44 protein-coding genes and 4 pseudogenes (1 of these 48 running past the window's edge) are annotated in these 57671 nt (G+C 67.7%); 25 read left to right on the top strand and 23 right to left on the bottom strand.

Annotated elements, in window-relative coordinates:
- On the top strand, positions 1-312 hold the 3' portion of the coding sequence (locus tag GQ56_RS0126160) for an MAPEG family protein (protein WP_031401459.1). It extends 60 nt beyond the left edge of the window; the window shows 312 of its 372 coding nt (coding positions 61-372); its start codon lies beyond the left edge, outside the window; it ends in the stop codon at positions 310-312.
- 42 nt (positions 313-354) lie between these two features.
- Here the strand turns inward: GQ56_RS0126160 and GQ56_RS0126155 are convergent, their stop codons facing one another.
- Complete coding sequence (locus GQ56_RS0126155) at positions 355-1302, bottom strand: LysR family transcriptional regulator (protein ID WP_031401458.1); 948 nt, start codon at positions 1300-1302, stop codon at positions 355-357.
- Positions 1303-1423: 121 nt separating this feature from the next.
- On the opposite strand from GQ56_RS0126155, the gene GQ56_RS0126150 reads away from it, so the two are divergent.
- From GQ56_RS0126150 to GQ56_RS39575, 5 genes and pseudogenes are all read left to right on the top strand, one after another.
- Positions 1424-4963 carry an ABC transporter ATP-binding protein/permease gene (locus GQ56_RS0126150; protein WP_031401457.1) on the top strand — a complete coding sequence of 1180 codons (3540 nt, stop codon included), beginning with the start codon at positions 1424-1426 and terminating at the stop codon, positions 4961-4963.
- Between the two features lie 306 nt (positions 4964-5269).
- Positions 5270-6319 carry a C45 family autoproteolytic acyltransferase/hydolase gene (locus GQ56_RS0126145; RefSeq protein ID WP_031401456.1) on the top strand — a complete coding sequence of 350 codons (1050 nt, stop codon included), beginning with the start codon at positions 5270-5272 and terminating at the stop codon, positions 6317-6319.
- Between the two features lie 15 nt (positions 6320-6334).
- Entirely contained in the window at positions 6335-7669 is a 1335-nt protein-coding gene (locus GQ56_RS0126140) for an aspartate aminotransferase family protein (RefSeq protein WP_031401455.1), read from the top strand.
- A 37-nt stretch (positions 7670-7706) separates the two neighbouring features.
- Positions 7707-8261, top strand: coding sequence for a carboxymuconolactone decarboxylase family protein (locus GQ56_RS0126135; protein WP_031401454.1), 555 nt, complete (start codon positions 7707-7709; stop codon positions 8259-8261).
- Positions 8262-8470: 209 nt separating this feature from the next.
- A pseudogene (locus tag GQ56_RS39575) lies at positions 8471-9035 on the top strand (aspartyl/asparaginyl beta-hydroxylase domain-containing protein); the annotation flags it as partial.
- 105 nt (positions 9036-9140) lie between these two features.
- On the opposite strand, the gene GQ56_RS0126125 reads toward GQ56_RS39575, so the two are convergent.
- From GQ56_RS0126125 to ahpC, 3 genes are all read right to left on the bottom strand, one after another.
- A complete protein-coding gene (locus GQ56_RS0126125; RefSeq protein ID WP_235212760.1) occupies positions 9141-10391 on the bottom strand; it encodes a lipase family protein in 1251 nt (416 codons plus the stop codon).
- Positions 10392-10758: 367 nt separating this feature from the next.
- A complete protein-coding gene (gene ahpF / locus GQ56_RS0126120; protein ID WP_031401452.1) occupies positions 10759-12357 on the bottom strand; it encodes an alkyl hydroperoxide reductase subunit F in 1599 nt (532 codons plus the stop codon).
- 117 nt (positions 12358-12474) lie between these two features.
- A complete protein-coding gene (gene ahpC, locus GQ56_RS0126115; protein WP_031401451.1) occupies positions 12475-13038 on the bottom strand; it encodes an alkyl hydroperoxide reductase subunit C in 564 nt (187 codons plus the stop codon).
- 284 nt (positions 13039-13322) lie between these two features.
- On the opposite strand from ahpC, the gene GQ56_RS0126110 reads away from it, so the two are divergent.
- Complete coding sequence (locus GQ56_RS0126110) at positions 13323-14522, top strand: MFS transporter (protein WP_161788577.1); 1200 nt, start codon at positions 13323-13325, stop codon at positions 14520-14522.
- A 43-nt stretch (positions 14523-14565) separates the two neighbouring features.
- Here the strand turns inward: GQ56_RS0126110 and GQ56_RS0126105 are convergent, their stop codons facing one another.
- Positions 14566-15513 carry a LysR family transcriptional regulator gene (locus tag GQ56_RS0126105; protein ID WP_052007332.1) on the bottom strand — a complete coding sequence of 316 codons (948 nt, stop codon included), beginning with the start codon at positions 15511-15513 and terminating at the stop codon, positions 14566-14568.
- A gap of 196 nt (positions 15514-15709) precedes the next feature.
- Positions 15710-16606, bottom strand: a complete 897-nt coding sequence (locus tag GQ56_RS0126100) for a LysR substrate-binding domain-containing protein (RefSeq protein ID WP_031401448.1) — start codon at positions 16604-16606, stop codon at positions 15710-15712.
- A 177-nt stretch (positions 16607-16783) separates the two neighbouring features.
- Between GQ56_RS0126100 and GQ56_RS0126095 the strand changes: the two genes are divergently transcribed.
- From GQ56_RS0126095 to GQ56_RS0126070, 5 genes and pseudogenes are all read left to right on the top strand, one after another.
- Positions 16784-17950: a branched-chain amino acid ABC transporter substrate-binding protein gene (locus GQ56_RS0126095; protein ID WP_031401447.1), complete on the top strand. Its 1167-nt coding sequence runs from the start codon at positions 16784-16786 to the stop codon at positions 17948-17950.
- Positions 17951-17978: 28 nt separating this feature from the next.
- Positions 17979-18503 carry an L-2-amino-thiazoline-4-carboxylic acid hydrolase gene (locus GQ56_RS0126090; protein WP_031401446.1) on the top strand — a complete coding sequence of 175 codons (525 nt, stop codon included), beginning with the start codon at positions 17979-17981 and terminating at the stop codon, positions 18501-18503.
- Positions 18496-19761 carry a Zn-dependent hydrolase gene (locus GQ56_RS0126085; protein ID WP_031401445.1) on the top strand — a complete coding sequence of 422 codons (1266 nt, stop codon included), beginning with the start codon at positions 18496-18498 and terminating at the stop codon, positions 19759-19761. The genes GQ56_RS0126090 and GQ56_RS0126085 overlap by 8 nt, the downstream gene beginning before the upstream one ends.
- A gap of 312 nt (positions 19762-20073) precedes the next feature.
- Positions 20074-20750 (top strand): annotated as a pseudogene (locus GQ56_RS47260) (transposase); the annotation flags it as partial.
- Positions 20751-21311: 561 nt separating this feature from the next.
- Positions 21312-21545 (top strand): annotated as a pseudogene (locus GQ56_RS0126070) (integrase core domain-containing protein); the annotation flags it as partial.
- Between the two features lie 38 nt (positions 21546-21583).
- On the opposite strand, the gene GQ56_RS47390 reads toward GQ56_RS0126070, so the two are convergent.
- Both GQ56_RS47390 and dgt read right to left on the bottom strand, forming a co-directional pair.
- Positions 21584-22156 (bottom strand): primase 1D-like protein, encoded by a 573-nt coding sequence (locus GQ56_RS47390; RefSeq protein WP_456059104.1) that lies wholly within the window; start codon positions 22154-22156, stop codon positions 21584-21586.
- Positions 22153-23673 carry a dGTPase gene (gene dgt / locus GQ56_RS0126065; RefSeq protein ID WP_075123019.1) on the bottom strand — a complete coding sequence of 507 codons (1521 nt, stop codon included), beginning with the start codon at positions 23671-23673 and terminating at the stop codon, positions 22153-22155. Before dgt ends, GQ56_RS47390 begins: the two co-directional genes overlap by 4 nt.
- A 269-nt stretch (positions 23674-23942) precedes the next feature.
- Here dgt and GQ56_RS41885 point away from each other — a divergent pair, with 269 nt between their 5' ends.
- Positions 23943-24704, top strand: coding sequence for an IS5 family transposase (locus GQ56_RS41885; RefSeq protein WP_075123018.1), 762 nt, complete (start codon positions 23943-23945; stop codon positions 24702-24704).
- A 70-nt stretch (positions 24705-24774) separates the two neighbouring features.
- Here the strand turns inward: GQ56_RS41885 and GQ56_RS0126055 are convergent, their stop codons facing one another.
- Complete coding sequence (locus GQ56_RS0126055) at positions 24775-25284, bottom strand: GNAT family N-acetyltransferase (RefSeq protein ID WP_052007330.1); 510 nt, start codon at positions 25282-25284, stop codon at positions 24775-24777.
- A gap of 23 nt (positions 25285-25307) precedes the next feature.
- Positions 25308-26144, bottom strand: a complete 837-nt coding sequence (locus GQ56_RS0126050) for a c-type cytochrome (RefSeq protein ID WP_031401439.1) — start codon at positions 26142-26144, stop codon at positions 25308-25310.
- Between the two features lie 181 nt (positions 26145-26325).
- Between GQ56_RS0126050 and GQ56_RS45660 the strand changes: the two genes are divergently transcribed.
- Positions 26326-26490, top strand: a complete 165-nt coding sequence (locus GQ56_RS45660) for a hypothetical protein (protein WP_161788576.1) — start codon at positions 26326-26328, stop codon at positions 26488-26490.
- 31 nt (positions 26491-26521) lie between these two features.
- On the opposite strand, the gene GQ56_RS0126040 is transcribed toward GQ56_RS45660, so the two are convergent.
- Complete coding sequence (locus GQ56_RS0126040) at positions 26522-27517, bottom strand: LysR substrate-binding domain-containing protein (protein WP_031401438.1); 996 nt, start codon at positions 27515-27517, stop codon at positions 26522-26524.
- Between the two features lie 388 nt (positions 27518-27905).
- Between GQ56_RS0126040 and GQ56_RS45655 the strand changes: the two genes are divergently transcribed.
- From GQ56_RS45655 to GQ56_RS0126000, 8 genes are all read left to right on the top strand, one after another.
- Positions 27906-28121 (top strand): hypothetical protein, encoded by a 216-nt coding sequence (locus GQ56_RS45655; protein ID WP_160257495.1) that lies wholly within the window; start codon positions 27906-27908, stop codon positions 28119-28121.
- Positions 28118-29533, top strand: a complete 1416-nt coding sequence (locus tag GQ56_RS0126035) for a circularly permuted type 2 ATP-grasp protein (protein WP_031401437.1) — start codon at positions 28118-28120, stop codon at positions 29531-29533. Before GQ56_RS45655 ends, GQ56_RS0126035 begins: the two co-directional genes overlap by 4 nt.
- A 64-nt stretch (positions 29534-29597) precedes the next feature.
- The gene (locus GQ56_RS0126030) at positions 29598-30539 is read left to right on the top strand and encodes an alpha-E domain-containing protein (RefSeq protein WP_031401436.1); all 942 of its coding nucleotides are present in this window, start codon (positions 29598-29600) and stop codon (positions 30537-30539) included.
- Positions 30540-30547: 8 nt separating this feature from the next.
- Positions 30548-31525: a transglutaminase family protein gene (locus GQ56_RS0126025; protein WP_031401435.1), complete on the top strand. Its 978-nt coding sequence runs from the start codon at positions 30548-30550 to the stop codon at positions 31523-31525.
- 93 nt (positions 31526-31618) lie between these two features.
- Positions 31619-35032 carry a transglutaminase family protein gene (locus tag GQ56_RS0126020; RefSeq protein WP_031401434.1) on the top strand — a complete coding sequence of 1138 codons (3414 nt, stop codon included), beginning with the start codon at positions 31619-31621 and terminating at the stop codon, positions 35030-35032.
- A 221-nt stretch (positions 35033-35253) separates the two neighbouring features.
- Entirely contained in the window at positions 35254-37869 is a 2616-nt protein-coding gene (locus GQ56_RS0126010) for a circularly permuted type 2 ATP-grasp protein (protein ID WP_034196813.1), read from the top strand.
- Positions 37863-38903 carry a transglutaminase family protein gene (locus tag GQ56_RS0126005; protein WP_031401432.1) on the top strand — a complete coding sequence of 347 codons (1041 nt, stop codon included), beginning with the start codon at positions 37863-37865 and terminating at the stop codon, positions 38901-38903. The genes GQ56_RS0126010 and GQ56_RS0126005 overlap by 7 nt, the downstream gene beginning before the upstream one ends.
- 232 nt (positions 38904-39135) lie before the next feature.
- Positions 39136-39408, top strand: a complete 273-nt coding sequence (locus GQ56_RS0126000; RefSeq protein ID WP_031401431.1) for a hypothetical protein — start codon at positions 39136-39138, stop codon at positions 39406-39408.
- Positions 39409-39544: 136 nt separating this feature from the next.
- On the opposite strand, the gene GQ56_RS0125995 is transcribed toward GQ56_RS0126000, so the two are convergent.
- Positions 39545-40315 carry an alpha/beta fold hydrolase gene (locus GQ56_RS0125995; RefSeq protein ID WP_200878003.1) on the bottom strand — a complete coding sequence of 257 codons (771 nt, stop codon included), beginning with the start codon at positions 40313-40315 and terminating at the stop codon, positions 39545-39547.
- Between the two features lie 291 nt (positions 40316-40606).
- Entirely contained in the window at positions 40607-41539 is a 933-nt protein-coding gene (pip, locus tag GQ56_RS0125990; protein WP_031401429.1) for a prolyl aminopeptidase, read from the bottom strand.
- A gap of 320 nt (positions 41540-41859) precedes the next feature.
- On the opposite strand from pip, the pseudogene GQ56_RS0125985 reads away from it, so the two are divergent.
- Positions 41860-42981 (top strand): annotated as a pseudogene (locus GQ56_RS0125985) (acyltransferase family protein); the annotation flags it as partial.
- A gap of 27 nt (positions 42982-43008) precedes the next feature.
- Here the strand turns inward: GQ56_RS0125985 and GQ56_RS0125980 are convergent.
- On the bottom strand, positions 43009-43827 hold the full coding sequence (locus tag GQ56_RS0125980) for a PA3715 family protein (RefSeq protein WP_031401427.1): 819 nt from the start codon (positions 43825-43827) through the stop codon (positions 43009-43011).
- Positions 43828-44074: 247 nt separating this feature from the next.
- Positions 44075-45343: a beta-ketoacyl-ACP synthase II gene (gene fabF / locus GQ56_RS0125975; RefSeq protein ID WP_031401426.1), complete on the bottom strand. Its 1269-nt coding sequence runs from the start codon at positions 45341-45343 to the stop codon at positions 44075-44077.
- 179 nt (positions 45344-45522) lie between these two features.
- Here fabF and GQ56_RS0125970 point away from each other — a divergent pair, with 179 nt between their 5' ends.
- Positions 45523-46554, top strand: coding sequence for an AraC family transcriptional regulator (locus tag GQ56_RS0125970; RefSeq protein WP_031401425.1), 1032 nt, complete (start codon positions 45523-45525; stop codon positions 46552-46554).
- 109 nt (positions 46555-46663) lie between these two features.
- Here the strand turns inward: GQ56_RS0125970 and GQ56_RS0125965 are convergent, their stop codons facing one another.
- Genes GQ56_RS0125965 through GQ56_RS0125935 form a run of 7 tightly spaced genes read right to left on the bottom strand, consistent with a single transcriptional unit; the run spans position 46664 to position 53878 of the window.
- Positions 46664-47728, bottom strand: coding sequence for a 2-aminoethylphosphonate aminotransferase (locus GQ56_RS0125965; RefSeq protein WP_031401424.1), 1065 nt, complete (start codon positions 47726-47728; stop codon positions 46664-46666).
- The gene (aepY, locus tag GQ56_RS0125960) at positions 47728-48909 is read right to left on the bottom strand and encodes a phosphonopyruvate decarboxylase (RefSeq protein ID WP_031401423.1); all 1182 of its coding nucleotides are present in this window, start codon (positions 48907-48909) and stop codon (positions 47728-47730) included. Before aepY ends, GQ56_RS0125965 begins: the two co-directional genes overlap by 1 nt.
- Complete coding sequence (aepX, locus tag GQ56_RS0125955; protein WP_031401422.1) at positions 48906-50594, bottom strand: phosphoenolpyruvate mutase; 1689 nt, start codon at positions 50592-50594, stop codon at positions 48906-48908. The genes aepY and aepX overlap by 4 nt, the downstream gene beginning before the upstream one ends.
- Positions 50591-51358: a phosphocholine cytidylyltransferase family protein gene (locus tag GQ56_RS0125950; RefSeq protein ID WP_031401421.1), complete on the bottom strand. Its 768-nt coding sequence runs from the start codon at positions 51356-51358 to the stop codon at positions 50591-50593. The genes aepX and GQ56_RS0125950 overlap by 4 nt, the downstream gene beginning before the upstream one ends.
- A gap of 35 nt (positions 51359-51393) precedes the next feature.
- Positions 51394-52395, bottom strand: a complete 1002-nt coding sequence (locus GQ56_RS0125945; protein WP_031401420.1) for an HpnL family protein — start codon at positions 52393-52395, stop codon at positions 51394-51396.
- Positions 52392-53201: a HalD/BesD family halogenase gene (locus GQ56_RS0125940; protein ID WP_031401419.1), complete on the bottom strand. Its 810-nt coding sequence runs from the start codon at positions 53199-53201 to the stop codon at positions 52392-52394. Before GQ56_RS0125940 ends, GQ56_RS0125945 begins: the two co-directional genes overlap by 4 nt.
- Positions 53198-53878, bottom strand: coding sequence for a CDP-alcohol phosphatidyltransferase family protein (locus GQ56_RS0125935; protein WP_031401418.1), 681 nt, complete (start codon positions 53876-53878; stop codon positions 53198-53200). The genes GQ56_RS0125940 and GQ56_RS0125935 overlap by 4 nt, the downstream gene beginning before the upstream one ends.
- A 655-nt stretch (positions 53879-54533) precedes the next feature.
- Here GQ56_RS0125935 and GQ56_RS0125930 point away from each other — a divergent pair.
- Positions 54534-56048 carry an acetyl-CoA hydrolase/transferase family protein gene (locus GQ56_RS0125930; protein WP_031401417.1) on the top strand — a complete coding sequence of 505 codons (1515 nt, stop codon included), beginning with the start codon at positions 54534-54536 and terminating at the stop codon, positions 56046-56048.
- Between the two features lie 31 nt (positions 56049-56079).
- Here GQ56_RS0125930 and GQ56_RS0125925 read toward each other — a convergent pair whose 3' ends face one another.
- A complete protein-coding gene (locus GQ56_RS0125925; RefSeq protein ID WP_052007328.1) occupies positions 56080-57561 on the bottom strand; it encodes a DHA2 family efflux MFS transporter permease subunit in 1482 nt (493 codons plus the stop codon).
- Positions 57562-57671: the final 110 nt, after the last annotated feature.

Raw genomic sequence — 57671 nt, 5'->3', positions numbered from 1 at the left:
CTCGCGAAGGCCCGCAAGGGTTACGACAACCGTGCGCCGCGCGATTACCTCGCGAAGCTCGAAGGCTGGCGCGCCCGCGCGCAGGCCGCCCATCAGAATGCCTGGGAAGCGCTCGCGCTGTTTACGGCCGCGCTGGTGGTGGCGTGGCACAACGGCGCGAACGTGCATCGCGTCGACCAACTGGCGATGGCGTTCGTCGCGATCCGCGTCGTCTATGCACTGATGTACCTGCTGAACTGGGCGTCGCTGCGCTCGCTCGTGTGGTTTGGCGGAATGGCGTGCGTGGTCGCGCTGTTCTTCGCCGCGCCGTAAGCGGCCCGGCGGGCCGCACGAGGCCGGCGTCAGGCCGGCCCGTCAGGCGCCGCCCGCGTCGCGAACGTGATGGTCGTTGGATGCGGGCGCAACGATCTTCGGGACGAACGGCGGCGCTTCCGCCTCGCTGCGCAGGAACGCGATCAGCGGATCGAGCAGCCGGTGCCGCGTCGACGGATGGCGGCGCAGCACGAACTGCCACGACGCATCGCGTGCGAGGCCCGGCACCAGCGGCACCAGGCGCCCGCTGCGCAGTTCGGGCTCGATGAGCGGCATGCGGCCGAGCGCGATGCCCGCGCCGCCGACCGCCGCGCCGATCACCTGGCTGAAGCTGCTGTAGCGGACGATCTTCGTCTCGAAGTCGCCCGGCAGGCCGAATGCCGACGCCCAGTTGCGCCAGTCGATCTCGGGGCTGTCCTCGTGCATTTCCTGCAGCAGCCGCGAGCGGCATACGTGCCCCGATGCGTACGGAAACAGCTCGGGGCTGCAGACCGGGAACACCGTCTCACGCAGCAGCACGTCGTCGTCGGCCCGCAATCGCTGCGCCGGCACGTGCACGATCGCCAGATCGACGCCGCTGCGCGCGAAATCCGGTTCGTTGTCGAGTACGACCGCATGCAGCGGCGTGTCGGGATGAAGCGATGAAAATTCCGCAAGACGGCGCGCGAGCCACATCGACGAAAACGGCGCGTTGGCGGACACGGTGAGCCGTTGCGCGGTGCCGCGAATCTCGGCGCAGGCATCGGACAGCCGCGACAGCGCATCGCTGACGGCCGGCAGCAGGCGCGCGCCGGCGGGCGTGAGGCTGATGCCGCCGAGTCCCGTGCTGCGTTCGAGCAGCCGCGTGCCGAGCGATTCCTCGAGCGAGCGGATCTGGTGACTGACCGCGCTGGTCGACACGTTCAGCTCGGACGCCGCGCGCGCGAACCCGCCGAGGCGGACGGCCGCTTCGAAAGCCCGCAATGCGCTGAGGGGAGGGAGGTGCGACATGCGGGGTATTGTAGTTGACTCAACACCCGTTGAAAAATCATCTTTTGCCGCGCGCGGACGGCGCGGGTAGCCTCGATCCGGTCACAAGAAAACAGCAACGCAACATCGACTGGAGGGTTTCATGTATTTCGACCGGCGACTATGGGCCATGATGGCGGGGCTGCGCGGGCGGGTGGCCGCGGCCGTCGCGCTCGGGCTGCTCGCGATGGGTGTCGGCATCCTGCGCTTCGTGTTTCTCGGCCGCGTGCTCGCGCTGGTCTTTTCCGGCGCGTCCGTCCGCAGCATCGGCGAAGCCGTCGCCGCAACGGCGGCCTGCGTGCTGCTGCGCGCATGGCTCGACCATCGCCGCACGGTGCTTGCGCAGCACACGGCCGGGCGCGTGCAGGCGGCGCTGCGCGCGCGGCTGTTCGACCGGATCGCCGCGCTCGGCCCGGCCTGGTTCAGCGGCGAACGCACGGGCGGCGTGATGCTGGCCGTCGTCGACGGCGTCGAGCAACTGCAGACCTTCTTCGGCGTCTACCTGCCGCAGCTCGTGATCGCCGCGTGCGCGCCGCTCATGATCTTCGCGGTGCTCGCGTGGTGGGACGTGCCGACGGCCGCGATCCTGCTGGTCGGGGCGCTCGTCACGCTCGCGCTGCCGCAGCTCGTGCACCGCGCCGACAGGCGCGCGGCGCTCGCGCGCTCGGCTGCCTTCAAGGCGTTCGGCGAGGAGTTCCTCGACGCGGTGCAGGGCCTGCCGACGCTGAAGGCGTTCGGGCAAAGCACCGCGTTCGGCGCGAAGCTGGCCGCGAAGGCGCGCGCGCTGTCCGACAGCACGTTCTGGGTGCTCGCGCTCGGCCTGCTGACGCGGTTTTTCACCGATCTCGGCACCGGCCTCGGCGCGGCCGTCGCGATCGCGGTCGGCGCGTGGCGCGTGCAGCATGGCGACATGAGCCTCGAGGCGTTGCTGATCGTGCTGATGGCCGGCAGCGAGATCTTCCGGCCGCTGCGCGACCTGCGCTCGGTGCTGCACCAGGGGATGATCGGCCAGTCGGCGGCGAATGCGATCCACGCGCTGCTCGACGCGCGCGGCGACGCGCCGGCCGACGGCGCGTCGCGCGTTGCGGCCCTGCGGCCGGAGATCGCGTTCGACGGCGTCCGTTTCGCGTATCCGGGGCGCCGCGCGGACGCGCATGCGGCGCTGAGCTTCTCGGTGCGCGAGGGCGAGACGGTCGCGATCGTCGGCCCGAGCGGCGCGGGCAAGTCGACCATCGTGCGGCTGCTGCTGCGCCAGCACGACGCGCAGGGCGGCGCGATCCGCATCGGCGGCCACGACGTGCGCACGCTCGACGCCGGCCAGGTGCGCGAGATGATCGCGGTCGTCGCGCAGGACGCGACGCTGTTCGACGGCAGCGTCGCCGACAACCTGCGGCTCGGCCGCCCCGATGCGAGCGACGCGGACATGATCGCCGCCGCGCGCGCGGCCAACGCGCACGATTTCATCGCGGCGCTGCCCGACGGGTACGCAACCCGCATCGGCGAACGCGGCCTGATGCTGTCGGGCGGCCAGCGCCAGCGCCTCGCGATTGCCCGCGCGCTGCTGCGCGACGCGCCGATCCTGCTGCTCGACGAGGCGTTGTCGTCGGTCGACGCGGAGAACGAGGCGCTGATCCAGCAGGCGCTCGACCGGCTGACGCGCGGGCGGACCACGCTGGTGCTCGCGCACCGGCTCTCCAGCGTGATCGGCGCCGATCGCATCCTGGTGCTCGACCAGGGGCAGGTGGTCGACGAGGGCACGCACGCGGCGCTGATCGCGCGCGACGGCCCGTATCGTCGGCTGATGGGGCCGCAACTGGAGGCGGTCGCCGATGCCGTCGGCGCGACGGCCACGGCCGGTGCGACCGCACGCGCATCGTCGGGCCCGCAGGTGCGGCCGCTGAACGACGACGCGGCGGCGATCGGCTGGGCGGAGACCCTGCGGACGCTGCTGCGGTTCGTGCGCCCGTGGATGGGCAAGGTCCTGCTGACCGTGCTGTTCGGGATCGGCCGCGTGCTCGCGTTCATCGGCGTCGGCGTGATCGGCGCGAAGGTGGTCGGCGAGGTGTCGGCCGGGCACGCGAGCGGCGCGCTCGTCGTCGCGCTGCTCGTGATCGCGCCGGTGGCGGCCGCGCTGCACTGGCTCGAATCGTGGCTCGCGCACGACATGGCGTACCGCCTGCTCGCGGAAATGCGCATCGCGCTGTTCGCGACGCTCGAACGCCTCGCGCCGGCCGGGCTGCTGCGCCGCCGGTCCGGCGATCTCGTGTCGCTCGCGACGCAGGACGTCGAGACCGTCGAGTATTTCTACGCGCATACGCTGGCGCCCGCGTTCGTCGCGGTGCTCGTGCCGGCCGCCGTGGTGGTGCTGCTCGCGTCGGTCGCGTGGCCGCTCGCGCTCGTGCTGCTGCCGTTCCTGCTGTGGGCCGGGCTGGCGCCGGTGCTGGCGCGGCGCGACGTCGACCGGCTCGGCACCGGCGCGCGCGAGGCGCTGGGCCAGCTCGGCGCGCACCTGACCGAGACGATCCAGGGGCTCGCGGAGCTGACCGCATTCCAGGCGGTCGCGCGCCGGCGATCGGCGTTCCTGGCCGAAGTCGACGCGTATCGCGCACAGCGCGCGAAGCTGCTCGACGACCTGTCGCGGCAGAGCGCCGCGCTGGAAATCGCGAGCGGGCTCGGCGGCCTGGCCGTCGCGGCGCTCGGCGCGCTGCTGTGCGCGCGCGGCTGGTTTCCGCGCGAATCGCTGCCGTTGCTGGTGCTGGTGGCCGTGGCCGCGTTCATGCCGGTCGCGGAAATCGGCCAGGTCGCGCGCCAGCTCGCCGACACGATCGCGTCGACGCGCCGCCTGCGCGCGCTGGAGAAGGAGCCCGTGACCGTGACCGACGGCACGCACGCGATGCCCGTCGATCCGGCGGTGCGGTTCGAGGCGGCGTCGTTCACCTATCCGGGCCGCGGCGTGCCCGCGATCGACCGCGTGAGCTTCGAGGTGCCGCCCGGCAGCACGGTGGCGCTGGTCGGCGCGTCGGGCGCCGGCAAGTCGACGGTCGCGAGCCTGCTGCTGCGCTTCTGGGATCCGCAGCAGGGACGCGTGACGCTCGGCGGCGTCGACCTGCGCGACCTGCGGCTCGACGATCTGCGGCGGCACATCGCGCTCGTCGCGCAGGATACCTACCTGTTCAACGACACGCTCGAGGCGAACATCCGGCTGGCCGCGAACGACGCCACCGACGCGGACGTGCAGCGCGCGATCGATCATGCGGCGCTCGGCGAATTCGTCGCGCGGCTGCCGGACGGGCTCGCGACGCGCGTCGGCGAACGCGGCGTGCAACTGTCGGGCGGCCAGCGCCAGCGCGTCGCGATCGCGCGTGCGTTCCTGAAGGACGCGCCCGTGCTGATCCTCGACGAGGCGACGTCCCATCTGGACACGATCAGCGAGCAGCAGATCCGAGCGGCGCTGGAGGACCTGATGACGCAGCGCACGTCGATCATCATCGCGCACCGGCTGTCGACCGTGCGCAATGCCGACCTGATCCTCGTGATCGAGCACGGCAGCGTGATCGAGGCCGGACGCCATGCGGACCTGCTGGCGCGGCACGGCGCGTATGCGCGGCTCGTGTCGCATCAGGCGAGCGGGGTGGCGGTGTGACGGGCGGCTGAGGGGCGCTGAAGGGCGCTGAAGGGCGTTGAAGGGCGTTGAAGGGCGTTGAAGGGCGCTGAAGGGCGCTGAAGGGCGTTGAAGGGCGCTGAAGGGCGTTGAAGGGCGCTGAAGGGCGTTGAGGGGCGCGGCGCCGGTGTTGTCCGCGCCGGTCTATTGACAACATATGTTGTGTGATTGTCTAATTCCTCATCGCGTGTTGCCATGCGCGGGCTGCGGGCGTTCCGGCATCATGAAGCCGGCCGCGCCAGCCGCGCGCAGGCCGCACGCCACAGGAACCAGACCCTTTCGCCCGACATGCCGCTTTCCCTTGCTCCCGTCATCGCCGGCGCGCCGTTCGACATCGGCGTGCGCCTCGGCGAGCTCGCCCGTCCTGTTTTCGACGAATACATGCGGCAAAGCCGCGCGTGGCAGGCCGTGCGGCGCTGGCGCGGCCATCCGTTCGTCGAGGCGCTGCGGCAGGCGGCGCTGGCCACGTACCCCGATCTCGTCGCGGAACTGGACGGGATCGCGGCGGGCATCGGCTGGCCGGCCGAAGATATTTTCCTGTGGAATTGCCGTGGCGAGCTGATCCACAACGCGCCGGACGGCTGCACGACGCTCGCCGCGCGCGGTGCGGACGGCACGCGCTGGATCGCGCACAACGAGGACGGCGATCCGTTCCTGCGCGAGCGCTGCCTGCTCGTCGACGTGCGGCCCGACGGCAAGCCGGGCTTCATCAGTTTCTACTATCCCGGCTCGCTGCCGGGGCATACCTTTGCCGCGAACCGCGCGGGCATCGCGCAGGCGATCAACAACCTGCGGATCGAGACGCCCGCGCCGGGCGTGCCGCGCATGATCCTTGCCCGCGCCGTGCTCGATGCGGCGTCGCTCGACGAGGCCGCCGGCGTGCTGCGCGCGAACGCCCGCGCGAGCGGCTTCCACCATACGCTCGGCGCGACCGGCGACACGCGGCTCCTGAGCATCGAGGCGAGCGCCGCGCGCTGCTCGGTCGTCGATGTGTCGAGTCTTGCCGGGCACGCGAATCATCTCGTGCATCCGGGTTGTGAAGCCGAAGCGCAGATCGTCACGCAATCGTCGGCCGATCGCCAGCGGCGCGTCGACGCGCTGACAGCCGGGATCGACGCCGTCGACGAAGCCGCGCTGCTGCGCGTGCTCGGCGATCGCGCGCCGCAAGGGCTGCCGATCCATCGCGACGACCCGGCCGATCCCGACGACGAGAACACGCTGGCGACCGCGGTGTTCGCGATCGGCGCGGCGGCGATCGACGTCACCATTCACCAGCACGGCACGCAGCGTTTCGCGACGCGCATCGTGCCGTCCGGACGCGCGCACCGCGCATCCTGATCCATGAGGCAACGCATGACGACCGTATTCCATCGCGCTCCGCGCGCCACCTTGCCCGTCGCCGTCGCAGGCGACGGCATCGAGATCGTCGATTCGACCGGCAAGCGCTATATCGACGCATGCGGCGGCGCGGCCGTCTCGTGCCTCGGCCACAGCAACGCACGCGTGATCGACGCGATCAAGCGGCAGGCGCGGCAACTCGCGTACGCGCACACGTCGTTCTTCACGACCGACGTCGCCGAGGAGCTGGCCGACCGGCTCGTCGCCGCCGCGCCGGCCGGCCTCGAACACGTGTATTTCGTGTCGGGCGGCTCGGAAGCGGTCGAGGCCGCGCTGAAGCTCGCGCGCCAGTATTTCGTCGAGAAGGGCGAGCCGCAGCGCCGTCATTTCATCGCACGGCGCCAGAGCTATCACGGCAACACGCTCGGCGCGCTCGCGATCGGCGGCAATGCATGGCGGCGCGAGCCGTTCCTGCCGCTGCTGATCGAAGCGCATCACGTCAGCCCGTGTTACGCGTATCGCGATCAACTTGCCGTCGAAACCGACGAAGCATATGCGCAGCGGCTGGCCGACGAACTCGAACGGAAGATCGTCGAACTCGGCGCGGAAAACGTCGCGGCGTTCGTCGCGGAAACGGTCGTCGGCGCGACGGCCGGCGCGGTGCCGCCGGTGCGCACGTACCTGAAGAAGATTCGCGCCGTGTGCGACAAATACGGCGTGCTGCTGATCCTCGACGAGATCATGTCGGGGATGGGGCGCACCGGCTACCTGTACGCGTGCGACGAGGACGATGTCGCGCCCGACCTGCTGACGATCGCGAAAGGGCTCGGCGCGGGCTACCAGCCGATCGGCGCGACGCTCGTCAGCGACCGCATCTACCGGACGATCGTCGACGGGTCGGGTTTCTTCCAGCATGGCCACACGTATCTCGGCCACGCAACCGCCTGCGCGGCCGCGCTCGAAGTGCAGCGCGTGATCGCCGAAGAGAAACTGCTCGACAACGTGAAGGCGCGCGGCGAGCAGTTGCGCGCATCGTTGCGCGAGCACTACGGCAAGCATGCGCATGTCGGCGACGTGCGCGGGCGCGGCCTGTTCGTCGGCGTCGAACTCGTGCGCGATCGCGACAGCCAGGCGACGTTCGATCCCGCGCTGAAGCTGCATGCCGCGGTCAAGCGCGAAGCGATGCAGCGCGGGTTGATGGTGTATCCGATGGGCGGGACGATCGACGGCGTCCACGGCGACCACATCCTGATCGCGCCGCCGTTTATCTGCACCGCGCAGCAGATCGATACGATCGTCGAGCGGCTGTCGGGCGCGATCGACGCGGCGCTCGCGGCCGTCGGCGCATGACGGCTTCGTTGCACTGAACCTCACCCGGATCATCGCCATGACGAACAGACTGCCCCCTTTCGATCCCGCGTCGGCCACCGACGCACAGAAGGCCGTGCTGGCCGACATCCTGAGCGGCCCGCGCGGCAACCTGAACGGGCCGTTCCTCGGCTGGATCGCGAGCCCCGAGCTGGCCCAGCATGCGCAGAAGCTCGGCGCGTTCTGCCGCTATCGCACGGGCCTGCCGCTGCGGCTGTCGGAGCTTGCGATTCTCGTGACGGCCGCACGCTGGCGCTCGCAGGCCGAGTGGCATATCCACCATCCGATCGCGCTCGACGCGGGCGTGCCGGCCGCGACGGCCGACGCGATCCGGCTCGGCGCCGCGCCCGTATTCGAGTCGGACGACGATGCGCTGATCTACGCGTTCGCGACCGAGCTGTACGACACGCGGCGCGTTAGCGACGCGACGTTCGCGCGCGCCGAGGCGCGCTTCGGCCACGAGACCGTCGTGAACCTCGTCGCATTGCTGGGCTATTACGCGCTCGTCGCGATGACGCTGAACACGTTCGGCATGCGCGCCGACGGACAAACTGATTTGCCGTTTCCGGAGTAATCGCTGCCCGCCGCGCGTGTCGGCGCCGCGCCGCGCGCGACGTCGATCGCCTGCCGAAGCCCGTCCGCATGGGCCTTGCGGCGTTTCCGCACGGGCCAGTGCGCAGCCCCGTCGCGTCGTGTCGACTCACACGCCGCCACCGGCACGCCAGCGCAGAGAATTTTCCCCGTGCCTGGAATTTCCTCAGGCAGATTACGGGGAAAATATCGATGCGCCGGGTCTTGCTCATCGTGTTCATCGCGTGCGTCGTCCACACGCATCGGCGCGGCAGGGTACGGCACAGGTTGTTCACGGTCATTCGACCTTTACCGCGCCGCTGAACTGTTTTTCATATGCGTTCTCGTCGGTGCCGATCACGCCGTTTCTCGATACGCGGCAGTTTCCGGTTCTTGCGGTGCTGCAGCGCGAATGGCGCACGTTTCGCGGCGAGGCGCTTGCGTTGCGCGACGCGAGCCGGATCAAGGCGTTGGGCGAGTACAACGACATCGGCTTCAATTCGTTCTTTCGCAACGGCTGGAAGCGCTTCTACCTGAAGTGATACGACGCGCCGCATTCGTCCGCGCAGGCGTTGTGCCGGCGCCCGGTCGAGATCCTGTCGCGCATTCCGTCGATCAGGGCGGCGATGTTCGTGCATCTGCCGCCGGGCGGCAAGCTCGGGCTGCATCGCGACCCGTATGCGGGCCGCTACGCCATCACCGGGGGCTCGACACGCCGAATGCGAACGACGACGCGCGCCGGTTTATCCTCGGGCGTGAATCCGGTGGCTGCCGCGATGACCGAACAACTGGTCCGGGCGTCGAGCAGTTTCGGGGCGACGGGCGCAGGCACGGCCGCCGCCGCTGCCGCGAAGCGAGGCCGGCGGTTGCGCGGCAAACGGGATCACGACGCGTCGGCGTCTGCTCGGGGCGGCACGGGTAAAGCGGCGCAATTGCCGTCGAGGCGTTCGCCTGCAAACGCCTTCGCGACGAACCGGGTCGAATCGGGCAGCGAGCCGTTGACGGTTCCGGAGTGATCGAGCGCCGGATAGAAGTGCCATTCGATCCGGTCGCCGGCGCGGCATGCGTCGGTGGCGAGCGCGATCTGGTCCGGCACGAACACGTCGCGATCCTTGCCGCCGGTGCCGATGAAGATCGGAATGTCCGATTTCAGCGCCGGATACGCGGCTTCCCGGCTGATCGCCGCAAACGCCCGCCTGGGCGAGCGCTTGAAGCTGTCGTCGTAGGTGAGCCCGTCCGCGACGATCCGTTTTTCGAGTGCGTGCAGGCAGTCGTGCCGGCTGAGCTGGAACGCCGGCATCGCCCGGTCGCTCAGGTAGTCGGCGGGGACGAACGCGGGGTCGAGCAGCGCGGCGGTTCCCATGCGCAGCATGTCGTACGCGAAGGTCGGGACGACCGACCGGTGCGCGTCCGCCCGCTCGGCGTCGGCCGCGTGGTTGTGAACGGCCGCATAGGGCGTGCCGGTTGCCACCACGCCGGCAACGGCCAGTTCGGGCGCATAGGATTTCGCATAGACGGCCGTCGCGAACGCGGCGCGGGCGCCTTGCGACTGCCCGAACACGACGGTGCGGGACGTCAGGTCGAAGTCGCCGTGCTGCACCGCGCGGATGCTGTCGAGTACGTTGTATGCGAGCGGGCGTGTCAGCCCGTACGGATGCACGCCGGGCGCGCCGAGGCCCTGATAGTCGGTCGCGACGATCGCGTAGCCGCGGGCCAGCCATGCATTCAGGTAGCGTGCGTCGCGTTCGCTGCGGTGCGCGAGCGACGGTGCGCATACCGTGGCGCTGCCGACGGTGCCGTGCGCCCACGCCAGTAGCGGCCAGCCGCCGTGCGGCGGCGTTCCTTTCGGCAGAAACAGCGCGCCGGACACGACGACCGGCGTGTGGCCGTCAACGCCGTCGGTCGACGTGTAGAGCAGCCGGATGTTCTTTCCGGCCTCGGCGAGGCTTTGTTCAGGCGTCAGCGGCTCGGTGCGCAGCAATTGTCCGGGCGTTGCCGGGACGGCGTCGCTCCATGCGTAGAAGGCCGGAACGACGGCCTCCCGTGCGGCAGGGAGCGGTTCGGCCGCCCATGCCCGCGTGCCGGCGGCGGCGAGGGCCAGGACAAGGAATCGCTTGAGCATCGTGCCGATCATGGTCGGGGGTTCTCCGTTTCCGCGCAGGTTCGACGAAGACTACGCCCGATCCCGGCGGTCGCGCAAACGAAGTGTTGACGGCGGGCTGTCGCACCGGCGATGCGGCGCGCCGGCCGGTCGTCGGTCGTCGGTCGCCGGGTCGCCGGGTCGTCACGTACGCAGGGCGGCGGCCCGGTGCGGTGCGGCGGTGAACGGTCTGCGGCTGGAAAGCGCCGGGTCGAGGCCGGCCGCGCCGCGAGGCGGGCGGGTTTCGACCGGCATTGCGTCGCGCCTCGGCGACGATCCGGAATAAAAAAGACCCCGCACGCCGACCAAGGCATGCGAGGCCAAGAGAGACCGATTGCTGCAGCGTCGCGCTGCCGGTGCGTTACGCCGCGACCGCTTCTTCGGCTTGCGGCTGCGCGGCGGCTGCCGGCGCGACGTCCTGGCGGATCAGGTGATCGAACGCGCCGAGCGACGCCTTCGCCCCTTCGCCGACCGCGATCACGATCTGCTTGAACGGCACCGTCGTTACGTCGCCTGCCGCGAACACGCCCGGCACCGACGTCGCGCCGCGCGCATCGACGACGATCTCGCCGTGCTTCGACAGTTCGACCGTGCCTTTCAGCCATTCGGTGTTCGGCACGAGGCCGATCTGCACGAACACGCCTTCGAGATCGATGCGCCGCGTGTCGCCCGAGCGCAGATCCTTGTAGACGAGCCCGTTCAGCTTGCTGCCGTCGCCGGTCAGCTCGGTCGTCTGCGCCTGCGTGACGATCGTCACGTTGGGCAGGCTGCGCAGCTTGCGCTGCAGCACTTCGTCCGCGCGCAGTTGCGCGCCGTATTCGATCAGCGTCACGGCGCTCACGATGCCGGCGAGGTCGATCGCGGCCTCGACGCCCGAGTTGCCGCCGCCGACCACCGCGACGCGCTTGCCCTTGAACAGCGGGCCGTCGCAGTGCGGGCAGTACGCGACACCGCGGTTGCGGTATTCGCGCTCGCCCGGCACGTTGATTTCGCGCCAGCGCGCGCCGGTCGCGAGGACGATCGTCTTCGCCTTCAGCACCGCGCCGTTCGCGAGGCGGATCTGGTGCACGTCGCCGGGGATCAGCGCGTCGGCGCGCTGCACGTCCATGATGTCGACGTCGTATTGCTTCACGTGCTGCTCGAGCGCCGTCGCGAACTTCGGCCCTTCGGTTTCCTGCACCGACACGAAGTTCTCGATCGCCATCGTGTCGAGCACCTGGCCGCCGAAACGCTCGGCGACGACACCCGTCGCGATGCCCTTGCGCGCCGAGTAGATCGCTGCGGCCGCGCCCGCCGGGCCGCCGCCGACGATCAGCGTGTCGAACACCGGCTTGTTCTCGAGCGACTTCGCGGCGCGTGCGCCGGCGCCCGTATCGAGCTTCGCGAGGATTTCCTTCACGCTGCTGCGGCCCTGGCCGAACGAGGCGCCGTTCAGGAACATCGTCGGCACGGCCATGATCTGGCGCGACTCGACTTCATCCTGGAACAGCGCGCCGTCGATCGCGACGTGACGGATGCGCGGGTTGATCAGCGACATCACGTTCAGCGCCTGCACGACTTCCGGGCAGTTCTGGCACGACAGCGAGAAAAACGTCTCGAACGCGTAGTCGCCGTCGAGCGCGCGAATCTGTTCGATCACGTCGTCGTCGAGCTTGATCGGGTGGCCGCCCGTCTGCAGCAGCGCCAGCACGAGCGACGTGAATTCATGGCCCATCGGGATGCCGGCGAAGCGGATGCCGGCCGGCTTGCCGGGCTCGCCGATCGAGAACGACGGCTTGCGCTCGGCGTCGTCGCGGCGTTCGGTCACGGTCACGCGATCCGTCAGCGACGCAATCTCGTTCAGCAGCGCCAGCAGTTCCTGCGATTTCGCGCCGTCGTCGAGCGAGGCGACGAGTTCGATCGGGCGCGTGATTTTTTCGAGGTACGCTTTCAGTTGGTTCTTGAGATTGGCGTCGAGCATGGCGTTTCGGATTCCGTATGATTGTTTCTGGTCGGGCACGTCGTGCCGGGGGAGGGCGCGGGCCGCGCCGTGGCGGCCCGCTGTCGCGCGCCTCGTGCGAGGCGCGCGCGGCGATCGTCAGATCTTGCCGATCAGGTCGAGCGACGGGGTCAGCGTTTCCGCGCCCGGCGTCCACTTGGCCGGGCACACTTCACCCGGGTGCGCCGCGATGTATTGCGCGGCCTGCACCTTGCGCAGCAGCTCGCCGGCGTCGCGGCCGATACCGTTGTCGTGGATCTCGCACAGCTTGATCTCGCCTTCCGGGTTGATCACGAACGTGCCGCGCAGCGCCATCCCTTCTTCCTCGATCAGCACGTCGAAGTTGCGCGACAGCGTGAGCGTCGGGTCGCCGATCAGCGGGTACTTGATCTTGCCGATCGTCTCCGACGTGTCGTGCCATGCCTTGTGCGTGAAGTGCGTGTCGGTCGACACGCCGTAGATTTCGACACCCAGCTTCTGGAATTCCGCGTAGCGGTCGGCGAGGTCGCCCAGCTCGGTCGGGCAGACGAACGTGAAGTCGGCCGGGTAGAACACGACGACGGACCACTTGCCCTTGAAGTTCTCTTCCGAGACGGGCACGAATTCGCCGTTGTGGTAAGCGGTTGCCTTGAACGGCTTGATTTGGGTGTTGATGATCGGCATCTGGTGTGTTCCTTTGCGTCAGGGGTGAGTGGAGTGTTGCCAGTATCCGGGTTCACCCTGATCTTGTGAAATTGCTTGTTTCAATCCGAGGGATCGGGAATTTCTATCCGCTTCCGGCCCTTGATTGATGGAGGCGGGGCGGGGCACGGCATTCCGGAAGGTTTTTCCGGGAAGAAGCGAACCGCCCACGATGTTTCGGCGGGCCTGAAATGCGTACGCTGGCGTGTCATCGGTCGCCGCGGCGCGGCGGCCAACCCCACGTCAACGTATGGAGGGCGCCCGCCGTGGCGATTTCAACCCGCATCGACCAGGAACGAACCGACGCGAACCGTTTTGCGCTGCTTGCAATGGCCATGACGTCGTTCGGCGTCGGCACCACCGAAACCATCGTCACCGGCCTGCTGCCGGACATCGCCGGCAGCCTGTCGGTCCCGCTGTCGAGCGCGGGATTGCTGGTCAGCGCCTACGCATGGTGCGTGGCGATTGCGGCGCCGACGCTCACGGCGCTGACCCTGCGCGTGCCGAAGAAGCCGCTGCTGCTGGTCCTGCTGGCGATCTTCGTGCTCGCGCACGTCGTCTCGGCGCTGTCCGGCAGCTACGCCGTGCTGCTGATGTCGCGTTGCGTCGCGGCGGCGGTGCACGGCGTGGCGATGGGGATCGGCGTGGTGGTATCGGCCCATCTGGTCGACGAGCGCCGCCGGGCCCAGGCCGTTGGCGTGATGCTGTCCGGCATCACGCTCGCCAACGTGGCCGGCGTGCCGCTGGGCCTCTTCCTCGGCCACGCGTTTTCCGACTGGCATGCGCCGTTCTGGGCGATCGCGGGCTGGGGCGGCCTGTCGCTGCTCGCGCTCTGGAAGACGCTGCCGAACGACGTGAACCTGCACGTGACGTCGGTCGCAAGCGAGGTGGCCGTGTTCCGGGACGGCAGGATGCTGCTTTCCTATGCGGCGATGATCGTGGGTTTCGGCAGCACGTTCGTGGGTTTTACGTACATCGCGCCGATCCTGGAGAGCGTGGCGGCCTTCTCGCCGTCGAGCGTCACGTGGGTCCTGCTGGTGTTCGGGGCCGGCCTGAGCGCGGGAAACGCGGCGGGCGCGCGCTATGCAGATACATGGCCGCTGCGCACGGCCTTCGTCAGCCTCGCGTGTCTCGCGTGCGTGATGGGGTCGCTGGGCCTGGTCTATGCGACGAAATGGGCGGTGGTCGCGTACGTGTTCCTGTGGGGCGTCGCGTCGTATGCGTTCGTGCCGGCGCTGATCATGCGTATCCTCACCCGCGCCGGGCGTGCGCCGAATCTGGCGTCCGCGATGAACGTCAGTGCATTCAATGCCGGGATCGGCGGCGGCGCGCTGGTCGGCAGCCTGGTCGTCAAGGGCGGCGGCGCCGGTGTGGCGGCTACGCCGGTGGTCGGCGCGGCGGGCGCCGTGCTTGCCATCGTCCTGCTGACGCTGTCCGTCAAGGCCGGCGCGGACCGGGCCGAGTGAGCGGCCGCCGGGCCCGCGCCCGGATCGTCGCGGGCGGACGGCTTCAGGCGAGCGGCGTGACCTGTTCGGCGTTGGCGTCTGCGCGGGCTGCGTGCGCCTGCGTCTGCATCGTGAACAGGTTCTCGTGCAGGAAGTCGACGAAGGCGCGCAGCTTCGGCGACGGATGCTTGCTGGACGGCCACAGCACGCGGAACGCGCTGGAATGTCGTGTGTACGCGTCGAGTACGATCTGCAGCTCGTGTGCGGCGATCGCGTCGCGGACCGCGAAATCCGGCAGGCACGCAATGCCCTGGCCGGCTTTCGCGACCTGCAGCAGCGTCTCGACGTTGTTGCAGATCATCCGCGCCGGCAACGGCAGGCTTGCATCGGGCGAGTCGTCGCTGAGCGGCCACTTCTGGATCATGCCGGTGGTCGGGAAGCGGTGCTGGAGGCAGTCGTGCCCGCGCAGGTCGGCGGGGCGTTGCGGCACGCCCTTGCGCGCGAAGTAGCCGGGCGCTCCCACCAGCACCAGGCGAAACTCCCCCAACTGGCGCGACATCAGCCGCGAATCGTCGAGCGTGCCGGTGCGCACCGCCGCGTCGAAGCCCTCGTCGATCAGATCGACGAGCCGGTCGGAAAAGTGCACGTCGAGCTCGATTTCCGGATAGCGCTGCATGAACGCGGTGAGGGCGGGCACCATCAGCCCGCTCACGAGCGGCAGGCTGACCCGGAACTTGCCGCGCGGCGCGTCGAGCGCATGCAGCAGCTCGGTTTCCGCCGCCGCGGCTTCCGCGAGGATGTGCCGGCAGCGCGTCAGGTAGAGCGCGCCTTCGGCGGTCAGGTTCATGCTGCGGGTGCTGCGATGCAGGAGCTTGACGCCGAGGCGTTTCTCCAGCCGCGCGATGCTCTTGCCGACCGCGGACGCGGACAGCCCGAGTTGCTGGCCCGCGCCCACGTAGCTGCGCGCTTCGGCAACCTGGACGAACACCGTGATTCCGTTCAACTGATCCATGGTCGTTCCAATCCGAAGGATGTCCCGTGATCGATGGTCCTGGGGGAGTGACGCCGCGCCGGACCGGCCGTGAGAACCGGTCGACGGCGCCGGGCTGATGCGGCTTGCGCGCCGCGACCCGGCGGCCGGTCCGCCCTTGCGTGCGCACGTGCACACGTGCGTACTGGCGCAGGGCGGGGCGGCCGCGCATCCCGGCTCAGATCCCCGCCATCTTCCTCAACCATGCCGCCAGCCGCCGCGCGCCGTCCGGCAGGTCCGCGTCCTCGCGCGTGCACAGATAGTAATCGCGCCCGTCGTCGAGCGCGTGATCGAACAGCTTCACGAGTTCGCCGTTCGCCAGTTCGCGCTCGACCAGCGGCGCGCGCAGCAGCGCCGCGCCGAGATCCGCACGCGCGGCGCTCAGCGTGAGCTGGCCGTCCTCGAACATCGGCCCCACCGCATGCGACACGTGCCGCACGCCGGCGCCCTGCAGCCAGTTGACCCACGTGCTGCGATCCTCGTCGTGCACGAGCGGTGCGCGCGCGAGATCGGCCGGCGTGCGGAACGGCCCGTGACGCCGCAGGAACGACGGGCTGCACATCGGCACCATCGCGCCCGGCAGCAGCCGCTCGCAGTTGTAGCCGGGCCAGTCGCCGGTGCCGAAGCGGATCGACAGGTCGGACGCGTCGCTGCGGTAGTTGCGGTGATGGGCGTACAGCACCGTCACGTCGACGTCGGTGTTGTCGGCCAGGAACGCATGCAGCCGTGGAATGAACCAGCCGATGCCGAGCAGCGGAATCAGGCTCACGGTGATCTGCCGTAGCGACGAACGGTCGCGCACGAAGCGCGTCGCGCTGCGCAGCACCGAGAACGCCGCGCTGATCGAGCGGTAGTAGTCGCGCCCTTCGTCGGTGAGCGCGAGCAGCCGGCCCTCGCGCACCGTCAGCGGCGTCTGGATGAACGCCTCGAGCAGCTGCAGCTGATGGCTGACCGCCGACGGCGTGATGTCGAGCTCGCCCGCCGCCGCGGTGACCGACCCGAGGCGCGCGAAAGCTTCGAACGCACGCACCGCGCGCAGCGGCGGATCGTGCGGCAATTGTTCGATATTTTTCATGTATCGAATTTTATAGAAAAGTCAGGGTAAGCGACAACATAAAAATATTTAGTGTTTACAAGGATGTGAGTTAATGTGTCGGGAACGGCATAAGCATCCAACAATTGGATATTTGGGGTTTGAGGGCTCACTATTTAATATTTTTCATGTTTTGATCCGATTCACAGATCCCCGCACATGAAAATCGCATTTCTTCCCGCCAGCCTTGCCTTCTCGGCGGCCGCCCTGGTTGCCTCCGTTCCCGCGTTCGCGCAAGCCGCGCCGCAGACGATCCTGATCGGTCTCGCCGCGCCGCTCACCGGCCCGTCCGCACGGATCGGCAAGGATCTGCAGAACGGCGCGCAACTCGCGATCGACGACGCGAACGCGAAGCATCCGACGATCGGCGGCAAGCCGGTCGTCTACAAGCTCGTCGCGGCCGACGACCAGTCCGATCCGCGTACGGCCGTCGCGGTCGCGCAGCAACTCGTCGACCGGCACGTGATCGGTGTCGTCGGCCACTGGAACACCGGCTGCAGCGTGCCGGCGTCGCGCGTCTACCGCGATGCGGGCATTCCGCAGATCGCGCCGGCGTCCACCGGCCATCAATACACGCAGCAGGGCTATGCGACGGCCTTCCGCATCATGGGTCACGACGATGCGGGCGGCAACTTCACGGGCGCATACGCGGTGAAGACGCTGAAGGCGAAGCGCATCGCGGTGATCGACGATCGCACGTCGTTCGGTGCGGGGCTGGCCGACCAGTTCATCAAGGGCGTGCAGGCGAACGGCGGCGCGATCGTCGATCGCCAGTACGTGAACGACAAGACCACCGACTTCAGCGGCGTGCTGACCGCGATCAAGGGCAAGCGCGCGGATCTGGTGTTCTTCGGCGGGCTCGATGCGCAGGCCGCGCCGATGGCGCGCCGGATGCGCCAGCTCGGCGTGAATGCGCCGCTGCTCGGCGCGGGCGGCTTCGTGAGCCAGACTTTCCTGTCGCTCGCGGGCAAGGACGGCGACGGCGTGACGGCGCTCGAACCGGGCCTCCCGCTCGACCGGATGCCGGGCGGCAAGGCGTTCGACACGCAATACCAGGCGCGCTACCGCGCACCGATCGAGCTGCATGCGCCGTTCGCCTACGATGCGGCCGCGACGCTGATCGCCGCCGCGCAGAAGGCCGGCACGACGCAGCCGGCGAAGCTGGTCGCGGCGGTTCGTGCGATCGACCGGCCCGGCGTGACGGGGCGCATCGCGTTCGACGCCGAAGGCAACCTGAAGGACCCGGCCTTCACGATCTACCAGGTGCGCGATGGCAAGTGGACCGTCGTCGACGTGCTCGGCGGCTCGCGCACCACGGCCAAATAATCGACACAACGACGACAACATTCTCCCCATGACCGAAGCTACCCGGACATCCGCCGCCGCGCCCGAGGACACCCGCCTCGGGATCCTCGCGCGGCGCCGCATCGAGGCGGAAATCATCAAGCCGATCTACGAGATCATGAAACGCGAATTCGGCGCCGAGCGCGCCCAGGCCGTGATCGCGGAAGCCGTGCGCGGCGCGGCCGTCGACGCGGGCCGCACGTTCGCCGCGCAGGAACCCGAAGGCGCCAGCGTGAAGTCGTTCATCGCGCTGCAGGTGCTGTGGGAGAAGGACGATGCGCTCGACGTCGAGGTGCGCCGCGCGGACGATGCGCATTACGACTACGACGTGCGTCGCTGCAGCTACGCGGAGATGTATCACGCGATGGGGCTCGGCGAGATCGGGCATCTGCTGAGCTGCGCGCGCGACAGCTATTTCATCCAGGGCTATGCGCCGGACGTCGCACTCACGCGCACGAGCACGATCATGCAGGGCGGCAAGCGCTGCGATTTCCGCTACGCGCGGCAATCCGCACCGGAGAACGGCGATGCGTGACGACAACGCCATTGCGGACAACGTGCGCGTGCCGCGGGTCGACGGCCGCCGTCTGTGGGCGTCGCTCGAACGGATGGCGCAGATCGGCGCGACGCCGAAGGGCGGCGTGTGCCGTCTCGCGCTGACCGATCTCGATCGCGAGTCGCGCGACCTGTTCGTGCAGTGGGCGCGCGACGCCGGCTGCACGGTGCGCGTGGACCGGATGGGCAACGTGTTCGCGCGCCGCGCGGGCCGCGATCCCGCCGCCGCGCCGGTGATGACCGGCTCGCACGCCGATTCCCAGCCGACCGGCGGCCGTTACGACGGCATCTACGGCGTGCTCGGCGGGCTCGAGGTCGTGCGGGCGCTGAACGATGCGGGCATCGAGACCGAGCGCCCGATCGACGTCGTGATCTGGACCAACGAGGAGGGCTCGCGCTTCGCGCCGGCGATGGTGTCGGCCGGCGTGTTCTCGGGTGTCTATACGCTCGAATACGGGCTGTCGCGCACCGACGGCGCGGGCAGGACGATCGGCGAGGAACTCGCGCGGATCGGCTATGCGGGCGCCGAGCCCGTCGGCGGTTATCCGGTGCACGCGGCGTACGAACTGCATATCGAACAGGGCGCGATTCTGGAGCGGGCCGGCAAGACGATCGGCGTCGTGACGGCCGGGCAGGGGCAGCGCTGGTACGAGGTGACGCTCACCGGCGTCGACGCCCACGCGGGCACGACGCCGATGGCATTCCGCCGCGATGCGCTGGTCGGCGCGGCGCGCATGATTTCGTTCGTCGAGGTGCTCGGCCGCCGTTACGCGCCGGACGCGCGCGCGACGGTCGGGATGATCGAGGCGCGGCCGAACTCGCGCAACACGGTGCCGGGCGGCTGCTTCTTCACGGTCGAGTTCCGGCATCCCGACGACGCGGTGCTCGACGAACTGGACGCCGTGCTGCGGGCCGAACTTGCGCGCGTGGCCGACGAAACCGGTCTCGGCGTGCAGATCGAGCAGATCTTCACGTATGCGCCGGTGCCGTTCGCGCCGAACTGCATCGACACGGTGCGCGACGCGGCCCGGGCGCTCGGGCTGCCGCACATGGATATCGTGTCCGGGGCGGGGCACGACGCGTGCTACGTGGCGCGCGTCGCGCCGACGGGGATGATCTTCGTGCCGTGCGTCGACGGGCTGAGCCACAACGAGGCCGAAGCGATCACGCCCGAATGGGCGGAGGCGGGGGCCGATGTGCTGTTGCGGGCGGTGTTGCGGAGTGCGCAGGAAGTGTGAGCGTGAGCGCGCGGTGCGGCAGGCGGGTGTCTGGCGGGCCGCACCGGGTTGTGTCGGATGTGCGGTTTCGCGCGCCGTGTGGCAGGTCGTAATCAGCGACGTTGGACGGGTACGTTGAAACTGCCGCGACCGATGTTCTCGCCTGCTTGTGCAATCGACACCCCGATCGATGGTTCATCTACGGACGCAACGTCGACGATATGATTCAGGCACAGCGCCGCCCAGTGCTTGTATGGGCCGGGATGGTCTGTAGTGGTCTAATGAAACCGGACACTGATTCAGGCGAGAATGCTCGCCATGAAGAGGTGTCTGATGACCAAGCAACGACGGACGTTTTCCCCAGAGTTCAAACGGCAAGCCGCGAGCCTGGTGGTCGACCAGGGCTATAGCCATGTGGAGGCGAGCTGCTCGGTCGGCGTCGGCGAGACGGTGCTGCGCCGCTGGGTGCATCAGTTTCAAATGGAACGTCAGGGTGTCACGCCGCAGGGCAAGGCAATCACGCCGGATCAACAACGCATTAAGGAACTCGAGGCGCGCATCGAACGCCTCGAGCGTGAGAAGGCCATTTTAAAAAAAGCTACTGGGCTCTTGATGTCGGAAGGGATTGAACGTACGAAGTAATCGATCAGGTTTTCGAAGACGAATCTGTCGAGTTGGTCTGCGCTGTACGCGAGGATTGCTGTTCCATTCGGATCATGGGCGGACAATATGCAAACCGGAAATTCCGTCAGAGGCAGTGGCGCTATCGGATAAAGCAGAGAATGAGCCGTCGTGGAAATTTCTGGGACAATTCCCCGATGGAACGGCTGTTCCGCAGCTTGAAAACGGAATGGCTGCCGTCGGTGGGTTACATGTCGACACAAGAAGCACACCGGGATATCAGTCACTACCTGATGCAGCGGTACAACTGGATACGGCCGCATCAGTTCAATGACGGACTCGCACCGGCTGTCGCGGAAGAAAAACTTAACGCAGTGTCCGGAATGAGTTGGCCACTACACTGGGGAAGATCAAGACAAAGTGAGGTATTGAAAATGCAAAAATTCGAAATCAAGTACCCCAACTGGTACGACGAGCTCGCAGAATTTGAACATGAAAAAAAGGGATTTCTAGAAGGTGTTCTCGTCACATTAGAGGGGGGCGATGTACAACTGAATTTTTACGATATGACCAGGTTCGCTCAGGATGCGGCGGATGATGTCCGTAACAACGGATTCTTTTATATGACAGGCGTCGTGATCGTCGAGAGTGTTTCAAGGACACATATGGAGGCTGCGGCACAAAGGATCGTTGAGGATGGACTGGCCCCATAAGTACGACTTGGTTCGATGGTTGTGCACTTCGACCTTATGGAAATTTCGCAACGCCTTACTGCCAAAGGCGCACCACGGACTAGGCAGAGGCGCGATGCGGTTACGACGACGGTTACGTTCTGCGTCGAGGGCGTTGAGCTTCGTGATGTTGGTCTGAGGGAGCTGACACATAGTCGGGCCTGCACTACAACTGGCGCAGGTACTACGATCCGAACAGCGGCCGGTTTATTGGTAAAAAAGCCATTGACCACGCCAGTGTGTAGCCCGCAAAGTAACGGCATGGCCGAGAGCTTCGTGAAAACCATGACGCGCGACTATGTCGCCTTCATGCCGAAGCCGAATGCAGCGACCGCTGCAAGCAACCTGGCCATTGCGTTCGAGCATTACAACGAGAAGCATCCCCATAGCGCGCTGAAATACCGCTCGCCTCGCGAGTTCCGGCGCTCGATGGACTCAGCAACCTCAGTGTGACGCCGTGTCGGGGATTGCAGGGTCAACTCCACTGAGTACTACACTGTGCTCCGTGCAAGTGTTGGCCATCTAGTATAGTGGGCCGTATTCTTACTCCATCGCAAAGTCGAATAACCCGCGAGGAGTCTATGGCCAATCCATCTTGAATCCACAACAGGCTTGCGATTTGGGGCATTGCCCAAAAGCAGTAGCCCCATTAGACGCACCCACTGAGTTTTGGAGATAGGCAGGGTTCCATATGCATGGAATGACCGACCACTATCGAAGAACTGCAAGTCGATTCCGAGATGAGAGGTGGCCCATTTGGCCACCTCCGTGACCGGCCCGGACTTCACTGCGAAGTCAACCATGGGAATGTGCTTAATGCGTCGACCCCGCGTGAGTGTCGAATGCATCGCAAGTTCCTCGCCAGGAGCAAGTTGGCTGAGTTGATCTCCGAGCCATGCCGGCGTGACTTGCGCCAAAGGGACCTGGATCGGCGTGCGGTGATCATCAATAGATTGGGGCACGTAGGTATACCGGGAGAAGTGCGCATCCCAGCCTTCCCCGACGGCTGCGCACCACAAAGGCACAAGGCTGACAGGGTGGCGGTCAAGGTTTACGGATTTCATATATATCGAGAACCGCCTGTATAGAGGCGTTGGAAGCTGGCAATCGCGTAATCATCGGTCATGCCGGAGACATAGTCAGCCAACAGGTGGGCGCGCGCGAACCATTCCGCAATCTCCCGCTCCGCGGGGTCTGACACGGTTCCCGGGTTTGTATCTACAGCGTGCCGATAGGCGAGAATCTGTTTCTTCCCGAGGAAGCTGCAAAGCGTTGGCGCAAGCACATGCTCCAGGTTCGCCACAGGCTGTCCCTTTAACAAGTCGCACGCCTGGTCAGCACGCAGATCTAGAAGAATGCCGAAGCGATCGAGAAGGCCAGTGACTACCTCGTAAGCCAAGATCTCACGCTGTCGCACTACGCGACTTGTGTAAAGATACTCCCTAGAGAAGCCTTTGACGGCACCGAGCAGCTGGTCTGCGGTGTCGCTCTTGTCGAGTAGATCGAAATATGTGCCATCAAGGATTGCCTGTTGATGTCGGATGAACAGCCTTGCCCCCTCGTTGACCAATGCATTGGTCACAGTCGTTCTGAATGTCACATACCACGCGAGAGACGAGGTGTTTTCTTGCGGGCTATCGACATCGTCAGGTAAACGCAACAGGATGGCCTTTATTGTTGTATTCGCTTCTGGATCGGTCTTGCGCTTTAGCCATTTGACAAAATCTTGGCCCCTGATGATGTTCTTCTCGAGGGCGTCCTCAATGTCGCTGAGACAGTACGAGATATCATCGGCAGCTTCCATCAGGTAAGCGAGGGGGTGTCGCGTTCCCTCACTCATTCCTAATGCAGAGTGTACGCCACTCAATGTGTCTGCCTCGCTAAGGAAGACGCCGGATTTCTTGATCATTCTGCCATCCCGCTTTTTGCCAATGTGCTCCGTCGTCCATGGATACTTAAGCATGGCGGCAAGCTGGGTATGGGTTAAGTTGTAGCCGAACTGATCTTTGACCCACTGCAACTTGGTCGCGATTCGAAATCCTTGGGGGTTGCCGTCGAAATGCTGAAAGTCGCGGTAAAGGTGCTCGAAACGCTTGCGACTTCCCGTCGGAAACCTATCTCGAAATTTGTCTCGATGGTTCTCGAACCAAGTTTGGATGGTGCACTCACCGAAGTGGCCAAAGGGCGGGTTGCCAAGATCATGCATTAGGCAAGCGACCTCGACAAAGGTTACTATTGCGCCCGCCAACTCCAACGTACTCTCGTCTGATAAGGGGCCGAGCCACCCTCTTTTCAACATCTTTTTGGCTGCAATATCGGCGATATAGTGTCCAACTGCTGCGACCTCCAGAGAGTGTGTCAGACGTGTTCGGACTGATGCATTTAACTCTTGGTCGAATACTTGAGTCTTGGACTGCAACCGGCGAAATGCATTCGAAAAGAGTATTCGTCCTCGATCGCTCGCCGCCTCTACGGCGAGCGTTGGCTTGCGATCAGCTGTCGTGTGTCTGAATCGTGAGACTTGAAGCAATTGGCGATATCTTGTGGCGATATCGCGTTCCGTGTTCTTTTTTTGCGCCACCGCACTTCTCCTATTAAATTTGATAGCCGACGGAGGGAATGACTCGAAATTTCAGGGAAATTGAGGTGTGCGACTCGGTGCTTGCGGTGACCTCCTGATGATCTTATGCAGTGTACAGGCTGTTTTCCAGCGATTTGGAGGGTTGTAAGTTATGCCGCATCACCATTTGCCGGGATGTAGCCATTCCAGCACGGGCCAAACGGACGGTAAGGAGTTAGAGTCGCTAACACAACCTAGACATGATGCCGCGATAGCCATATCTTCCCGGTATGGCGAGACGCAAAATTAGCAAAGAGTTGTGGACAGCGCTGGAACCGTTGATTCCGGTTTTCAAGCCGTCGCCCAAAGGCGGCCGACGTCGTACGGTTGATGACCGTGCTGCTCTGAACGGCATCCTCTATGTTCTGCAGACCGGTATCCAGTGGGAAGACTTACCGCAGGAACTCGGCTTCGGCAGTGGCATGACATGCTGGCGACGTTTGCGAGACTGGCAAGCGGCCGGCGTATGGCATCGACTGCGTGAGCACGACCAGATTGATTGGGAGCGTGCGAGCCTAGATGGAGCCAGCGTCTCCAGCCCCCGGGGGGCCAAGAAACCGGCCACGCTCGGATCGAAGCGACACATCGTCGTAGATGCTCACGGCATCCCGCTGGCCGTCACGATCACGCGAGCCAACCGGCACGATTCGATGGCATTCGAGCCCACGCTTGATTCCATCCCCGCCGTACCAGGCCTGAACGGGCAGCCGCGCAAGCGTCCAAGCAAACTGCACGCCGACAAAGGGTATGACTTCGCTCGTTGCCGGCGCTATCTGAGACAGCGCGGCATCAAGGCCCGTATTGCCCGCCGTGGTATCGAAAGCAGCGAGCGGCTGGGGCGTCATCGTTGGGTCGTCGAGCGCACGCATGCCTGGTTTGCCGGATTCGGCAAGCTCCGGATTCGCTTCGAACGGCGCCTCGATATTCATGCCGCTTTGCTTGTTCTGGCTGCCGCCGTCATCTGTTCGAGATTCGTGGATGACTTGTGTTAGCGGCTCTAAATCGTAGTTTTAGCGAGATTTGGCGAGACGATGGTAGACAGTCGTCTCCCAAAAAACCGAATCATTTCAACGATTTATGGCCGTCCTGAGATGCCCCGAGCATCCGCCCCACATACCGCCGCATCACATGAAACGCCGTATCGGTGCGCCCCGGCATCGTCACCAGCGCACCATCGGCGGTAAAGCCGAGCTTTTCATAAAACCGGTACGCCACTTCGCGTGCCGTACACCACACGAGCGCGGCCCCGTTTGCTTCCGCGTGGCGCAAGCACACCTGCACCAGTACCCGCCCGAAACCCATGCCGCGCACGTCGGGATGCACGGCCATCCCGCGCAGCCGCCAGGCCGGCCGGGCCGGATCGTCGTCGCGGGTCTCCTCGCAGAGCGACGCGACGGCGACGATGCCCGACGGGTCGCGCACCCCGACGTGCAGCGTCGTCGGTGCATGGTCTCCGGCCAGTTCGCATGCGTTCAGGTCGCCGTTCAGCAGGATCGCCGCCCTGAGCGGGTGCGTCTGCGCGGCATCGATCGATGCGATGGTGAACAGCGGGTCGCGTGGCGTCGTCAACATGTGTCGTGGTGTCCGATAGTTCGTCACTGGCCGGCCTTGCGCCGCGCCACATAGCCGAGATACGCGACGATCTGGTCGAGTTCCCGGTCGCTCAACTGGTCGGGCGGAAATGCCGGCATGCTGCGGCCCGGCCAGTCGCGCACCGACGCCGGATTGCGGATGTAGCGGCGCAGCGCGGCGGGCTTGAAGTAGTCGACCGGATTCATCGGCGTGTTCAGGTCGGGGCCGGCGTGGCTGCTGCCCGCGCCGTCGAGGCGGTGGCACGCAAGACACTGCGTGACGAACAGGCGCTGGCCCACACGGGCCGGATCGTCGGCGGGGAGCGCGGGATCGACGGCGAGCGACGGCCAGCGCGCGAGCGGCGACGATTCGAGCGTGATGCGCACGATCTGGAACGGCCATTGCTCGCCGCGCACCGACGCCGCATCCGGCCCGAGCCAGACCAGATAGAACGGCCCCGCGCTGACCTGCTTGCCGGGCAGCTTCGGCCACGGGTGGGCCGGATCCTCGATCGCGAGCCACGGGACGGCACGGGCCGGTGCGCGGCGGCGCACCAGATCCAGCGGCAGTTGGGCGGCGAACCCGTCGGCCGCGCGCGTTTCGAGCACGCCGTCGGCCGGCAGCGACGCGTCGCCGAGCAGCGCCGCGAACGGCACCGCGCGAAACGTCATCGGCCGCCCGTACGCAATGTCGCGGGGCACGCGGATGCTGGTTGCATCGGGACGCGCGAGCAGCGTCTGCGGGGTGAGGGCGCGAGCCGTGCCGTCGGTCTCGAGTTCCAGCGTGGACTGGGCCGACGCAGGTTGTCCGATCAGGCAGACCGTCAGCAGCAAAAGAGAAAACAGGCGACGCTTCAGCATTCGTTCTCCGTGGAGGGGGCGGTCCGGGCGATGACGCGGGGAGGCGTGCCGCTGCCGGAACGAGCCGGGCGTCAGTCTATACGGCCGGCGGCCCGAGTGCAGCGCCAGTCAGGCAAATCCGGCAGGGAGAGCGCCGGCCGATCTGCTCGGCGCGTGGCTGGAGCGAACCGGTGTGGTCGCGATGATCGATTTCCTGGAGCGGGGGATCAAGAGGTCTGCGGGTGCAACGCGACTCGAGATGACCCTGGGCCGAGCCCCCGAGTTCGGCGACATGATCGAACCGATCGATGACCTCGTTGCATGCGGCGGGCTGGCCGTCGTCGACGAACGCTTGTTCGGCGCATGACGGCCGGCGGGCGGATGAGGGCCGCCTCGCGTTACCGTGCGCCTCCCGATGATGCCCGTTTCGCGATCCGCGCCGGCGCGGCCGCTTGCGCGGCGCCGGCCGCGCTTTCGACCGCCGCGCGCGGCCGGTTCATGATGTAGGTCCACAGTTGCTCGGCCGCGAGCCCGCGCTTCCGCGCCGAGCGATAAAGGCGGATTTCGAGTTCGGTGATCCAGTCGCCGGACCCCGCGCACACGAGCGTGCCTTCCGCGAGTTCCTTCGCAACGCAGCTTTCCGGCAGCCAGCCGATCCCGTGCCCGGCCACGACCATGCCCTTCAACGCCTCGGACATGTGCGTCTCGAAGCACCGATGCAGCGCATACGGTTCGGTCGCGTTCAGCAGCAGCATCTCGACGATGTTGCCGAGAAACGCGCCCGACGAATACGCGAGCAGCGGCAGCGGCGCGTCGGGCGCGCCCGGCAGCTGAAATACGGGCTTGCCGAGCGCATCGGGCGTCGATACCGGCAGGATCCGCTCGACGCCGAGGTTGACGAACGGGAAGTGGTTCGGGTCGAGCACGATCGGCAACTGCGGATGGTGATAGCCGAGCAGCAGGTCGCATTCGCCTTCGACGAGATGCTGCACGCCTTCCGGCACGTTCACCGCGTTGACGCGCGCCGTCACGTGGCCGACTTCGCCGTTGAGCTGCTTGAGCCATTCGGGAAACAGCGTGAAGACCAGCGTGTGCGCGACCGCGAAACGCACGACCTGGTCGCTGGCCGCGAACTGGTCGTAGCCGTTCACGAGATTGCGCGCCGCATACATGCTGCGCAGGATGTCCGCGGCGAGCCCGCGAAACATCTGTCCGGCCGGCGTCAGCGCGATCGGGTTGATGCTGCGGTCGACCAGCTTCGCGTCCATCCAGGTTTCGAGGGCGGCGATTCGTCTGCTGAATGCAGACTGCGTGAGGTGCCGATTACGCGCGGCCCGGGAAAAACTTTTGGTATCCGCAAGGCTCAGGAAATCTTCCAGCCACTTTGCTTCCATTTCGATCGTCGCTTTTTATAGTCGGGCGCCAAAGAGGCGGCGCCGCTTCGCTGCACCAACGTTCTAGCGTACCGCGCCTCGCGCCGGTCGGGACGATGTTTTTTTTCGATGGGTTCCAGTCTAAATATGCATGGGCGTTGTCGGCGGGATTACGGTTGCTTAGGTTTGAGGTGCCGGACCCGGCTAACCGGACAGTTCATCGCGTCGAACTGCCGGCCAGGCCGCAGACGGTACTTCCCCCCAGGGTCGGTTGCGCCGTGCGCGTACCGGCCCGCCTCCCCATCCGTTCGTTCCGGTCGTCCGGTGCCCGGGCAGGCCGTTTTTTGTGCAGTGCAGATTGCATATTCGTGACACGCGGGGGAACTATGTTTGAAAGTCGCGGCGCAGCATGGACCGTGCGCAGCGGCGACGCACCGGCGTCGCCCGTCGTGCGGGGCGCTGCACCGTCGTGGTGCGCAATGCCGCCCGGGCGTGCCTGACGCGGCGCAAAAAAGGGGGGATTATCGAAGGGATCGCGCAAGGCACGTTCCTTGCGATGCAGTCAGTACGCCGGTCCGGCATGCGCAATGCCGGGGAAAACGATCGATGGAGAAAAGATCGATGAAGCCATTCGATGAAATGCTGCAATCCGGCGACATGGTAAGGGCGCCTTACGCGCGCCTGAAGCAGTGGCTCGACACGCAGAATCCCGCGAGCCTCGCCCAGAAAGCCCACGACGCGGAAGGCGTGTTCCGCAAGACGGGCATCACGTTCGCCGTCTACGGCGATTCGGAGGCCGCCGAGCGGCTGATTCCGTTCGACATCGTCCCGCGCATCATCTCGGGCGCGGAATGGAGCCGGCTGTCGCTCGGCATCGAGCAGCGCGTGATGGCGCTCAATGCGTTCCTCGACGACATCTATCATCGCCAGGAAATCGTGCGCGCGGGCATCGTGCCGAAGCACCTGATCGCGCACAACGAAGCGTTCATCCCGGAGATGATCGACTTCCGGCCGCCCGGAAACGTTTACACGCACATCATCGGCGTCGACATCGTGCGCACCGGCGAGAACGAGTTCTACGTGCTGGAAGACAACGCACGGACGCCGTCCGGCGTGTCGTACATGCTGGAAAACCGCGAGACGATGATGCAGCTCTTTCCGGAGCTGTTCCAGCAGGTGAAGGTGCGCCCGGTCGAGACCTATCCGCAGATGCTGCGCCAGTCGCTCGCGGCCGTGTGCCCGCCGGGCGGCAATGCGGACAACCCGACCGTCGCCGTGCTGACGCCCGGCATCCACAATTCGGCGTACTACGAGCATTCGTTCCTTGCCGACCAGATGGGCGTGCACCTCGTCGAGGGCAGCGACCTGCAGGTGATCGACGGCCGCGTCGCGATGCGCACGACCGAGGGCTTCCAGCCGATCGACGTGCTGTACCGGCGCGTCGACGACGCGTTCCTCGATCCGCTCACGTTCCGCCCCGATTCGGTGCTCGGCGTCGCGGGGATCATGGATGTCTACCGCGCGGGCAACATCACGATCGCGAACGCGCCCGGCACGGGCATCGCCGACGACAAGGCGATCTACTCGTACATGCCGGAGATCGTCGAGTTCTACACGGGCCGCAAGGCGCTGCTGGAGAACGTGCCGACCTGGCGCTGCGGCGAGGCCGACAGCCTGAAGTACGTGCTCGAGCATCTCGACGAACTGGTCGTGAAGGAAGTGCACGGCTCGGGCGGCTACGGGATGCTGGTCGGGCCGTGCGCGTCGAAGGCCGAGATCGAGGCGTTCTCCGCGAAGCTGCGCGCGCGCCCGGCGAACTACATCGCGCAACCGACGCTCGCGCTGTCCACCACGCCGATCCTGACCGAGGCCGGCCTCGCCCCGCGCCACGTCGACCTGCGGCCGTTCGTGCTGGTGTCGGACCGGATCCGCATCACGCCTGGCGGGCTCACGCGGGTCGCGCTGAAAGAGGGCTCGCTCGTCGTCAACTCGAGCCAGGGCGGCGGCACCAAGGACACCTGGGTGCTGGCCGACTGAGCCGGACGCTACCGCACGCGCCGGATCCGGCGCGCGAACCGAACGAAGACGGAGTGGACACGAGATGCTTCTGGGACGTACTGCAAGCGGTCTCTACTGGATGTACCGCTATATCGAGCGCGCTGAGAATATCGCGCGCATCGTCGATGCCGGGCTGCGGATGGCGCTCACGCGCACGTCCGACGCGCCGGCCGAATGGTCGTCGGTGCTCGTCAGCTCGGGCACCGACGACGGCTATCGGGAGAAATACGACGCATATGCGTCCGATACCGTAACCGACTACCTGCTGCGCGACCGGGACAACCCGTCGAGCGTGCTGGCGTGCATCGAGGCGGCGCGCTCGAACGCGCGGATGGTGCGCACGGCGCTCACGCGCGAGGCCTGGGAAAGCGTGAACGGCGCGTGGCTCGCGCTGCGCCGCGCGCTCGCGCAGCCGGTGCAGGAAAGCGAGCTGCCGGGCGTGCTCGACCAGGTGAAGCGCGAAACCGCGCTGATCCTGGGCAGCTTCTACAGCACGATGCTGCGCAACGAGATCTTCGATTTCGCGCAGATCGGCGCATTCATCGAGCGCGCGGACAACACCGCGCGGATCATCGACGTCAAATACCATCTGCTGCTGCCGTCGGTGTCGCACGTCGGCACGATCCTCGACAGCTACCAGTGGGAGACGATCCTGCGCTGCGTGGCCGCGCATCGCTCGTACCGCTGGGTGTACGACGTGCAGTACAAGCCGCTGAACATCGCCGACTACCTGATCCTGAACGGCCGCATGCCGCGATCGCTGCGCTATTGCTACGGACGCGTCGTGTCGAGCCTGAACCTGCTCGCGAAGGATTATGGCGTGACACATCCGTGTCACGACACGGCCGCGAAGATCCTGCAGATGCTGTCCGACACCTCGGTCGAGCGGATCTTCAAGAGCGGCCTGCACGAGTTCCTGACCGACTTCATCGGCCGCAACAACAGCCTCGGGCTCGAAATCGCCCAGGCTTACAACTTCGACTGAGACTTGCCATGCGACTCGCCATCCGACACATCTCGCGTTATCAGTTCGACGATCAAGCCACCCATGCGCTGCAACGGCTGCGGCTGCGCCCGCAGTCGGGCCCCGGGCAGACGGTGCGCGCGTGGCAGGTGACGATCGACGGCGTCGAGCCGACGCTGTCGTACGCCGACGGGCTCGGCAACCGGATCGACCTGGTGCGGCACGACCGCGGCGCGAAGGCCGAGATCGTCGTCATTGCGGCCGGCGTCGTCGAGACGCAGGACCGCGCGGGCATAGTCGGCAATCCTGAAGGCTATGCGCCGCCGTGGATTTTCGAGCGCGAGACCGCGCTGACGAAAGCGGGCGACATCGTGCGCGCGCTCGCCGAGGCGCTGCCGATCGATCCGCGCGGTCTCGACGCGCTGCACTGGTTGATGACCGAGGTGCACGGCCGCATCGCATACGCGCCGAACCTGGCCGCCGACGCGCCCGTCGACGCCGAAACCGCGCTGGAAAGCGGCGAGGGCACGAGCCGCGACCACGCGCATGCGTTCATCGCGGCGGCACGCGCATTGAAGATTCCCGCGCGCTATATCTCCGGCTACGTGCTCGCCGACAGCGCGATGCAGCGCATCGCCGACGCGAAGCAGAACGCGGGCGACGAAGGCGAGGAGGAGGCGCTCGCGCTGCAGAGCGGCGAGGGGATGCAGCAGGCGCTCGGCGCGTCGCATGCCGCCCAGTCGCAGGGGCAGGCGCAGGCGGCGCTCGGCGGGCAGACGCAAGCCGCCGCGCTGATGCAGCAGCCGGCCGGCCATGCGTGGGCGGAGGCCTATGTCGAAGGGCTCGGCTGGGTCGGGTTCGATCCGTTCATGAACCGCTGCCCGGACGAGCGCTACGTGCGCATCGCGGTCGGCCTCGATTATCGCGACGCGCAGCCGGTGACGGGGCTCGGCGCGACCGCCGTCGGCATCGAGATCAGCGTCGTGCAGTCGCCGGAACTCGTCTGACCCGACGCGCGCTTTCGCCGAATCCGCCATGCCGGGCCGCCGCGTCGCACGCGACGCGGCGTGCGCGGCCGGCTCAACCCGAACCGAGCTCTCATGTCCATCCACGTCGCGCTGCACCACACCACCCGCTATCGCTACGACCAGCTCGTCAACCTCGGCCCGCAGGTCGTACGGCTGCGGCCCGCGCCGCATTGCCGGACGCCGATCCTCGCGTATTCGATGACGGTCGAACCCGCGCTGCACTTCATCAACTGGCAGCAGGACCCGTTCTCGAACTATCTCGCGCGGCTCGTGTTTCCCGAACGCACCGAGCACTTCGAGATCACGATCGACCTCGTCGCCGAGATGTCGGTGTACAACCCGTTCGACTTCTTTCTCGAAGCCAGCGCGGAGCAGTATCCGTTCAGCTATGACGACGCGCTGAAGACCGAGCTTGCGCCGTATCTCGCGCGCGATCCGCAGACGAGCGCGTCGCCGCTGTTCCGGACGTATCTCGACGGCGTCGACCGTACGCCGGCGGCCACGGTGGATTTCCTCGTCGCGCTGAACCAGCAGCTGCAGCGCGACATCGGCTATCTCGTGCGGATGGAGCCGGGCGTGCAGACGCCTGAGCAGACGCTCGAGCTCGCGTCGGGTTCGTGCCGCGACAGCGCGTGGCTGCTCGTGCAGCTGTGCCGCCATCTCGGCATCGCCGCGCGTTTCGTGTCGGGCTACCTGATCCAGCTCACGCCCGACGTGAAGTCGCTCGACGGCCCGAGCGGCACGTCGGTCGACTTCACCGACCTGCACGCGTGGTGCGAGGTCTACCTGCCGGGCGCGGGCTGGATCGGCTTCGATCCGACCTCGGGCCTGCTCGCCGGCGAAGGCCACATTCCGCTCGCCTGCACGCCGCAGCCGACCAGCGCCGCGCCGGTCGAGGGGCTGATCGACGAATGCGAAGTGGCGTTCGAGCACGAGATGTCCGTGACGCGCGTGTACGAATCGCCGCGCGTGACGAAGCCGTATACGGAATCGCAATGGGACGCGGTGCGCGCGCTCGGCACGCAGGTCGACGGCGCGCTGGCGGCCGGCGACGTGCGGCTCACGCAGGGCGGCGAGCCGACCTTCGTGTCGATCGACGATCGCGACGGCGCGGAGTGGAACACCGATGCGCTCGGCCCGACCAAGCGCGGCTACGCGACCGAACTCGTGCAGCGGCTGCGCGCCGAATACGGCGACGGCGGCTTCCTGCATTTCGGGCAGGGCAAGTGGTATCCGGGCGAGCAACTGCCGCGCTGGGCGCTGTCGATCTTCTGGCGCGCGGACGGCCAGCCCGTGTGGCACGACCCGTCGCTGTTCGCCGACGAGCGCGAGCCGTCCGCGTATACGACCGACGACGCGAAGCGCTTCATCGATGCGCTCGCCGCGCGGCTGCACCTGACCGACGAATTCATCCGGCCCGGCTACGAGGATGTCTGGTACTACCTGTGGCGCGAGCGCCGGCTGCCGGTCAACGTCGATCCGTTCGACTCGCGTCTCGACGACGAGCTCGAACGCGCGCGGCTGCGCAAGGTGTTCGAGCAGCACCTCGACAGCGTGGTCGGCTACGTGCTGCCGGTGAAGCGTACGGACGACGCGCCGGGCCTGGACGGGCCGCGCTGGCAGACAGGCCCGTGGTTCTTCCGCGACGAGCGGATGTACCTCGTGCCCGGCGATTCGCCGATGGGCTATCGGCTGCCGCTCGATTCGCTGCCGTGGGCCAGCCGCGCCGACTATCCGTACCTGGCCGAGCGCGACCCGTTCGCGCCGCGCACCGCGCTGCCGGACGCCGCCGCGATCCGCGCGCGCTATGCGGGCCCGGCCGACGCGCCGCGCTACCTGTCCGGCGTGCATCGCGAAGCGGCCGCGCAGACCGTGATGCAATGGCGGGACGACGGCGCGGCCGCGAGCAGGCGGGCCGCCTCGCACGACCCGCGGCGCCAGCCGGAGCGTTTCGAATCGGCCGCATGGATCACCCGCACCGCGCTGTGCGTCGAAGTGCGCAACGGCATCCTGTACCTGTTCATGCCGCCGCTCGCCGCGCTCGAGGATTATCTCGACCTGCTCGGCGCGATCGAGCTGACCGCGCACGCGCTCGGCGTGAAGCTCGTGCTCGAAGGCTATCCGCCGCCGCGCGATGCGCGGCTGAAGGTGCTGCAGGTGACGCCCGATCCGGGCGTGATCGAGGTGAACATCCATCCGGCCACGAACTTCGACGAACTCGTCGATCACACCGAATTCCTGTACGACGCCGCCTGGCAGTCGCGGCTGTGCAGCGAGAAGTTCATGGTCGACGGCCGCCACGTCGGCACGGGCGGCGGCAACCACTTCGTGCTCGGCGGCGCGACGCCGGCCGACAGCCCGTTCCTGCGCCGCCCGGACCTGCTGGCGAGCCTGGTGGCGTACTGGCACAACCATCCGTCGCTGTCCTACCTGTTCTCGGGGCTGTTCATCGGGCCGACGAGCCAGGCGCCGCGCGTCGACGAGGCGCGCAACGACCAGCTCTACGAACTCGACATCGCATTCGCGGAGATCCAGCGCAACAAGCTGCTGTTCGGGCAGGACATGCCGCCATGGCTCGTCGACCGCGTGCTGCGCAACCTGCTGGTCGACGTGACCGGCAACACGCACCGCAGCGAATTCTGCATCGACAAGCTGTATTCGCCCGATTCGTCGACCGGCCGGCTCGGCCTGCTCGAACTGCGCGCGTTCGAAATGCCGCCGCATGCGCGGATGAGCGTCGTGCAGCAACTGCTGCTGCGCGCGCTGGTCGCCCGCTTCTGGGCCGCCCCGTACACGACTCCGCTCACGCGCTGGGGCACCGCGCTGCACGACCGTTTCATGCTGCCCGCGTTTCTCCAGATGGATTTCGACGACGTGCTGGCCGAACTGCGCGATGCCGGGTTCGCATTCGATCCGGCGTGGTTCGCGCCGCATTTCGAATTCCGCTTTCCGCTGTTCGGCCAGATCGCGGTGAACGGCATGCAGTTGTCGCTGCGCGGCGCGCTGGAGCCGTGGCACGTGATGGGCGAAGAGGGCGCGACCGGCGGCACGGTGCGCTACGTCGATTCGTCGGTCGAACGGCTCGAAGTGCGCGTGACGGGGCTGAACGACAACCGCCACGTGGTGACGGTCAACGGCCGCGCGCTGCCGCTGCAGCCGACCGGCACCGTCGGCGAGTACGTCGCCGGCGTGCGCTACAAGGCATGGTCGCCGCCGTCCGCGCTGCATCCGACCATCGGCGTGCATGCGCCGCTGACGTTCGACATCGTCGACACGTGGCTGCAGCGCTCGCTCGGCGGCTGCCGTTACCACGTCGCGCATCCGGGCGGTCGCAACTACGCGACGTTCCCGGTCAATGCGTACGAGGCCGAGAGCCGGCGGCTCGCGCGCTTCGTCGAGATGGGGCATACGCCGGGGCGGATGACGGTCGCGGCGGCCGCGCCGAGCCGCGAGTTCCCGTTCACGCTCGACCTGCGGCGGCCTTGAGCGGACGATGAAGGGACGAATGACGATGCACGGTGTGCGGTACCCGGGCGCGCCGGCTGCTGGCGGCCCCGCCGGAATGCTAGGATGCGGGCAGATTGCGGCCGCGCGCCGTGCGCCGCGGCCTGCCATCGGCGCGGCGGCGCGCGTGCGCGCCCGCCCCTTGACGACGGAACGACATCGTGCCGCCCATTGACTTAGATCATCTCGCCGCTCCCGACGCGATGCCCACGCTTTTCGATACCGGCACGCAGCCGGACGCCGCTGAACTGGCCGCCGCGCTTGCGGCGCCGGCGGCCGCCGGTCGTTACGACGAACTGCGCGGCAGCGCGGCGGGCCTGAACGCGCCCGCGCTCGCACCCGCGTGGCGCAGCTTTTTCACGTCGATCGGCAGCGACGGCGTGGCCGACCTCGATCGCCGCGCCGATTCGCTGCACCGGCGCATGCGCGAGAACGGGCTGTTCTACCAGCTCCACGAGCAGCGCGCCGGCGACGGCGCGGTCGGCCCGTGGTCGCTCGACCTGCTGCCGCTGATCGTCACGCCCGAGGACTGGGTCGCGATCGAGCGCGGCGTGCTGCAGCGCGTGCGGCTGCTCAACGCGACGCTGGCCGACCTGTACGGGCCGCAGACGATCCTCGAACGCGGGCTGTTGCCGCCCGCGCTCGTCACCGGGCATCCCGGCTACCTGCGCGCGATGCGCGGCGCGTGCGTGCCGGGCGATACGTGGCTGCACGTCGTCGCGTTCGATCTCGCGCGCGGCCCGGACGGTCAGTGGCGGATCGTCGCGCAGCACACGCAGGGCGCGGCGGGGCTCGGCTACCTGCTGGAAAACCGGCTGATCGTGTCGCGGCTCTTTCCGCGCGGGTTTCGCGGGCTGCGCGTGCAGCGGCTCGCGTCCGCCTACCGCGCGCTGCTGCAGAGCATGCAGGCGCTCAGCCCGGCCGCGCGGAACTCGCGGATCGTGCTGCTGACGCCGGGGCCGCACAGCGCGACCTATTTCGAGCACGCGTATCTCGCCCGCTACCTCGGCCTCACGCTGGTCGAGGGCGGCGACCTGACCGCGCGCGACAACCGCGTGTTCCTGAAGACGCTGGGCGGGCTCGAACCCGTGCACGGGATCCTGCGGCGCGTCGACGACGCATGGCTCGATCCGCTCGAACTGCGGCCCGATTCGATGCTCGGCGTGCCGGGGCTGCTGCAGGCCGTGCGCGCGGGCAACGTGCTGCTCGCGAATGCGCCGGGCTCGAGCTTCCTCGAATCGCCGGCCATGCTCGGCTTCATGCCGCGCCTGGCGGAAGGGCTGCTCGGCGAAACGCTGACGCTGCCGGCCCTGCATTCGTGGTGGTGTGGCGAGACGGCCGCGTGCGAGGACGCGCTGCCGCAGCTCGCGCGCGGCATCGTGAAACCGACCTATCCGCCCGACGTGCAGGCCGGCGGCTCGTTCGAGCCGGTGATCGGCGCGCGGCTCACGCAGGCGCAGCTCGCCGAGTGGCGCGCGCGGATCCTCGCGAGGCCGGAACACTACACGGTGCAGGCCGATCTGCCGCTGTCGCAGGCGCCGACCTGGCCGCGCCAGGACGCACCCGACGGCAACGGCGTCAACGGCAGCGCGCGCATCGTGCCGAAGCCGCTGCTGCTGCGCGTCTTCGCGCTCGCCGACGGTGAGCAGCGCTGGCGGCTCCTGCCGGGCGGCCTGTCGCGGGTCGGCACGCGCGACACGCTGTTCAACGCGCCGATGCCGCGCGGCGGCAGCACCGTCGATACCTGGGTGATGACCGAAGGCATCGTCGATTCGACGACGCTGCTGCAGACACACCTCGGCCCCGACGATCTCGTCGAGCGGCCGCGCGCGATCGCGAGTCGCGCGGCCGAGAACCTGTTCTGGCTCGGCCGCTACACCGAACGCGCGACCAACCTGATGCGCCTCGCGCGCGCGGCGCTCGAACGGCTGCGCGGCGAGGACGACGTCGACAGCCCCGCGCATCTGGAGCTGATCGACACGCTGTGCCGGGACACGGGGCTGGTCGCGGCCGATGCGCCGAATGCCGTCCATGCGCCGCGCGCGTTCCAGCATGCGCTCGCGACGTCGCTGACGCGCGGCGCGGATCGCACGTCGGGCATCGCGTCGTGCCTGTTCGGGATGCGCGGCGCGGCAGCCGCGATTCGCGAGCGGCTGTCGAGCGACCAGTGGCGGTTGATCGACGACGCGACGCAACTGTTCGCGGACAGCGCCGACCATCCGGAAGCGGAAGAGCAGCTCGGCAACGAGGCGCTGCAGTTGCTCGGCCGCCTCGGCCTGTTGCTCGGCGCGATCACCGGCGCGCAGACCGACAACATGACGCGCGACGACGGCTGGCGGCTGCTGTCGATCGGCCGGCAGATCGACCGGCTGGATTTCCTCTGCAGCGTGCTGCGGTTCGCGTTCGAGGAGGGCGCCGTGCACCGGCAGGACGGTTTCGAGCTGGTGCTGGAGCTGTTCGACAGCTCGATTACGTTCCGCTCGCGCTTCCAGCGCGGTTTCGACGTCGCGCCGCTGCTGTCGCTCGTCGTGCTTGATACCGACAATCCTCACTCGCTCGGGTGGGTCGTGCAGGCCATGCGCAGCCGCCTGACGAAGGTGGAGCGCAGCGAAGGCTATGCGCTGTCCGAGCTGGCCGAGACGATCCCGGACGTGCCGGCGTGGTCGCTGCACGAGCTGTGCGAGACCGACGAAGGCGGCCGGCACGACCGGCTGCTCGACGCGCTCGATAAGACGACGAGGGCGGTCTGGGAGCTGTCGAACCGGATCGGCGAGCGCTATTTCAGCCACGTGCGCGAGGCGGGCAGGACACTATGGTGACGACGAAAGGTGCGGCAAAAATGCCGTCCGGTGCGGCCAACGCGCGACCGGCATCGGCACCGGCCGCGGCGGCCGTCGCCGCGCCCGCGCCGGGCCGGTTGCTGCGCGTGACGCACGATACCGAATACCGTTATGCGGCGCGCGTCGAATCGGCGCAGCACCAGGCTCGCCTGCAGCCGCTCGTGACGCCGCGCCAGCAGGTGCTGTCGTTCGCGCTCGACATCGAGCCCGCGCCGGAGTCGGTCTGCACCGAGATCGATGCGTTCGGCAACGCGCGCGCGTCGTTCGCGCTGAACCTGGCGCACGACGCGCTGCTCGTGCGCAGCCGCAGCACGGTGTGCGTGACGCCGCCCGTGTGGTCGCTCGGTGCGCGCGGCGAGCCGCCGCCCGCGATCGCGCGGCCGGACGCGGCGCATGCGACCGCGTGGGAAGCCGTGCGCGACCGCCTGCGGTTCCGCGCGGGGCAGCCTTACGATGCGGCGAGCGAATTCGTGTTCACGTCGCCGCATGTCGCGTGCGATCCCGAGCTCGCCGCGTATGCGGCCGCGAGCTTCACGCCGCAGCGGCCGCTCGTGCAGGCCGCGTGGGACCTGATGCGGCGCGTGCATGCCGACTTTGCGTATACGCCGAACAGCACCGACATCACGACGTCGGCGCTCGACGCGCTGCGCTTGCGCAAGGGCGTCTGCCAGGATTTCGCGCACGTGATGATCGGCGCGCTGCGCTCGCTCGGGCTGGCCGCGCGTTACGTGAGCGGTTATCTGCTGACGCAGCCGCCGCCCGGGCAGCCGCGGCTGATCGGTGCGGATGCTTCTCATGCGTGGGTCGCGGTGTACGATCCGGCGTGGCCCGAGGACGACGGCTGGCTGCAGCTCGACCCGACCAACGACCGCGCGCCCGGCGACGACTACGTGATGCTGTCGATCGGCCGCGACTATGCGGACGTGACGCCGTTGCGCGGCGTGATTCGCGGCGGCGGCGCGGATCAGGAGCTGAAGGTCGGCGTGACGGTCGAGCCGCTCGATGCTGATTGAGGTTGCCTGACGCCGCGCGCCGACGCTGGTTCGCCGACGCCGGGTGCGGCCTGCACGGTCGCGTTTGCCGCCGTGGCGGCCCCTTTAAGTCTTCGTTAATACTGCGGGCCTAGCATGGTGATGCCGGCGAGCGGATCGGACCCCGGTCCGGCGCCGGCGGCATGCGCGGGTGCGCCGGCGTCACGGCGGCGCGCTGTCGCGCATCGACATTCTCTGGCAACGGCGGCAGACCATGATCAAGCACTTCGACTACCGGCTCGGCAGCGACACGATTGCGCTTTGCGCGAGCTTCGGCGCGGGGCCGGCGCTGCGCCGCGTGCTCGTGAGCCGTGCGGATTCGATGGAGACGCTGGTGGTGCTCGACGCGCGCGGCCTGTCGGGCTTGCTGAAGGTGGCGACCGAAGCGCCGGAAGGGCTGCTCGACGACGCGATCCGCAAGGTCGGCGACGAGCAGCTCGTCGAGCGGGCGATTCGCGGCAGGACGATCGTCGAAGCCGCGTTGTGATGCCCGGCGAGCCGGATCGGGCCGTGCACCCGTGGCGTCGCTCGACCGTACGCCGCACGCGGTGCGGCATCCTGCGATCGCACGGCATCGTCGCGCGGGGGGCGGCACCCGCCGCGCGCGGTCCGTGCCGGGCCGATCACGACGCCAGAAAGTCGAGCAGGACGGCCGCAAGCTGTTCCGGCTGCTCCTCGGCGGGATAGTGGCCGGAATCGCGCAGCACGACCCCGCGCACGTTCGACGCGACCTGCTCCATGGTGGCTTTCGCCCCTTCGCCATAGCCGAATTCGCATCCGACGGCGAGGACGGGCATGTCGAGTTTCCTTTCTCCGAACGTCTTGTTGTCGTCGCGATCGACGAACAGCGTGCGGTAGTAGCTGAAGCTTGCGCGCAGCGCGCCGGGCTGGGCGAGCGCCTTCGCATAGACGTCGATGTCCGCTTCGGAGATGGACTCGGGATCGACGGTGCCTACCGTGTCGCGTCGGACGAAGTGGCGGACGAACAGGGCTTCGCGGCCGCTCACCAGCGCCTCGGAAATATCCCCAGCCATGTTGAAGCCGAAGTGCCAGCTGCCGCCGGTGGCCACGTTCATCGCCTTTTCCTGGCCGAAGCCGGGCAGGCCGCTTTCGATGAAGACGAACCGCTCCGCGAGTTGCGGATACAGTGCCGCGAACGCATAGCCGACCTGGCCGCCCATGTCGTGTCCGACGATGCAGGCCGTGTCGATCTGTAGCGCATCCAGCAACGCGGCGATGTCGCTGGCGACGGTTTTCTTGTCATAGCCTGCCGCGGGCTTGCCGGAGTGGCCGAATCCGCGCAGATCGGGGGCAATGACGCGGCAGTGCGGCGCCAGCAACGGCATGAGCTTGCGCCACGCGTACGACGTCTGCGGCCAGCCGTGCAGCAGCACGACGGCCCGGCCGGCGCCGGCCACCCTCGCATGAATGCGCACGCCGTTCACGCGGACGGCCAGCGACCTGGCCGCGGCGGGGTCGGGTCTCTCGTCGTGGGGTTCTGTCAGGTTCAACGCCATGAATCCGCCTTCGTAATGGAAAGAGTGTTCGACGTGTGTGCCGTCCGACAAAACGCGGTCCCGCCCGGCGTCCCGCGCGCGGGACATCCGGCTGGCGTGATGGAGTGACGGCGGGAAGGCGCGAGCCGGATCGGCCGGCTCGCGAGCGACGCTGCGTGGCAGCGTGCTCTAGTTCGCGAACCGGTCGGTTGCCGCGACGAGCGCCTCGAGGATGCCCGGCTCGTTGTACGCGTGCCCGGCGCCCGGCACGATCTCGAAGGTCGCGTCCGGCCATGCCTTCGACAGATCCCATGCGGTACGCGCGGGCGTCGCGACGTCGTAGCGACCCTGCACGATCGCGCCCGGGATGCCGGCGAGGCGATGCGCGTCGCGCAGCAACTGGCCTTCCTCGACGAAGCCGTCGTTCACGAAGTAGTGGTTCTCGATCCGCGCGAATGCCAGCGCGTAGTGGCCGTCCGCGAAGTGCGCGGCGAGCGCCGGATTGGGCAGCAGCGTGATCGTGCGGCCTTCCCAGATGCTCCACGCGCGCGCGGCTTCGAGCTTCGCGGCCTCGTCGTCGCCGGTCAGCCGGCGATGATAGGCGGCGATCAGGTCGCCGCGCTCGGCTTCCGGAATCGGCGCAAGGAATGCTTCCCACAGATCGGGGAACAGCCACGACGCGCCTTCCTGGTAGTACCACAGCAGCTCCTCGCGGCGCATCGTGAAGATGCCGCGCACGACCAGCGCGCTCACGCGCTCGGGGTGCGTCTCCGCGTACGCGATCGACAGCGCGCTGCCCCACGAGCCGCCGAACACGAGCCATTTTTCCGCGCCGACCATCTCGCGCAGGCGCTCGATATCGGCAACCAGATGCCACGTCGTGTTGTTCTCGAGGCTCGCATGCGGCGTCGAGCGCCCGCAGCCGCGCTGATCGAACAGCAGGATGTCGTAGCGCGCGGGATCGAACAGGCGGCGATGATCGGGGCTGCAGCCGGCGCCGGGGCCGCCATGCAGGAACACGGCGGGCTTGCCGGCCGGATTGCCGCAGCGTTCCCAGTAAATGCGATGGCCGTCGCCGGTGTCGAGGTGGCCGTGGGCGTAAGGTTCGATCGGTGGGTACACAGTCTGGCTCCGGGTGAGGGGGCGACAGGAAGCGGACGAAGCGCGGGCCGGTGTGCTGGCGCTTGCTGACGGGACTGCGGCGCCGCAAAAATCGTTGCGCAGGCATCGGACCGGCTGCCGCCGGACAAGGCTTGTCATTATGCCCATTTGCCGCCGCGCACGTCGGCTCGTGATCGCGTGTGCGGCCGCCGGCGTCGCCCCGGCATTTTTGAAGCAATTTCGTTCCGATATTTTTCGTCGAGAATCCCGGCGGCAGACCGGCGTGCCGACGCGGCGGCGCCGGTCTGCCGCCCCTCCACCGTGCCAGCGGAAACCAGCCGATGAACCATCGCGTCACGCAGTTGACCGGGTTGCGCGCCGTCGCGGTGGCGATGGTGGTGGTCGGGCACGCCGAACACGTGCTGCCCGGCGGCTATACGGGCCCGTACGCGCCGTTGCGGCTGATCGCCGACGGGCGGCTCGGCGTGCTGATCTTCTTCGTCCTCAGCGGCTTCCTGATCACCGGCGTGCTGCGCGCCGAGTTCGCGCGCACCGGCGGCATCGCGCTCGGGCCGTTCTACGTGCGCCGCGCGCTGCGGATCTGGCCGGCCTGCTACGTCTACCTCGCGGCGGTCGCGATCGCGGCCTGCGCGGGCGGGTTCGACGTCGACCGCCGGCAGTGGCTGTACGCCGCGCTGCACCTGTGGAATTACTCGGCGTGGTTCGGCCTGAGCGGCGACAACGCACTGCATCCGGACGGCGCGTGGTATCTCGGCCATTTCTGGTCGCTCGCGCTCGAAGAGCAGTTCTACTGGTTCTGGCCGTTGCTGTTCGTGTCCGGCATGCGCCGCGGCGGCACGCGCTGGCTGGCCGCGCTGATCCTGCTCGTGCCGCTGGTGCGCGCCGTCACGTATTTCGCCGCGCCGGCGCTGCGCGGGCAGCTCGGGATGATGCTCCACACGGGCGTCGATCCGATCCTGATCGGCTGTTATGCGTCGCTCAACCGCGAACGGCTCGAAGCGTGGATCGGCTCGTGGCGCGGCGAGGCGCGCATCGCGACGGCGATCGTCCTGCTCGTGCTGTTCGGCATGCCGCTCGCCGAGCATCGGCTCGGCGGTTTTTGGAATGCGACCTACGGCGTGACGCTCGAAGCCGCGCTGATCGCGATCGTGATCGTCGTGCTGAATTTCCGTGACGAATTCTGGTGTGCGCGCTGGCTGCGCGCGCGGCCGGTGGTGTTCGTCGGCACGATCTCGTTCAGCCTGTATCTGTGGCAGCAGCCCTTCGCGAACCCGGGCCTGCCGGTCGCGCATGCGTTTCCGCTCGGCATCGTGTGGGCGTTGCTGGCCGCGACGGCCAGCTACTTCTTCGTCGAGAAGCCGTTCCTGCGGCTGAAGGACCGCTATGCGGCATGCGAGGCGCGGCGCGTGCGCGGCGACGCGACCGGGCCGAAGGTGTCGGAGCAGGTGGAGCAGGCGGGCGGCGCGGCCTTACTTGAAGCGCTTCAACGCGGCGGGCGAATACCAGAAGTTCCGGAACATATCGATCCCGTATGACTTGCCGTCGTAGCGGACGATCGTGCGGGCGGTGCGCGTGCCCGTATCCGAGTAGTCGCCGTCCTTGCGCTGCGTCTTCGTGACATGCGCCGTGATCGACAGGTCGGCGAAGCCGCGGGTCGAGGTTTTCTCGACGGCGATCGTCATGCGGGCCGCTTCGCTGCTCGCGTCGCCGACGCCCGGGCCGCAGGCTTCGCCTTCCACGCTGACCCACCCGGACAGGTTGGTGCCGAACACCGGACGGATGCGGGCGCCGTCGCGCACCCACAGTGTCAGTTCGTCACTGGCGTCCGCATCGGGGCAGCTCGCGCCGCGCGCGCTGCTCATGAACACCACGCCGAACGCGCGCACGTCGGGCGACAGCCGGTACGGCGCGGTATCGATGCGATAACTGTGCTCGCCGATTTCCGTCGTCGCATCTTCTTCGATCACCTTCCGCTCGGCCGCCACGACCTTGCCGCCCTCGATCAGTGCGACCACCTGCAGCTTGTCGCTTTCGTCCGGGTTCCTGCCTTTCGGCAGCGAATCGAACGCGACGGCCGCGATCGTCGTTTCAGGCGCGTTCGGCATGACCTTGCATGCCGACGCAACGACGAGCCGGTCCGCATCGCGTGTCGCAATGCGTGCGCTCGCGATGCCGGCCCAGCGGGCGATGGCCGTGACGGTATCGTCGGGGCAAGGCTGGCTGTCGGCGGCATGAACCACAGGGGCGGCGGCGAGTGCCAGCAGCGGGGCAAAACGAAGGACGTTCATGGTGACGATGGCTGGTTTTTTCTCGGATTGTCGTGGAAGGGGCTTGCGAACACGCGCGGACAACGGCGTACAGCGACCGTTGCCGCGATCGACGTCGTACGCGCCGCGACCGGTTTCGGGCCCGCTTCACGAGGCTCGCGCGGCTCCCGTTTCGCCGGGCAACCGTGGACGGACGCGCGCGACACCCGCAGGCCAAGTGCAGTCGCGGCTGCGCACACCGGGCCTTACGTTCGTGCCCGCAGCCGGATCATAGCCGACCGAACACCAGGCTGGCATTGACGCCCCCGAAACCGAAGCCGTTGGAGATCGCGTATTCCGTCGAGATGCGGCGGGCCGATCCGCCGACGATGTCGATGCCTGCCGCCGCGGGATCGGGCTGCGTCAGGTTGAGCGTCGGGGGCGCGAGCTGATCGCGCAGCGCCAGGACGGTGAAGATCGCTTCCACGCCGCCGGCCGCGCCGAGCAAGTGCCCGGTCGACCCCTTGGTGGCCGATACGGCGGGGCCGCGGTCCGTGCCGAAAACCGCCTTGATGGCCGCCAGCTCGCTGATGTCGCCGACGGGCGTGGAGGTCGCATGAGCGTTCAGGTGCCCGATCAGCGCGGGGTCGAGATTTGCCTGCCGGATCGCCAGTTCCATCGCGCGTCGTCCGCCGCTTCCATCGTCGGGCGGAGACGTCATGTGGTACGCGTCGGCGCTCGTGCCATAGCCGAGCACTTCCGCAATCGGCGCGGCGCCGCGCTGCAGCGCGTGCTCCAGTGTTTCGATGACGAGCATGCCGGCGCCTTCTCCCATGACGAAGCCGTCGCGCGCGGCGTCGAAGGGGCGCGATGCCTGCACGGGGTGCTCGTTGAATCCCGTCGACATGGTTCTTGCCGCGGCGAACGACCCGAGGCTGACCCGGTCGATGCAGGCTTCGGCGCCGCCGCACACGGCAATGTCGGCCTCGCCCGACCGGATCAGGCGCGCCGCGTCGCCAATGGCCTGCGCGCTGGCGGCGCAGGCGGTCACGGGCGCGCCCAGCGGGCCGCGAAAGCCGTGGCGGATGGAGATGTGGCCGGCCGCCATGTTGGCCAGGAAGCTGGGAACGGTAAACGGAGAAAGCCGCCTTGGCCCGCGGTTGTCGGTCACCCTGACCGCTTCCGCGATCGCACCGAACCCGCCGACGCCGGACGCCACGACGGTGGCCGTCCTCTCGCGCGCGCTTTCGGTTCCGGGTTGCCACCCGGCCTGATTCAGCGCCTCCTGCGCGGCGGCCAGCGCGAACAGGCTGAACCGGTCCATCTTTTTCTGGTCCTTCGGTTCCACCGCGACGGCAGGATCGAATCCCCACGGGCTGTCCGGCGTCAGCACGGGCACGGCGCCGCCGACCTTCGCGGCAATCCCTTCGGTGATGTCGTCGGGCAGGCCGATCAGGCCCGAATGGCCGCTCAGCAGGCGGCTCCATGCGGACTCGACGCCGCATCCCAACGGCGAAACCATACCCATGCCTGTCACGACGATGCGTCTCGTGTTCAAACCGTGCTCCTCTTTTGATGGACGAAGACAGGCCGCCGGAGATTGGCACAATGCGCCATCCGGCAACTGTCGGAAAGTTCATGAATCGCGGAATAGTCGAGCCAGTATAGGGATGTTGCCGGCCAGGAATTCGCACATCGCGCCAATCAATATGCAAAATGCGCCATAATGATTGGACCATGAATGCATCCCGGCAACGTCCTCTCACGGTGTCGTCGCACTTCCTGCACGGGATGCTGCGCGCCGTTCGCACCCGTCACGGGGAAGACGCGGCGGCGCACGTCCTCACCGGCGCGGCCATCCCGCAATCCCTGCTCGATCAGCCCGATGCGCGGATCACGCGCCAGCAATACGTCGCGCTGTACAGGACCGTCGCCGCGACGCTCGATGACGAGATGCTGGGACTCTGGTCCCGGCCGATCCGGGGCGGCACGTTGAAATACCTGATGCTCAGCCTGCTCGACGCGCCGACGGTACTGGTCGCGTTCAATCGTTTCGTCCGGTTCTGGAATTTGCTGCTGGACGACTACCGGCTGCAGATTTCGACGAAGAACGACCAGGTGCGGCTGATGCTGGCGGAGCGCCAGCCCGGCACGCAGGTCGTGCCGCTCGGGCACGAGTTGATGATGAAGCTCGCGCACGGGATGGCATCCTGGCTGCTGGGCCGGGAACTCGCCGTGCAGCGGGTCGAGTTCGGTTTCGCCAGGCCGAGGCACGTGGAGGACTATGCCTTCCTGTTCCCCGGCACCGTGCACTTCGATGCGGCGGCCACGAGCATCCAGTTCGCGTACCAGGATTGCGCCGAGGCGTTCAAGCGCGAAAAGCACGAACTATGGGCATTCCTGAAAGCGGCGCCCGGCGCCTGGACTTTCAGCGTGTTTCATCACGGTTCGATCGTGGCGCGCACGCGCGAGCATCTCGAACGCAATATTGCGCAGCCGCCGACGATACAGGCGCTCGCGCAGGCATTGCATACGTCGGTGCGCACGCTCAACCGCCGGTTCGCGGAAGAGGGCACGCATTTCCAGCAGGTGAAGGACGGATTGCGAAGGGATATCGCCGTCGATCGGCTGACGAACTCGAACACCAGCGTCGCGGTGCTGGCGTTCGACCTCGGGTTTTCCGACGCAACCGGTTTCTGTCGCGCCTTCAAGCACTGGACCGGCAGCAGTCCTACGGATTATCGCAAGGACATGCGCCGGGACGAGTGACGCGAAAGCGTCGCGCCCGAACATGAAAAAACCCCAAGGGCCGGAACGATGTCCGGCCCTTGGGGTTCATGCGTCGCGGCCCTTGCGTCGCCGAAGCGGCGCGTGCGGCTTACCGCGTCAGCGCCGTAAAGCCTTCCAGCAAACGGTCGACGTCGGCCGCCTGGATCGCGCCCATCGTCGAGATCCGGAACAGCTCCTTCGACAGCCCGCCTTGCCCCGCGTAGATCACGAAGCCGCGCGCCTTCAACCCGTCGTGCAGGGCTTCGTACGTCACGCCCTGCGGCAGCCGGTACGCGCGCAGCACGACCGACGATGCGCCTTCCGGCAGCACGAGCGGCATGCCGCGCGCGGCGAGGCCGGCCTGCGCCTGATCGGCGAGCGCCTTGTAATGCGCATGGCGCGCACGCCAGCCGCCGGCCTCGTCGAATTCGCGCAGCGCCTCGACGAGCGCATAGTACGCGTGCACGGAAGGCGTGAACGGCGTATTGCGCTGGTCCTGCAGCTTCGCGAGGCGGCCGAGGTCGAGGTAGTACGTGCGGCTTGCCGCTTTCGCGAGCGCGCTGCGGCGCACGATCACGAACGCCGCGCCCGGCACGCCGTGCAGGCACTTGTTCGCGGTTGCGGCCACCGCGTCGATGTCGCCGCCGGCGAAGTCGATCGCTTCCGCGCCGAAGCTGCTGACGCCGTCGACGAGCATTTTCACGCCGCGCGAGCGGCACACGTCGGCGATCGCGCCGAGATCGTTCAGGCGGCCGGTGGTCGTTTCGTGATGAATCACGGCGACGTGCGAATAGCCGCCCGCGTCGAGCCGCGCGGCGATCTGTGCGAGATCGGGCGCCTGCATCCATTCATGCTTCAGCACGTCGTGCGCGATGCCGTACTGCGTCGCGATCTGCGTGATCCGCTCGCCGTACACGCCGTTCTCGATCACCAGCAGCTTGCCGTCCTGCGGCACCAGCGCCGCGACCATGCTTTCGACGGCGGCCGTGCCCGAACCCGTCATCAGCACGGCTGTCCATTCGGCCGGATCGAGTTCGTATGCGGCGACGAGGCGCGCGCGCGCTTCGTCCTGCAGGTCGAAGAATTCGCCTTCGCGATGGCACAGGTCGGGTTGCAGCAGGCTGCGGCGCACGCGTTCGGTCAGCGTTACCGGGCCGGGGTTCAGCAGCAGCATCAATGAGCTCCTTCAACGTGGGCTTCGGTCTGCGCGGCGCCGATGTGCCGCATCAGACGGGTCTTGACCTCGACCGGCGTGACGGTCGGGCGGGGCAGGCCGTCGGGTACGCCGGTGCGGATCGCGAGGCGCACGAACCGTACGCCGTCGTTCGGCCCGGCCAGCGCGGCATCGAGCACGTCGAGCGTGTCGCCTTCGACCGCCGACGCGTAGCCGCACGCGGCCGCGACGCCCGCGAACGATACGTGCTGCGACACCGTTGCCTGGCCGCCCGTCGATTCGTGCGCGCCGTTGTCGAGCAGCACGTGCGTGAGGTTGGCCGGCCCGTAGGCGCCGAGCGTCGCGAATGCGCCCATGCGCATCAGCGCGGCGCCGTCGCCATCGACGGCCACCACGCGCAGGTCGGGGCGCGCGAGCGCGAGGCCGAGCGCGAACGGCGTCACGCAGCCCATCGAGCCGACCATGTACAGCTGGTTCGGGCGGTCGTCGAGCGCGTAGAGTTCGCGGCCGCAGAAGCCGGTCGACGCGAGCACCACGGTCGAATCGACCGGCGTGTGCGCGATCACGCGCTGCAGCGCATCGTGGCGGGTCGGCCATGCATCGGCCGATGCGGCGCGCGACGACGTGTGCGCGGCGAGGTGCGCGCGCGGCGTCGCGGCCGGGTTGGCCTTCAGTTCATACGGTGCGACGCTGCCTTTCTGCATCACGAGCGCGTACGGGCGGCCGGTCGCGTCCATGTGCGCGATCGCGCGGTCGAGTGCCGGGCCGACCTGTTCGGGGTCGGTCGGGAACGTCTCCCACGGGATCTCCATCGTGTCGAGCATCGCGGGCGTGATCGGGCCCATCAGCGCGTGCTGCGGCTCGTCGGCGACACCGGGCTGGCCGCGCCACGTGACGATCAGCAGTTGCGGCAGGCGGAACGTCCAGGTCAGCGACGTGAGCGGGCTCACCGCGTTGCCGAGCCCCGAGTTCTGCATCATCGCGATGCCGCGTTTGCCGCCGAGCGTCGCGCCCGCGATCAGCGCGACCGCGTCGCCTTCGTTCGCGGCCGACACGTAGTTCAGCGTCGGGTCCTGCAGCACGTAATTGATGAACGGCGTCAGGTACGAGCAGGGCACGCCCGCGTACCAGTCGAAACCGCGCTCGCGCGCGGCCTCGACGAACTGGGCCGCTTCGATCATTGCGCGCCCCCGTTGCCGGTGCCCGGTTCGGACAGCGGCGTCTGGCCGTGCGCGAAGTCGCCCGCGCGGCGGAAGTCATCGAGATCGTTCACACCGCGCCAGTGGCCGTGCACGTACTGCACCTCGATCTTCTCGCCGGCGGCGATCAGTTCGTTGAGGAGCGCGGGGATGTCGAGCGAGTCGAAATCGTCGCGCGCCTGCAGCGTCGCGAGCATCGCCTTCAGGCGGTCGACGCCCGCGCCGCGCACGTTCAGGAGGCCGATCCAGCGGCCGTGCGGCGTGCCTGCGGCGACGTCGCTCGATACGCGTTGCAGATAGGTCTTCTGGCCGAACAGGCCACGATCGTCCGCCGCCGAGCACAGCGCGAAATCGCGCACGCTCTGGTTGGTCGGCTCGGTCAGCGACGAATCGACCACCACGCTGAACTCGGCCTCGCTCTCCGCGAGGTCGCGCACGATGTAGCTGCGGAACAGCAGGTCGCCGTACGAGATCACGGTGTCGCCGGTCAGGCGTTCGGCCGCACATGCGAGCGACGCGAGTTCGCCCGTCTGCGCATGGCGTTCGTTGACCACGAGCTTGATGCCCGACGTGTCGATCGCGTCGGCGCGATAGCCGCCGACCACGGTGATGTCGTTCACGCCGTGCGTCTTGAAGCCGTCGACGAGCCAGCGCAGCAGCGGCTTGCCGGCGACCGGCAGCATGACCTTGGGTTTATCCTCGGTTACGGCTTCGAGGCCCTTGCCGCGGCTCGCTGCGAGCACGATCGCGGCGTTCGACGCGCGCGACGACGACGACAGGTAGATGCGCTCGGCCGCCGAGTACTCGTCGGCGTCCTGCAGGCGGAAGATCTCGTTGACCGATGCCACGCGGTCCTCGACGTTGATCAGCGTTTCGCTTTCGTGGATCTCGCGTGCGGTCGCCTGCATCGCGGATGCCGACGCGCGGATCAGGTGGTTCGCCCAGATCACGGTGCTGATGCCGGCCTGGCGGAACACGTCGGTCGGCGTGCTGTAGTACTTGGTCGGCACGATCACGAGCGGCGCCTTGCCGCTCCATTCGCGCGCGAACTGCAGGATCTCGTCGGGGCGCGACAGCTTGCTGTGGATCAGGATCGCGTCGGCGCCGGCTTCCGCATACGCGTTCGCGCGGCGCAGTGCCTCGTCCATCCCCCAGCCTGCGATCAGCGCTTCGACACGCGCGACGATCGAGAAGTCGGGATCGGTCTGCGAATCCTTGCCGGCCTTGATCTTGCCGCAGAACTCGTCGATTTCCGCGAGCGGCTGGCGCTCGCCGCCGATGAAGCTGTTGGTCTTCGGGAACTGCTTGTCTTCGATGCAGACGCCGGCGATGCCGCGCTGCTCGAGCTTCTTCACGAGGCGGCGCACGTTGTTGAAGTTGCCGTAGCCGGTGTCGCCGTCGAGCAGGATCGGCAGGTCGCTCGCGTCCGCCATGAATTCGAGCACGTCGACGACCTGGGTCCAGCTCGCTTCGTTGTTGTCGCGCACGCCGAACTGCGCGGAGATCGCGAGGCCCGACGCCCAGATCCCCTTGAAGCCGGCTTCGCGGACGATGCGCGCGGACAGGCCGTTGTGCGCTTCCATCAGGAATTCGAGGTCGCTGCTGACGAGCATGCGGCGCAGGCGTGCGCTGCGCGATTCGGTGAAGTTGGGTTCGCGGGCGTTCATCGTGCGGCTCCTGCGGTAGTGCGTTGAATCAGGGGAAGGATGTCTTGTGTGGCGCGTGCGACGTCGTTCGGGAAGTCGATCTCGATCCACGGCGAGCCGGTGACGTCGGCGACGTCGAACGAATGGCCGCCTTCGAGCAGCAGGTCGCGCACGGCTTCCTCGTGCGGCATGTTCGCGCGGCCGCTGTCGACGTAGCCCGCGACGATCGTCGCGAGGCGGCGCGCGGTGTGCTCGGTGAAGCGGAAGAAGCCGACCGATTCGCCGATCGTGTCGTACTCGAGGTCGACCGCGAGCTGCTTGCGCAGCTCGACCGGCACGCCGTTCTTCAGGCACAGCTTCACGGGTTCGTCGCCGGCCTCGAAGTCGCGGTCGATCAGCAGGCGGTCGACCGCCCGGTCGGAATCGGCCACCAGCGCGTGCAGGATGTTCTCGTCGTACAGCACGTCCGCGTCCATCAGCAGCACGTCGCCGCCGCGCGTCATCGCGTCGGCGACGGTGTGCACGGTCAGCACGCTGCCGAGGTCGTAGCGTTCGTTGATCACGATCTCGGCCTGGCGGCCGAGGCGCTTCAGTTCCTGCTCGACCTTCTCGGACTGGAAGCCGAGCCCGAGCACGATCTCGTCGACGCCCGCGGCGTCGAGTACGCGCAGATGGCGCTCGAGCAGCGACAGGTCGTCGAAGCGCAGCAGGCACTTCGGGAATTGCGCCTCGGGCGGTTGTTGCAGGCGCAAGCCGAGGCCTGCCGCAAGAATGATGGCTCGCATGGGTTCTCCAACCAAAAAGCCGGCGATCTGAACGATCAGTCGGCGAGCGGCTGCGGCGCACGGCGCCGCTGCCAGTTTCTTTCACTGAAATGCAGATAGAGCAGGCCGGGCAGGCCGAGCGCGAGTTCGCGCGCGCGCTTCGCGAGCGACAGCGCGAGCGCCGCCTCGGGCGGCAGGCCGACCAGCGGGGCGAGCAGCAGATAGCCGCCTTCCTGCGCGCCGAGCGAGCCCGGAATCGCGAAGGCCGCGCCGCGAATGGCCTGGCCGACGCTTTCCAGCAGCAGCGCGTCGAGCCAGCTCACCGGGTGGCCGAGGAAGTGCAGCGCGAGCCACACTTCCGCGGTGCCGACGATCCAGCCGACGAGGCTCAGCGCGAACGTCTTCGCGACTTTCGCGCGGTCGCGGTACAGCATGCCCACCGCGTCGTCGATCGCGTCGGCGCGGGTGGCCAGCGACGACCAGTCGCGCGGGCCGAGGAACTTCGACGCGAGGCGCATGCCGCGGCCGAACAGCCCGCGCCGCTGCGCCGCGTAGAACAGCGCGGCGAGGGCGCCCAGCACGCCGGTGGCGATCAGCGCGGGCGTGCGCAGGTGCGCGACGGACTCGTGCGTGGCGTACAGGCTGAACGCGGCGATGCCGATCAGCGCGAACGCCATCTGCGCGAGCGCCTGCATCGTCGTGCTGACCGTGACGACCGCCGCCGCGTCGGCCATCCGCGTGCCGCGCTGCGCGAGGTGGCGCACCATCAGCACCGGGCCGCCGATCTGCCCGGCGGGCAGCAGGCTGTTCACCGATTCGCCGACCCAGCGCGCGCGCAGCGCGTTGCCGAGCTCGGCGCCCGGCTGGCCGCGGCGGAACATCACGGAGAGTGCGGTGGCGTCGATCACGAGCGGCACGACGTGGAACGCCGCGACGAGCGCGAGCCCCCAGCCGGCCGCGAGGAACGTGGACGCGACCGCGCCGACGCCCTGCCAGGCGAGGAGCGCGACGAAGAGTGCTGTTCCGAGGGACAGCAGGATCAGCCCGGCGCGTGTCATGACCCTGTCGTGCGTCGTGTGGCCAGTTGCTTGAACACCTGGCGGAAACCGAAATACGCGATCGCGTCCTTCATGTTCGAGATGAAGCGCTTCCACGGCCGCATGCCGGGGTTCGTCACGTATTCGAACGTCAGCGACACGCGCATCTCGTTCTGGCCGAGCGGCGTGATGCGGTGGCGCAGCTTGTCGCCGTCGAACAGCACGATGCCGCCGTCGGCGATCTGCACGGAGCCGGGTTCGTCGGCCACGTCCGGATTGCGCGTGTGCAGCTCGTAGTCGAGCCGGCACGACGATTCGTCGATCACGCCGATCAGCAGCGTGTAGCGGCGGCCGTCGTAGTACGACGTGTCGTAGTGCCAGCCGATGTGGTCGCCGGGTTTCGTGTAGTAATACAGCGCGTACGCGTGCGGATCGTCGTCCGGCGACAGCATCAGCTTGTCGCCCGTGATTTTCTCGAGGAACGCGATCAGCGCCTTCGACCGGTACAGCTCGGCGATATAGGGCGCCTGCTCGTCGATCGTATGGCGGCTCACGCTGCCGCCCTGCTTGTGGCCGGGCAGGTAATTGCGGTTCAGGCCGGCCTGCATCGCGCGGGCGGCCTGCGCGAGCTTCGCGTGGGCGTCGGCCGGCAGGAACGCGTCGAGGTACAGGAACGATCCCTGGCGCGTGTAGTCGCCGCGCAGGCTGTCGAGGTCGAGCGGGCCGACGCAGTCGGCCACCGTGCGATCGGGATCGGCCACGGCCGCGCGCGCAGGCGCGGGGCGTGCCGGGCTCAGCACGGAGTCGTCGCGCGTGCTAGGAGTCATTTGGAAGCCTGGATTTCGGTTGGATTTTGCGTCACGTTGCCGCGTCGGACGACGCGCCACCAGTCGATCACGACCCAGGCGGCGAACAGCGGGGCGCCGATCGACGCCGCGAGCAGGAACGGCTCGACGCCGTCGAACAGCGTGACGAGCGGCAGCAGGTACAGCACGTCTTCGGTCTCGAAGCCGCCGGCGAACGCCTGCTTGGTGCCGGCCTTGCCGGCGACCGATTCGATCCGCATGCGCAGGAAGAAGATCAGCGCGACGGCCGCGCCGGCCACCGCGCCGAGCAGCACCGGCGAGGCGGCCATCTGGCCGCCCTGGGCGACGATGCCGACGCCCATGCTGACGAACAGCGCGATCGTCACGAGCGCATCGGCCGCGAGGTCGTAAAAATGACCGATCTTGCTCGATTTGCCGCTGATGCGCGCAAGCTCGCCGTCGGTGTGGTCGACGAAGTTCGACAGGACGATCAGGAATGCGCCCGCGTTGCTCCAGCCGAAGCCGCCGTGCGCGAGGCACCAGGCGCCGGCGAGGCCGATCAGCAGACGGAGGGTGGTGAGGTGATTCGGGGTGACCGGCGTATCGACGAGCGGTCGGACAAGCGAGCGCGCGAGCCGCGCATCCCAGGTGCGTGGCAGGGGCGGCTCGGAGCGTGCGGCGGTTTTTCTTTGGTCCATCGGCGAAATATATACGGAATTGTAATTTGTTGCTTTTTATTCGATCAATGTCCTGACATGCGGGAGTGTTACCGCGTCTTGCGGTGGCTGGCCGGTCGACGGGCGTGCACACGGAAAGGGCACGCGGGCGGGGCGGCCGGCCCCTCATTCCAGTGTGGTTCGGGGCGCGCGTCCGTCAAGGGCGGACGGGCCGCGAGGGCCGGTGCGGCGGGGCTTTCCGGGGCGGCCGGCCGGCGGCGCGCGGCGCATGCGACCTTGATGCGCGTCAGGTCCGGGAAAAGCGCATCGGGCGACAATTGGCCGCGCCGGACGGGTATCGGCCATTGCCGGTATTTCGTCGTGAAATCCGGTTTGGAATTCTTCGATTGATGCTACTGGGTTGTCAATAGCCGACCGGTCATCCGATGCATGCGCCGTCGTGCACTTTACCGGTGCATCCGGCGAGTGTGGCGCGCTTCTCACAGAACGACCGTTCGATACGCGGCAAATTCGGCAAGGATCTTTTTCATACAGCGGACATTTCGCGGCGATTGCCTCTGCGATACTCCGACCGTGCCTGTGGTGCCGGCCGCCTCTCGCGGCCCCAAGGGCTTCATGTCGCTCAGGAGACACCCCCCGCGACGTTAACGACAGACCAAAGCGTCAGAAACCAGCCATGTCTTCATCACGCATCCTCGCTCCCGCCCTGCGTTCGCTCGTCCGCACCGCCGACGAAGCCGCCGCGCTGATCCGTCCCGGCATGACCGTCGCCATGAGCGGCTTTACCGGGTCCGGCTATCCGAAGGCCGTGCCGGCCGCGCTGGCCGCCCATATCGACGCGGCGCATGCGCGCGGCGAGGACTTCCGCATCAACGTGCTGACCGGCGCCTCGACCGCGCCTGAACTCGACGGCGCGCTTGCCCGCACCAACGGCATCTCGATGCGGCTGCCGTACCAGTCCGACCCGACGCTGCGCGACAAGATCAACAACGGCGAAGTCGATTACCAGGACGTCCACCTGAGCCACGTCGCGCAATATGCGTGGTTCGGGCTGTACGGCGACCTCGACGTCGCGATCGTCGAAGTCGCGGGCATCCGCGAGGACGGATTGCTGATTCCGTCGGCATCGATCGGCAACAACAAGACCTGGCTCGAACGCGCGAAGCACGTGATCCTCGAGGTCAACTCGCGCCAGCCGATCGGCCTCGACGGGATGCACGACGTCTACTACGGCACCGCGCTGCCGCCGCACCGCAAGCCGATCCCGCTGACGAAGAGCGACGACCGCATCGGCGAGCCTTACCTGCGCTGCCCGGCCGACAAGATCGTCGCGATCGTCGAGACCGATGCGCCGGATCGCAGCAATGCGTTCTCCGCGCCGGATGCGACGTCCAAGCAGATCGCGCATCAACTGATCGATTTCCTGCGCCACGAAGTGAAGCGCGGCCGCCTGCCCGAAAACCTCTTGCCGCTGCAGTCGGGCGTCGGCAACATCACGAACGCGGTGCTCGCGGAACTGAGCTCGGCCGGCTTCGCGAACCTGACCGCGTACACCGAGGTGATCCAGGACGGCATGCTCGACCTGCTCCAGGACGGCACGCTGAGCTTCGCGTCGGCCACCGCGCTGTCGCTGAGCCCGACCGCCGTGCAGCGCTTCGCCGACGAGATCGCGACGTTCCGCGAGAAGATCGTGCTGCGCCCGCAGGAGATCAGCAACCATCCCGAACTCGTGCGCCGCCTCGGCTGCATCGCGATGAACGGGATGATCGAGGCCGACATCTACGGCAACGTGAACTCGACCCACGTGATGGGCACGAAAATCCAGAACGGCATCGGCGGCTCGGGCGACTTCGCGCGCAACGGCTATCTGTCGTGCTTCATGTCGGCCAGCACCGCGAAGGGCGGGGCGATCTCGCGCATCGTGCCGATGGCGAGCCACGTCGACCATACCGAGCACGACGTCGGGGTGATCGTGACCGAGCAGGGCCTCGCGGACCTGCGCGGCCTGTCGCCGAAGCAGCGCGCGCGCAAGGTCATCGCGACCTGCGCGCATCCCGACTACCGGCCGATGCTCGAGGACTACTTCGAGCGCGCGTCGCACGAGAGCTTCGGCAAGCACACGCCGCACCTGCTCGCCGAGGCGCTGTCGTGGCACGAGCGCTACGTGCGCACCGGGACGATGAAGGCCTGACGAGGCGCAGCGCGCGCGGCGGGGGCGGGCGTCAGTCCATCGCCGCGTGCGCGACCTCGACGCTCGCCGCCTGTCGCGGCGGGCGGATCAGCAGCAACAGCGGGATCATCAGCAGCGTCGCGACGAACATCAGCTTGAAGTCGTTCAGGTACGCGATCATCGACGCCTGCTGGTTGATCGTGCGGTCGAGCAGCGCGATGTCGAGGCGGCTGCCGGCCATGGCCTGCACGGCCGGATCGAACGGCGTGACGTGGGCCGCGAGATCGGCGTGCGCGACCTGCGTGTTGCGCGTCATCAGCGTCTGCACGATCGAGATGCCGATGCTGCTGCCGATGTTGCGCATCAGGCTGTAGGTGGCCGTGCCGTCCGCGCGCAGCTCGGGCGGCAGCGTCGAGAACGACAGCGCGCTCAGCGGCACGAACACGAGCCCCAGCCCGAAACCCTGCACCACGCCGGGCCACACGATGTCCGCTTCGGACAGCACGACCGTGTACTGCATCATCTGCCAGAGCGCGAGCGCGGAAATCGACAGCCCCGCGAGCAGCAGCATCCGCGCATCCACGTATTTCAGCAGCCTGCCGACGAACAGCATCGCGATCATCGTGCCGGCGCCGCTCGGCGCGGTGACGAGGCCCGTCGTCGCGACCGGGTAGCCCATCAGGTTCTGCAGCATCGGCGGCAGCAGCGCGCGCGTCGCGTACAGCACCGCGCCGACCACGAAGATGAACAGCGTGCCCGTCGCGAAGTTCGGATCGCGCAGCAGTTCCGACTTGAAGAACGACGCCTTGCCGGCGGTCGCCGTATGCGCGAGGAAAAACGCGAAGCCGAGCGCCGCGAGGAGCGCCTCGATGCGGATCTCGTACGAGCCGAACCAGTCGAGCTGTTCGCCGCGGTCGAGCATCGCCTGGAAGGCGCCGATCGCGAGCGCGAGCGTCGCGAAGCCGAACGCGTCGAACTTCACGTGCGGGCGCGGCGCGCGTGCCGGCAGGAAAGTCATCACCCCGGCGAGCGCGAACGCGCCGATCGGCACGTTGATGAAGAACACCCAGCGCCAGTTGTAGCTGTCGGTGAGCCAGCCGCCGAGCGTCGGGCCGAGGATCGGGCCGACCATCACGCCCATCCCCCAGATCGCCATCGCCTGGCCTTGCTTTTCGCGCGGGTTGATGTCGAGCAGGATCGACTGCGACAGCGGCACCAGCGCCGCGCCGAATATGCCCTGCAGCAGACGCGCGCCGACGATCTGCACGAGTGTCTCGGACAGCCCGCATAGCGCCGATGCGACGGTGAAGCCGGCGATCGACGCGATCAGCAGCCGCTTGACGCTGAGCCGGTCCGACAGCCAGCCGGTGAGCGGCGTCGCGATCGCCGCGGCGACGATATAGGAGGTCAGCACCCAGGTGATCTCGTCCTGCGACGCGGACAGCGTGCCCTGCATGTGCGGCAGCGCGACGTTCGCGATCGTGCTGTCGAGGGTCTGGATCAGCGTGGCGAGCATGATCGACAGGGTCAGCATCGGCCGGTTCAGGGCGGGCGAGGCGGGGGGGTCGGGGGCGGGGGGGGGGGTCAAGGGGGGGGCTCCGGGGGGGGGGCGCCGGGGGGGGCGGTCCGGGATGGGGCGGGAGG

The sequence above is a fragment of the Burkholderia paludis genome, from assembly GCF_000732615.1.
In the GTDB taxonomy this organism is placed as follows: Bacteria; Pseudomonadota; Gammaproteobacteria; order Burkholderiales; family Burkholderiaceae; genus Burkholderia; species Burkholderia paludis.
Note: the sequence above shows the minus strand (reverse complement) of the source record. Positions and strands in the feature narration are given on the sequence as shown.

Excerpts from the sequence above, each read along its gene's own strand:
- GQ56_RS45660 (WP_161788576.1), top strand. The coding sequence starts at position 26,326 with ATGATCGATTTCCTGGAGCGGGGGATCAAGAGGTCTGCGGGTGCAACG.
- GQ56_RS0126100 (WP_031401448.1), bottom strand. The coding sequence starts at position 16,606 with ATGAAAAATATCGAACAATTGCCGCACGATCCGCCGCTGCGCGCGGTG.
- GQ56_RS0126150 (WP_031401457.1), top strand. The coding sequence starts at position 1,424 with ATGTATTTCGACCGGCGACTATGGGCCATGATGGCGGGGCTGCGCGGG.
- GQ56_RS0126035 (WP_031401437.1), top strand. The coding sequence starts at position 28,118 with ATGAAGCCATTCGATGAAATGCTGCAATCCGGCGACATGGTAAGGGCG.
- GQ56_RS0125935 (WP_031401418.1), bottom strand. The coding sequence starts at position 53,878 with ATGGACCAAAGAAAAACCGCCGCACGCTCCGAGCCGCCCCTGCCACGC.
- GQ56_RS0126090 (WP_031401446.1), top strand. The coding sequence starts at position 17,979 with ATGACCGAAGCTACCCGGACATCCGCCGCCGCGCCCGAGGACACCCGC.
- GQ56_RS0126010 (WP_034196813.1), top strand. The coding sequence starts at position 35,254 with ATGCCCACGCTTTTCGATACCGGCACGCAGCCGGACGCCGCTGAACTG.
- GQ56_RS0125980 (WP_031401427.1), bottom strand. The coding sequence starts at position 43,827 with ATGAACGTCCTTCGTTTTGCCCCGCTGCTGGCACTCGCCGCCGCCCCT.
- GQ56_RS0126140 (WP_031401455.1), top strand. The coding sequence starts at position 6,335 with ATGACGACCGTATTCCATCGCGCTCCGCGCGCCACCTTGCCCGTCGCC.
- GQ56_RS0125925 (WP_052007328.1), bottom strand. The coding sequence starts at position 57,561 with ATGCTGACCCTGTCGATCATGCTCGCCACGCTGATCCAGACCCTCGAC.
- ahpC (WP_031401451.1), bottom strand. The coding sequence starts at position 13,038 with ATGCCGATCATCAACACCCAAATCAAGCCGTTCAAGGCAACCGCTTAC.
- GQ56_RS0125950 (WP_031401421.1), bottom strand. The coding sequence starts at position 51,358 with ATGCGAGCCATCATTCTTGCGGCAGGCCTCGGCTTGCGCCTGCAACAA.
- GQ56_RS0125940 (WP_031401419.1), bottom strand. The coding sequence starts at position 53,201 with ATGACTCCTAGCACGCGCGACGACTCCGTGCTGAGCCCGGCACGCCCC.
- GQ56_RS0126085 (WP_031401445.1), top strand. The coding sequence starts at position 18,496 with ATGCGTGACGACAACGCCATTGCGGACAACGTGCGCGTGCCGCGGGTC.
- aepX (WP_031401422.1), bottom strand. The coding sequence starts at position 50,594 with ATGAACGCCCGCGAACCCAACTTCACCGAATCGCGCAGCGCACGCCTG.
- GQ56_RS41885 (WP_075123018.1), top strand. The coding sequence starts at position 23,943 with ATGGCGAGACGCAAAATTAGCAAAGAGTTGTGGACAGCGCTGGAACCG.
- aepY (WP_031401423.1), bottom strand. The coding sequence starts at position 48,909 with ATGATCGAAGCGGCCCAGTTCGTCGAGGCCGCGCGCGAGCGCGGTTTC.
- GQ56_RS0126095 (WP_031401447.1), top strand. The coding sequence starts at position 16,784 with ATGAAAATCGCATTTCTTCCCGCCAGCCTTGCCTTCTCGGCGGCCGCC.
- GQ56_RS0126020 (WP_031401434.1), top strand. The coding sequence starts at position 31,619 with ATGTCCATCCACGTCGCGCTGCACCACACCACCCGCTATCGCTACGAC.
- GQ56_RS0125945 (WP_031401420.1), bottom strand. The coding sequence starts at position 52,395 with ATGACACGCGCCGGGCTGATCCTGCTGTCCCTCGGAACAGCACTCTTC.
- GQ56_RS0126145 (WP_031401456.1), top strand. The coding sequence starts at position 5,270 with ATGCCGCTTTCCCTTGCTCCCGTCATCGCCGGCGCGCCGTTCGACATC.
- GQ56_RS0126005 (WP_031401432.1), top strand. The coding sequence starts at position 37,863 with ATGGTGACGACGAAAGGTGCGGCAAAAATGCCGTCCGGTGCGGCCAAC.
- GQ56_RS47390 (WP_456059104.1), bottom strand. The coding sequence starts at position 22,156 with ATGAAATCCGTAAACCTTGACCGCCACCCTGTCAGCCTTGTGCCTTTG.
- GQ56_RS0126025 (WP_031401435.1), top strand. The coding sequence starts at position 30,548 with ATGCGACTCGCCATCCGACACATCTCGCGTTATCAGTTCGACGATCAA.
- GQ56_RS0126105 (WP_052007332.1), bottom strand. The coding sequence starts at position 15,513 with ATGGATCAGTTGAACGGAATCACGGTGTTCGTCCAGGTTGCCGAAGCG.
- GQ56_RS0126040 (WP_031401438.1), bottom strand. The coding sequence starts at position 27,517 with ATGGAAGCAAAGTGGCTGGAAGATTTCCTGAGCCTTGCGGATACCAAA.
- GQ56_RS0125930 (WP_031401417.1), top strand. The coding sequence starts at position 54,534 with ATGTCTTCATCACGCATCCTCGCTCCCGCCCTGCGTTCGCTCGTCCGC.
- GQ56_RS0126125 (WP_235212760.1), bottom strand. The coding sequence starts at position 10,391 with ATGATCGGCACGATGCTCAAGCGATTCCTTGTCCTGGCCCTCGCCGCC.
- ahpF (WP_031401452.1), bottom strand. The coding sequence starts at position 12,357 with ATGCTCGACGCCAATCTCAAGAACCAACTGAAAGCGTACCTCGAAAAA.
- GQ56_RS0126055 (WP_052007330.1), bottom strand. The coding sequence starts at position 25,284 with ATGTTGACGACGCCACGCGACCCGCTGTTCACCATCGCATCGATCGAT.
- GQ56_RS0126050 (WP_031401439.1), bottom strand. The coding sequence starts at position 26,144 with ATGCTGAAGCGTCGCCTGTTTTCTCTTTTGCTGCTGACGGTCTGCCTG.
- GQ56_RS0126030 (WP_031401436.1), top strand. The coding sequence starts at position 29,598 with ATGCTTCTGGGACGTACTGCAAGCGGTCTCTACTGGATGTACCGCTAT.
- GQ56_RS0126000 (WP_031401431.1), top strand. The coding sequence starts at position 39,136 with ATGATCAAGCACTTCGACTACCGGCTCGGCAGCGACACGATTGCGCTT.
- GQ56_RS0125970 (WP_031401425.1), top strand. The coding sequence starts at position 45,523 with ATGAATGCATCCCGGCAACGTCCTCTCACGGTGTCGTCGCACTTCCTG.
- GQ56_RS45655 (WP_160257495.1), top strand. The coding sequence starts at position 27,906 with ATGGACCGTGCGCAGCGGCGACGCACCGGCGTCGCCCGTCGTGCGGGG.
- GQ56_RS0125965 (WP_031401424.1), bottom strand. The coding sequence starts at position 47,728 with ATGCTGCTGCTGAACCCCGGCCCGGTAACGCTGACCGAACGCGTGCGC.
- GQ56_RS0126135 (WP_031401454.1), top strand. The coding sequence starts at position 7,707 with ATGACGAACAGACTGCCCCCTTTCGATCCCGCGTCGGCCACCGACGCA.
- GQ56_RS0126155 (WP_031401458.1), bottom strand. The coding sequence starts at position 1,302 with ATGTCGCACCTCCCTCCCCTCAGCGCATTGCGGGCTTTCGAAGCGGCC.